Annotated in this window: 22 protein-coding genes (2 of these 22 cut by a window edge); 2 read left to right on the plus strand and 20 right to left on the minus strand. The window is 43.0% G+C overall.

The annotated features are described in order from the left end of the window. On the minus strand, nucleotides 1–400 hold the 5' portion of the coding sequence (locus LG003_RS03635) for a tetratricopeptide repeat protein (RefSeq protein WP_262980167.1). Its footprint begins 194 nt before the window's first position; the window shows 400 of its 594 coding nt (coding positions 1–400); its start codon is at nucleotides 398–400; its stop codon lies off the left edge, out of view. 42 nt (nucleotides 401–442) lie between these two features. Further along, entirely contained in the window at nucleotides 443–1,801 is a 1,359-nt protein-coding gene (locus LG003_RS03640) for an MATE family efflux transporter (protein WP_262980168.1), read from the minus strand. A gap of 680 nt (nucleotides 1,802–2,481) precedes the next feature. Between LG003_RS03640 and LG003_RS03645 the strand changes: the two genes are divergently transcribed. Together LG003_RS03645 and LG003_RS03650 are read left to right on the plus strand one after the other, a co-directional pair. Then, a complete protein-coding gene (locus LG003_RS03645; protein WP_112876690.1) occupies nucleotides 2,482–3,756 on the plus strand; it encodes a bifunctional O-acetylhomoserine aminocarboxypropyltransferase/cysteine synthase in 1,275 nt (424 codons plus the stop codon). Between the two features lie 415 nt (nucleotides 3,757–4,171). Beyond that, on the plus strand, nucleotides 4,172–4,966 hold the full coding sequence (locus LG003_RS03650) for a glycoside hydrolase family 16 protein (protein ID WP_262980169.1): 795 nt from the start codon (nucleotides 4,172–4,174) through the stop codon (nucleotides 4,964–4,966). Between the two features lie 61 nt (nucleotides 4,967–5,027). Here LG003_RS03650 and LG003_RS03655 read toward each other — a convergent pair whose 3' ends face one another. The 18 genes from LG003_RS03655 to prpC form a co-directional block, all read right to left on the minus strand. Then, nucleotides 5,028–7,121 (minus strand): TonB-dependent copper receptor, encoded by a 2,094-nt coding sequence (locus tag LG003_RS03655; RefSeq protein WP_262980170.1) that lies wholly within the window; start codon nucleotides 7,119–7,121, stop codon nucleotides 5,028–5,030. 145 nt (nucleotides 7,122–7,266) lie between these two features. Then, on the minus strand, nucleotides 7,267–7,803 hold the full coding sequence (locus tag LG003_RS03660) for a DUF2946 domain-containing protein (RefSeq protein WP_315903370.1): 537 nt from the start codon (nucleotides 7,801–7,803) through the stop codon (nucleotides 7,267–7,269). 731 nt (nucleotides 7,804–8,534) lie between these two features. After that, nucleotides 8,535–9,290 (minus strand): cupin-like domain-containing protein, encoded by a 756-nt coding sequence (locus tag LG003_RS03665; protein WP_262980171.1) that lies wholly within the window; start codon nucleotides 9,288–9,290, stop codon nucleotides 8,535–8,537. Between the two features lie 326 nt (nucleotides 9,291–9,616). Beyond that, nucleotides 9,617–12,040: an acylase gene (locus LG003_RS03670; protein WP_262980172.1), complete on the minus strand. Its 2,424-nt coding sequence runs from the start codon at nucleotides 12,038–12,040 to the stop codon at nucleotides 9,617–9,619. Nucleotides 12,041–12,042: 2 nt separating this feature from the next. Further along, nucleotides 12,043–13,023, minus strand: a complete 981-nt coding sequence (locus LG003_RS03675; protein ID WP_192880988.1) for a TauD/TfdA family dioxygenase — start codon at nucleotides 13,021–13,023, stop codon at nucleotides 12,043–12,045. 164 nt (nucleotides 13,024–13,187) lie between these two features. After that, a complete protein-coding gene (locus LG003_RS03680) occupies nucleotides 13,188–13,931 on the minus strand; it encodes an aspartyl/asparaginyl beta-hydroxylase domain-containing protein (RefSeq protein ID WP_262980173.1) in 744 nt (247 codons plus the stop codon). Nucleotides 13,932–14,109: 178 nt separating this feature from the next. Further along, nucleotides 14,110–15,756 carry a cyclic peptide export ABC transporter gene (locus LG003_RS03685; protein ID WP_112876697.1) on the minus strand — a complete coding sequence of 549 codons (1,647 nt, stop codon included), beginning with the start codon at nucleotides 15,754–15,756 and terminating at the stop codon, nucleotides 14,110–14,112. A 40-nt stretch (nucleotides 15,757–15,796) separates the two neighbouring features. Then, nucleotides 15,797–17,674, minus strand: coding sequence for a thioesterase domain-containing protein (locus LG003_RS03690; protein ID WP_262980174.1), 1,878 nt, complete (start codon nucleotides 17,672–17,674; stop codon nucleotides 15,797–15,799). Continuing rightward, nucleotides 17,671–27,528: a non-ribosomal peptide synthetase gene (locus tag LG003_RS03695; protein WP_262980175.1), complete on the minus strand. Its 9,858-nt coding sequence runs from the start codon at nucleotides 27,526–27,528 to the stop codon at nucleotides 17,671–17,673. The genes LG003_RS03690 and LG003_RS03695 overlap by 4 nt, the downstream gene beginning before the upstream one ends. Beyond that, nucleotides 27,525–30,926: a non-ribosomal peptide synthetase gene (locus tag LG003_RS03700; RefSeq protein WP_262980200.1), complete on the minus strand. Its 3,402-nt coding sequence runs from the start codon at nucleotides 30,924–30,926 to the stop codon at nucleotides 27,525–27,527. The genes LG003_RS03695 and LG003_RS03700 overlap by 4 nt, the downstream gene beginning before the upstream one ends. A gap of 2 nt (nucleotides 30,927–30,928) precedes the next feature. Beyond that, a complete protein-coding gene (locus LG003_RS03705; protein ID WP_262980176.1) occupies nucleotides 30,929–40,756 on the minus strand; it encodes a non-ribosomal peptide synthetase in 9,828 nt (3,275 codons plus the stop codon). Then, nucleotides 40,753–50,595 (minus strand): non-ribosomal peptide synthetase, encoded by a 9,843-nt coding sequence (locus LG003_RS03710; protein ID WP_262980177.1) that lies wholly within the window; start codon nucleotides 50,593–50,595, stop codon nucleotides 40,753–40,755. Before LG003_RS03710 ends, LG003_RS03705 begins: the two co-directional genes overlap by 4 nt. 59 nt (nucleotides 50,596–50,654) lie before the next feature. After that, nucleotides 50,655–51,110, minus strand: a complete 456-nt coding sequence (locus LG003_RS03715; protein WP_112876702.1) for a GNAT family N-acetyltransferase — start codon at nucleotides 51,108–51,110, stop codon at nucleotides 50,655–50,657. A gap of 18 nt (nucleotides 51,111–51,128) precedes the next feature. Beyond that, nucleotides 51,129–51,977, minus strand: a complete 849-nt coding sequence (locus LG003_RS03720) for a cupin-like domain-containing protein (protein WP_262980178.1) — start codon at nucleotides 51,975–51,977, stop codon at nucleotides 51,129–51,131. 16 nt (nucleotides 51,978–51,993) lie between these two features. Next, nucleotides 51,994–53,304, minus strand: coding sequence for a diaminobutyrate--2-oxoglutarate transaminase (ectB, locus tag LG003_RS03725; protein ID WP_192880989.1), 1,311 nt, complete (start codon nucleotides 53,302–53,304; stop codon nucleotides 51,994–51,996). A gap of 807 nt (nucleotides 53,305–54,111) precedes the next feature. Beyond that, nucleotides 54,112–56,010 carry a propionate--CoA ligase gene (locus LG003_RS03730; RefSeq protein ID WP_262980179.1) on the minus strand — a complete coding sequence of 633 codons (1,899 nt, stop codon included), beginning with the start codon at nucleotides 56,008–56,010 and terminating at the stop codon, nucleotides 54,112–54,114. Between the two features lie 72 nt (nucleotides 56,011–56,082). Then, nucleotides 56,083–57,534 carry a bifunctional 2-methylcitrate dehydratase/aconitate hydratase gene (locus tag LG003_RS03735; protein WP_262980180.1) on the minus strand — a complete coding sequence of 484 codons (1,452 nt, stop codon included), beginning with the start codon at nucleotides 57,532–57,534 and terminating at the stop codon, nucleotides 56,083–56,085. Between the two features lie 55 nt (nucleotides 57,535–57,589). Continuing rightward, nucleotides 57,590–57,671, minus strand: partial view of a bifunctional 2-methylcitrate synthase/citrate synthase gene (gene prpC, locus LG003_RS03740; RefSeq protein ID WP_262980181.1) — the 3' end only. It continues 1,085 nt past the right edge of the window; the window shows 82 of its 1,167 coding nt (coding positions 1,086–1,167); the start codon falls outside the window, past its right edge; the stop codon is at nucleotides 57,590–57,592.

The following is a 57,671-nucleotide window of genomic DNA, read 5'->3' on the forward strand; positions in this document are numbered from 1 at the left end:
TACCGGCTCTTTCGTAAAATTCTAATGCTTTTTTTGCATCCTGCTTATCGCTATCTCCAGATTCGTAAACCACACCTAACCAAAATAAAGCCAATATGTGATTGTTATCTAAATCTAAGGCTTTCTCATAATAATATTTAGCTATTTGATAATCCCTTTCCGAACTTGGTAATGAAATATCACTATATAAACGCCCCAACAAAAAATTAGCATCAGCACTCCCTTTTGCTGCAAGTTTCTCTAAGTTACGAAACTCCTCAACAGTTCTGGGTGTTTTCAGAGTAATTTCTTTATCCTCATAATGCATACCTGTAAACACCGTTTTGGGAATATATTTTTCTATATTTTCCGCATACACATTAGAAGCCAATAAAACCATCATTAAAATAATATACTTCATGATATTGCCCTAAATTATTTACTAGAATACTCTGTGGTTAAGTCAGGAAACCAACCGAGAAATCATTCCTTTCTGTCTAACCTTTAATATGATAAACAGCAAAATAGCGTTCACAAAAAGCCCCAAAACCAACCCATACCAAAATCCTATAATTCCCATACTCTCGGTTACCCAGTTTGTCAAAGCTAAAACAAACCCCAATGGCAAACCCACTAGCCAATACCCGAATAACGGCGCGTAAAATACTGATCGGGTATCATGAAAACCCCGTAAAATACCGGATAAAGCCGCCTGGCAAGAGTCAAAGAATTGGAACAGGCATAACAGAAAGATTATGTTAAGCGCAATTATTATGACTCCATTATCGTTAGTATAGAGTGAAATAAATGAACCTGCGAAATAGTAGATTAAAACGCCAATAACTGCGGAAATAGATAAAATTAAAGCAATTGAGATCCTTATAGTACCTGTTAATGATGTTCTATCTCTCTTCCCAATATAGGAACCGACTCTCACTGTCACGGCGGCTGCAATCCCCCCAGTTACGGTATAGATGATAGAGGTAATATTAAGCATAATATTATGTGCAGCAATGACTTGAGCACCTAAAGGAGCGGCAGTAATAGCAATTACATCCAGAAATACCATTTCAACAAAAAGAGCCAATCCACTTGGCATGCTAATATAAAACGTCCTAATTAAATCATTATATTTTGGTAAACTGAAATCTGGCCTATAGCGACGATATTTATTCTTTAGCAAAAAATAGGCAATCAGACATACAGCACTTAGGTTATTAATAACCGCAGTTGTAATACCCGCGCCAATGCCCCCCATTGCTGGTAAACCCAGTTTTCCATAAATAAATATGTAATTTAATGGTATATTCAATAATAAAGCACCAGCAGATAAATACATGGCGGTTTTCGTATCTTCCAATCCTTGTAGAAATGAACGAAAAACATTAAATATCATAACACTAGGAACACCACATGCCATCGCAAGAACATAGCCCTGGGTAATTTCTAAAATATGCTCATCTATGCCTATGAGTGAAAGTAGCCAGCTAACTAATATTAATAAAATAATTATTGGTATCGAAAGTATCACCGCTAGAAACAAGTAATTTTTAAGACTTGCTTTAATCCCTTCGTCATCATGTTGCGCTTTCTGCTTAGCTACATCTGCTGCGAGCATGATAATCATCCCATATCCTAATACAAATATAGGAAACCAAATACTACTGCCTAATGTTACTGCTGCTAAATCAGCCGTAGCATAGTGACCAGACATCACAATATCGACAAAACTCATTGCCGTACGTGCTATCTGACTAACGATGATAGGGAAAGAGAAAAATAAAAGTTGTTTTAACTCCCGCCGGTTTGAAAACTTAGCCATAAGAATCCCATTAATTTATTGGTTAGTGCCAATATTGATCATACTAACAATAAATTACGACCAAAATCATTTAAAAAAGTTTGAAAAAATCAGAACGATGAGTATACCTTCTATTTTCGTTCAGGCAACAGTGAAGAAATAAATTAAAGCAATCTAACGAAAACTAACTATTTCACAGAAATTTTTGTGATCTTTTTAAAAGATTGAATATTTATTTAAGTATTTTGTTCCCATTTTCTATATTAATAGTTAATGTTACTTGGATGAAATTATTGAACTATTTTGTGATAACATCCACATTATTAAAAAAATAAAAATACTAACATAGCTAAAGCAAATAATTAGTCACTTTTTCAAATTATTTCTTTAATTAATAAAGAATTAGCGGAAATATCATGTCTATACAGATATCTGTTCTAATAGTTCATCAATCAAAAAGAGATATCAATTAAATTATTTATGAGCAATAGTAAGTAAGGCTATACCCTATGGATTTCAAGATGCATCGCGACGGCAAGGGAGCGAATCCCCGGGAGCATAGATAACTATGTGACCGGGGTGAGTGAGTGCAGCCAACAAAGAGGCAACTTGAAAGATGACGGGTATATGGTTTTAACAAAAACTGCTTACACCATCCATCAAAGACATATGTCATCTTACCGTAAAAGAAGAGATCGAAAATGAAACCAGAAACTCTTGCTATCCACGGCGGATATTCCCCAGATCCAACAACCAAAGCTGTTGCCGTTCCTATCTATCAAACGACATCCTATGCGTTTGACGATACTCAACACGGCGCCGACCTATTTGATTTAAAGGTTGAGGGCAACATCTATTCTCGCATTATGAACCCTACCAATGATGTATTGGAAAAACGGGTTGCTCTACTTGAAGGAGGAGTCGCTGCTTTAGCGGTTGCATCTGGCATGGCGGCTGTCACCTGTGCGATTCAATCCATTGCCAGCGCTGGAGATAACATTATATCTGTTGCTAAATTATATGGCGGCACTTATAACCTGCTGGCTCACACATTGCCGCGATTCGGTATTGAAACACGATTTGCTGAACACGACGATATCGCAGCATTGGAGTCACTAATTGATGATCGTACCAAAGCAGTATTCTGTGAATCTATTGGTAACCCGGCAGGTAATATTGTTGATCTGAAAAAATTTGCCGAAGTGGCTCATCGTCATGGCGTCCCTTTAATTGTTGACAATACTGTCGCCACCCCTGTGCTTTGCCGCCCCATTGAGCATGGCGCTGACATTGTTATTCACTCTTTAACCAAGTATATGGGAGGACATGGTAATTCTATTGGCGGCATCATTGTAGATTCCGGCAATTTCCCCTGGAAAAAACATAAGCAACGGTTTGCCATATTGACGACCCCGGACCCCTCCTACCATAACGTCGTTTATACCGAACAATTCGGCAAGGCTGCCTTTATCGGACATTGCCGTGTCGTACCGCTACGTAATATGGGAGCTGCACTGTCGCCTTTTAATGCTTTCCTTATCCTGCAAGGATTAGAAACTCTGGCATTAAGAATGGAGCGTCATACTGAAAATGCGCTGAAAGTCGCTCATTATCTGCAAGATCATCCTCAAGTTAGTTGGGTGAAATATGCCGGGCTGTCAAACCACCAAGAACATGAACTGGCTCAGCACTATATGAATGGGAAGCCATCAGCTATCCTCTCCTTCGGTATTAAAGGCGGGCAGCAATCCGGCGCACGATTTATTGACGCACTAAAATTGATTGTACGACTGGTTAACATTGGCGACGCTAAATCACTCGCCTGTCATCCAGCGTCAACAACGCATAGCCAATTAAATGATGAAGAGTTAATTAAAGCTGGCGTATCACAAGATATGATCCGCTTGTCAATCGGCATTGAACATATCGATGATATTATTGCCGATCTTGCCCAAGCGCTGGATGCATCTAAATAATTCAGAGTTACCCTATATACCCTATGGATTTCAAGATGCATCGCGACGGCAAGGGAGCGAATCCCCGGGAGCATAGCGAACTATGTGACCGGGGTGAGTGAGTGCAGCCAACAAAGAGGCAACTTGAAAGATAACGGGTATATACCCCGTTCTGGCGAGCGGGGTTCTATTTACTCACCATAATAACTTTCTTCACTGTATCTATTTCAATTCTTTCTCCCCAATCAATATTGCCGATTTTCATTTTCATCAATCAATATTAATTACGTCCAAAATAACTAAAAACAAAAAGCATAGGAGTAATAAATTAAGTCGGTAACCCTGTTGCCAATATTCGATTAAGTTACTCATCCTAGGAAAACGCGTCATAACGCCTAAATGGCTATTATTCACGTCAAACATACAAGGAAAATAGATGAAAATTAAGCTAACCCACACGTTGTTATTAAGTTCATTGATCTGCGGGTATGCTTCGGCAAAAATCCCCAATGAATTTAGCTCCACGCCCTCATTCGAAGATAATTTCGATGGCATAACACTTAATACCCAAAAATGGGATCACCGTGGCCTGGGCGTCAGAAAAAATTGTATTAATACTCAATCAGCAGTTATCGTGCGAAATGGTCATTTAACCATAAAAACCTATTCCGATAGTTCTTCTGGCAAGCTACAGAATTATTGCGGCATGATTTCAACACAAAAAAGTTTCCTACAAGCATATGGCTATTGGGAAGCCGCTATCAGATTCAATCGTGCAGAGGGTAATCAAGTGGCGTTCTGGATCCAGTCACCGACAATGGGTCACGATTTAACAAACCCAGAAAAATCAGGTGTCGAAATTGATGTATTTGAACATTTAGCCGAAGCGAAACAGGATCAATATGACCATGCTATTCACTGGAATGGTTATGGTAGCGCTCATAAGGAGTGGTCAAAGAGATTGTCTACAAATAAACTTGTTGATGGCCAATTCCACAAATTTGCTGTGGCATGGACACCAAGTGGTTATACATTTTATATCGATGATATTGCTCAAAATCTGTCAGGATTAGATCAAGTTCCAATTTCAATCGCCAACCAATATATTATTTTAAGCTCCGAAGTACCTCGCAGTTATCCAGCACAAGGTTATGGCCCGATAAATAAAACAACCGCAACATTCGATGTTGATTATGTAAAAGTTTATCCGTATATCGGTAATAAGAAATAGTCATCGATCAGGAAAAGGGAAAACAAATATTGGCGCCCAATAATTGGACGCCATTTTCTCATTAGAATTTTACATCTACTTTCGCCCACACTGTCCGGCCGGGTTCATTCACTGAGGTATTCGCTGAATAACCAAAGGTGCTATTACCGGCAAGGTTAAGGTGTTCGCTGTATTCTTTATCCAAAATATTGTCGATGCCAGCGTTCACTTTGACATTTTTGTTAACCTTATAGGCAACGTTGGCCGAAAGTACGCCGAAACCTGAACTATCTTGAAAATCTTTGCCGACAACATTCCCCTGCCCCACAGCAATCCGATGCTGGCTGCTCACCAACCGCCACAAACCGGTACTACTCCAATCACCACGTTCATAGGTCAATCCGAAGCGTGCTTCCAAAGGTGGGATCTGAGGCATTGGCTGGTTATCCGTCCGGTTTTCTCCCCAGGCATAGGCAAGGCTGGCATCCGTTTTCCAATGATCTGTCAATTGATAACCAAAGCCCATTTCTCCGCCCATGATATTGGCATTGATATTATCAGCCTGACTAATGCGGGCGTTTGTCGGGCTATATCTAAATAAAATGAAATCATTTACACGCCCTATATAAGCGGATACCCAACCATTAAAACGTTCTCCAGTATATTGAGCGCCAATATCAAGTTGAGTGGTTTTCTCACTTTTTACCCCATCAAAAGCACTGGCACTCCCCACCGGACCATATGTCGGCGAGAACAGTTCCCAATAGTCGGGGAAACGCTCGGTGTAACCAATACCGGCATAAAACATCATTGGCACATCAGCCAGAGTATGCTCTAAGCGCACAAAACCACTCGGCAAGGTATCATTACGCTCTTTTTCACTATTACCAGCAAATTTCTTTGCTCGGCTGCGATCAAGACGGGCACCGGTTATCAATTCGCTCTGTTCTGTAGCATACCAAGTTAGCTCACCAAATAGGCCATAGTTATAGAATTGAGCATCCTTTTGCCATACATTACCTGCTTTATTACGATGGATATTGGTTTGCGTATCTGCGCCACTTTCCAATTTGAAGTCTTGCCATAGCCAGGTACCCATGACTCGCCCTCCCACAACGCGACGATCCAGTTGCATAGACATACCGTGATTCATATTCATGTGCATACCACACATATGTTTACAACTCGAAGAAGGCATACCCATTGACATGGCGCTATTCGGAGAACGCAAAGTTATATTGTCCATAATATGGTTGGTATAGTTGTAATAAACTTGGGCTTCAACCTTATCAAGCACTTCACCGAGGTTAGATTTCTCAAAACGCACACCGAGACTTTCGCGTTTGAATTGCGAACCATCCATGCTACGTCCAGCATAACGAGCTTCTCCGTCCCCTTTTCCCGCGGTCAACTCAAGCAATGTATCTTTATCCGGAGTCCACCCTAACGCCAGATCACTATTCCATTTATCCCAACGTGAAGGAACGCGATACCCACCACCATCTTTGTAGTCATTTGAACGGGATTTATTTGCCATTAAACGTAAATATCCCAATTCATTGCCAATACTGGCATCTACATTGCCATCCCAACGGTCATTTGAACCCATCAATCCACTGGCATTGAATTTGACTCCCGGCTGATCAAATCGAGGATGTTCACGTTCAAATCTTACGGTCCCTGCGGAAGCACCAGCTCCCCACAACACCGTTTGAGGCCCTTTAATGACTGTCAGCAAATCATAACTTTCTGGCGAAATATAGGATGAAGGGGCATCCATTCTGCCGGGACAAGCTCCTAGCATTTCTGCACCATCAGTCAGGAGCTTAATTCTAGAACCAAACATTCCCCGAAATACTGGATCACCATTGGTGCCTCCATTACGGATTTGAGCAAATCCGGGTATGGTTTTTAAATAATCAGAGCCGTCACTTGCCGGAACCGGCTGACGGGGGGTTTTTGGCGAGGTGACAATTGACAAAGGAGAATGCAAAGGTGCTGTTACCGTGATCACATCACCATCATTGGTTTTTAAACCGTGCACATGATCACGTGAATCAGGTGAAGTTTCAGCCGCATAGCCATTAAAAGTCGCTAGCAGAAAAAGTGGCATCGCCGAACGGATACAATGGGATAGCCTATTTTTTTTATGAAGAGAATTTTTTTCGAACATCATCTTTCCTTAATGTGAATCCACCTTCCGAAGAGATATTTCTATCAACAGCGGAATACGTTATAGAATCCAACCAAATCGTTTTTGGTATGAACAGACTTTTCCTGACTCAATAATGAGCAGGACAAGACATTTCATTATGTTTAAATTAATGAGATAAGATCTGTTCAGGCGGAGCACGAGGCAACGAATCAGAAAAGATGAAATGCGGCAGAAAGGAAGCTACGGTTTGAATCGGTGGTGGCCGTGAAGTCAGCGAAGTTGACCAAAATAGCGGTGTATTCGCCAAATCCAGCATAGGTATATGGATCAGAAAAACGCAGTATCCACAGGCAATATCCTCCAACATCGACATACCACCACCATGCATACCCATCTGCATGCCATCATGATGGTTAGTAACATATGATACGGAAGAAACGTCAGAATGAGACATATTCCAAGGCATATCACCGTCAGATGACATCACCCTATGGCAATCGACCACTTTCGATGAATGAGCCTCACCAATGCGCACATGTTCCAGTGACCGGGAGATCACTGGCGCAATGAACAACATCAGTATCGCGAATATACCGAGCCAAGCTGGCAGGCGGCTCCGCGATGTGTAAAATTGGATCAGTGACAAACTAAGCCTATTCTTGTAGAGAACACATTCAGGAACGAGATTGTACGTATTTAACAACCAAATGTTAAAACACTTTATGCAGGAATGTCGCTTTGACGACAGAATTTGTTGTTTTTTTAAAATCTGCGGGATTATTTTCATGAGCATCGAGCAAAATCACAGAGATTAACGTCACGGGCAAGGGTATTTCCCTATGTGCAAATAAGGCAATATTCACCACACAACAAACAATGATCATGTGATTTTTTATACTGATTTATTTAACTCTAACGGTTTGATATTACTTATAATCACCGCTCATACACTGAACCTTAAGTATTAAACCTCTCAAAAATACCCTCCAACATATTGTCTTTATTGGATTTTATTTAAGGCAACTTCAACGCGTTTTCAAGCTGATTCCATTCAATCAATTCAGTTTTTAACTAAAAACTTCGTTGAAGTTACACCTGAGATTTTTCATGCCATTCCATATAGCGTTTCATTAAAAGTCGGAGAGCTCGTTATTGGTACAACTGGACAACCCGCCGCGTTTCTTCTCAATTCCGCTAAATGGCCTGTAAATGGAATAAAGATAAGCAGAGATAATAAATCATCATTACACACATCAATTTATTGATATACCGGGTTTTCCACACTACATCATGGTCGTAGAACGTTCACGACCATGTACTAGCAAGAGGAATTTATTAGCCATGTTCGGTGGACTCATTGCCTATTGTTTAAATAAAGAAGAAACCGTCACTGAATTTTTCCATCCGAGAGTGACGGTTTAAACAGAATTCAGGTTAACTTAACTCAGGAATCAACATTCGAATAAAATTCGCCTGTTCAGGTGATATATCATCGTCGTTGTTTATGGAATGCTTAACAAGCTCCAAGTTCGTGTCATTAATAAAGTTTTCAGTGATCGAAATTCCCGCCACCAAATTTTTAACTTGATGATAGTGTGTACAAGGCGTGAAAACAATATCACCAGGATTCTGTATACAATGAATTCCTTGAGCCTGAATGAAATCGGGATATAAGACCAGATCAGGGTTAAAAGCATCAACTTTGCCATAACCTATTTTCATTGCCTCTTCCGGCCCATAAAATACCCACTCTTTTCGACCACTAATCACCGCATTCCAGGCATGAGTAGAAGCAATATCCAAATGCATACGAGAGCCGCTGTTTTTAGGCCCCATATAAATCCAGCGAAGTAATAATAATGCTGCTTCATTATGCAAAATATCGTCTGAAACACGTTGACGAATTAAGCAAGAAAAGTAGTCAGGGACCTCATAATCACTCACCAATTCTTTAAAATAGAGCGAAAATGGCCACGCAGAAGCATAATAAGGATCGGGTTCTTCCACATCTTTTATATAATCAATATAGTCACCAAGAGACATATATTTATTATCTTTATTATTTGATGATCGAAATACTTTTATCAGGTGATGACCAAATTTTTGCTGAAAATAGTCCCATGTCCACTTTGTTCTTGCTACCCACTGTTCAGCGCCTCCTCGAATAATAAAAGGGACTCTATTCATCATACAAGCAGATACATCCTCTATGGATGGCATGGTGAACTCTACGCATTTCTGATAACTAGAATTAGAAAAATCCATCATATTTATATCGTTCCAAAGAATAAATAGTATTTTCTATAACTGGCTGAAGCAGCCAGCCAGCTATAATGCTTATACCCGTTATCTTTCAAGTTGCCTCTTTGTTGGCTGCACTCACTCACCCCGGTCACATCGTTATCTATGCTCCCGGGGATTCGCTCCCTTGCCGTCGCAATGCATCTTGAAATCCATAGGGTATATGTTAAAAACATCAAAAAATTTCTTGTGAACCGGTGCCAAGCAATCTTAACTTAATGTTGGATAATCAATTCCGAAATAGTTGATTGCTGAACTTCTTCTAACCAATAAGGCAACGGCAATAGCTGTTTATAATGAGAATAATATCTGCTCTGATCTGCAAAATGAGGCGAATCAATATCAGAAGATTGCGAATAAGTGAGTAACCCGCGCGCATTAGGCCCTTGTTGATCAAATGCCACCAACATTATCCAACTAGACCCATAACGAATATGATATCCCTGATCAGTTAGCTCCGATTCCAATACTTCACCACTCACCACATCATTACCCACAGTATAATGATGTTTAGGAAATAGGGTTTCATCCCCATCCCATGTCGCGATCATATTAAAGCCGCCTTCTTCTTGAAATAACCCCGGCCAACTCATGCGATTACCTGCCGGTTTACCGTCAGGTGCGGTACTTTCAATAAATTGAAATTTACTTACCGGAATATCTAAAGCCAGCCCCACATTCTTCACATTAGCAACCGCCCGTGCTAACAAGGTAACAAGCTCTTCACTTTGTTTTAATTGGCGTGGCGTTGTTGCCGGGTGGACTATATCAAACGGTACGGCAAAATGTTCTTGCTGATCAATTAAAAACGCTAATTCACGGAATATAATCGCGCCCCGACTATCCGCATTAAATTCACCGTTCCATTGTGATAGCAATTGACATGCCTGCGTAATATCCACCTTCATGCCATTCTCCAGTTTAATTAATCGGCTAGGTGTTTTATCACATAGGTAAATCACATCTTTTAATATCAGTTCGGCTAAATATGAACGCTCAGAGAATAACGCCCGTTCTAACTCCATGAGAGAAAATCGCTTATTATCACCCGCCGCATCCTCTATTAGTTGCAACCCCATACGAGTTCTGAATGATAGTGGCTTCCGCTCGTTACCAAGAAGTGGAGAAAAACCTTCGAGCAAATGTTCCAGATTCGTTGCCCAGTGAGAACCATTGGAATTTTGTACATAGGATGTTTCCACAAGCTGTGGGGTCTGATCATAACCCAAGGCTTCGGTAAAAATCATTGATGATGAGTTACCCGGTAAAATAGTCACGCCATACTTCTCACGTGCCGCCGCTAGGGTTTCGTTGTCATTCAATAATTGAATAGCTTCAAGAGGTAATGCCGGTACAGCTTTATCACCAATAAAAATACCAACGCCTTCTTTACCAGTTAACAGCGTGTTATTAAAAGCCAAGCCATTAAAATCTTTATAAGATTGTTTTGCATCGGCAAGACTATCCGCTCGATTCAACGCCAACCAATGATCAATCATATCAAGATTGTAAAGATTGACATCTTTCACGACATAAAATTCAGACTCGGACCAGGCAAAGTCTTCATTTTCAATAATAGGCCCAATATCAGTATAAAAATGATCTTTCGTGACAGTTTCAATACCGCTATCGGTTTTGACGTCAATATGAATTGGTTTCGACATTACCGGTTTAATAACACCATCAATCACATAATTGAGCGGATTATTAGCAGCAGTTTGCATTTTATAAACAATGACATGTTCAGCCGATGAATAAGTGTGAGTCCAGGCAATATTGTGATTAAATCCAATATTAACAATACCCGGGAAACCAATTAAAGACGCTCCCATGACATCAATCTTTCCATTCATGACATGATGCACTTGCCAAAAACGCATGTTGCCTTCATAAGGAAAATGGGGGTTCGCCAATAACATGCTATTGACCTCTTCAACTTTGTCACGGCCTAATGCCCAACCATTCGAACCAATGGAATAACCATTATTCCTTGATGTCTGTGAAGCCAACTGTTTTTGATCATCTTTATTGGGATCAGCAGCATAATAATCAGCAAGAAATTGAGCAGAACCAGGAAATACCGCAATAGAAAACACATATGCCAGCACATCCTCACGTTGAATAGGCACTACCCACTCTTTATCTCGACAAGCTTTTGGTAAGGTATAACGCCCTTCCTTTACATGGGACAGGTAGGTATTATAACCTGCAACAAACCCATCAATAATTACCTGTGAATCAGTACTTAATTGCGGCCATTTCTCACGCGCCTGTTCCACCAAAGCTAAAGCTTTATAACCGAAGTCCTCAATTAAATTCAGTGAATCCCCCTGCTTATCTCTATCAGCACCAAAGAAACGCGCACGTTCTCCCCGAATGCGTACATAATGATCCGCCATGATGCATATATTATCTTGTGCCTGAGCATAGGCATTGCCAAAACTCAGGCTTCCCAAGTCTTGCGCATAAATATGTGGGACACCATAATGAGTACGAACAATTTTCGCTTCAAATGCTGTCGTCGTCTTTTCTGAATAACTTTTAAATCCGCCACAACTTATTGTCAACAGAATAGTTGACAGTAATGTGATTGTTTTAAATGATATTTTTTTAAATAATACTGTTTTAAATGATGTCATTTTTATTTTGCCCTTAAAGTGCCTGTATAAAAGCAATCTCTGGCTTTGAATTTTGATTCCAATATTAATGCTCTGAGTAACCAACGATCATAACCATCGTATCGAGGTTCATATTCGCTACGCGCATGAGCGACTTTACGGTTATCAAATAGCAACATTTCTCCAGGAGATAATATAAAAGCCTCTCTATTTTCATTAATACACTGATTCAACTTTTCCAACGCGGCTTCTGCCTTTGGTGTTAAACAACGCATATAAGCTGGATCAAATATCATTTCTGGCTCTTTATGTTGACTTAATATGGCAACACGACGGCGGCCACCAATATTCGACATAAAGGTCGGATCGACATCGATCTCAAAGTTTGGTTCTTGCAATTCAGCAATGGTTTCAGCATCCAAATGAATATTCTTTGTTTGAAATAAGTAGGTTTCGGCATTTTTGTCGCCACGCAAACAATATAAAGCAACCCAGTCTGCTTTTGCATCATGGAAACCATCTTCAACATGCCATTCCAAAAACTCTTTATTTGTGCCTAATTGCACATTCTTATATTGTTCCATTGGAAAAACATCATCGATAAAATTAAAGTTCTTTTTATTGACAAACGAATAAATATACCCAATTCGAGATAATATCGTTGATATCAAAGTACGAACACCCGCTACCTCAGAACTATTTGTTTGTTCATAAGATAAAGGCGTTAAGCCAAGATCATCAGGGACAGGCAATCCCTTTATCAATAAATAATTTTCATTTTCTAACGCTCGAAAATCAAATAGTTTTTTCTGTAAACGCACAGGCAAATTAAATGATTGATAAAAACATTTCCAATAAAAATATTCGAAATTATCAATGTCATATTTTAGAGAAGACTTTAAAAATGCCTGCTTTAAATATGTCTGTTCTGCTGAGTCAAGCTCAAAAATGAAGTCATCAAACTCCTGAATATCAGACACGATGCACTGCCCTTTTCTATTCATAATAGGCTGTCCTTTTAAACTGTGTTGCCAATAGCCAGCAACACATACCTAGAAAAATATACCCGTTATCTTTCAAGTTGCCTCTTTGTTGGCTGCACTATCTATGCTCCCGGGGATTCGCTCCCTTGCCGTCGCGATCCATCTTGAAATCCATAGGGTATAAACTAACCAAAAAGTTTACGAATACCGGTAATGATCAAAACCAGTGCTTCTCGTTCTGCAAATGATAAATTGGGATGCCAGATATCCATTAATAAACAAATTCTATGTTTATCTGAACGGTTATAAGCTTCATGCTGATAAGAGTAATCAAAAAGTAAACACTCACCTTCTTTCCAACATCTGGCTTCATTCGCAACGATGATCTCACAATTGCTAGCAGGAATATCGACCGCAAAATGTAAATTAAGGGTGAAATTCCATAAATCACAATGCGGTTTAATCACCGTACCCGGTTGCAACACCGAAAAATGAACTTCCAATAGAGGACAATGCCAATCCCGTAATTCATTATTAAAAATATGCCATGTAGCGGGCAAAATATTGGCAACGGCGTTATTAGGCTGACCATTTTTAAATAAATATAATGCTTTCCAATCTTTTTGAGTTCCCAAATAGTGCTCATAATCGGTGATATATTGAGACTCACCACTGATGACTGCGTTAATTTCCTGTTTTATTTTACCCGCATTATTCATCAATGAGGTGACTAACGGCTGCAATTGCGGAAACGAATTCGTATCCAACCACGGCGAGGTAGAAAGACCGGGCATGATATATTTGGCATCTGCTTGTAATGGCGCTCTTTGTTGTAGTAAAGGATAAAACATATCCTCTACTCTTTTTAAACAGTCACTCCCATATTTTTCTCTAATTCCAGCCAATTGATCTTCAAATAGTTCCAACATGATAACCTCCTGATATTTATGTTTTATACCCGTCATCTTTCAAGTTGCCTCTTTGTTGGCTGCACTCACTCACCCCGGTCACATAGTTCTCTATGCTCCCGGGGATTCGCTCCCTTGCCGCCGCGATGCATCTTGAAATCCATAGGGTATATTATGATTACATCTTAGCAATAGCGGGCTATAAAGCCGCATTTTCTACTTTATCGGGGTGTACATTGATTTCAATATTATCTACTAAACCATTATCCATCGTGATAACTCTGTCGGCGATATGAAAATATTTATCATCATGGCTAATAACAATGATAGTTTTTCCATCGCGCTTCATTTCAGGAAGTAATTCATGATAGAAAAATCTTCTATAATTAGGGTCCTGATCGGCTGCCCATTCGTCAAACAAATAAATAGGTGCATCTTCCATATAAGAGATAACCAGCGCTAAGCGCTTACGTTGACCATGAGAAAGCTTAGTTGTGGATAATTTTCCATCTTTAACCGTGACTTTTGCTGCTAAATCCAATTTTTTCAGATATTGACGAGTTAATTCATCATCGGCAAGTTCACCTTTTCGATTAATTACCGTATCAAATAGATAAAAATCCGAATGAATAACACTGTACATATTCAGATAATTCTCTCGGTTATCTTTATTAACCACCTTATCATCTATGAAAATATCACCTTCAGATTTATTCAATAAGCCAATCAACAATTTGGCAAAAGTTGACTTACCACTGCCATTACCGCCTTTAATAAGGATAATTTCGCCGCGCTGAATATCCAGATTAATCGGCCCAACAGAAAAACAGTTCCCTTCACCGGCATACTTAAAGCTAATGGAACGCAGGGAAATTCGAGACCACTCTTTAAATTCTTCTGTGTTGGTTAACCTTGGCTCCATTGATAAGTTTTCAGAAAACCTCAAGCGATCAATCTTACGCAGAGATATAAGCGCTTTTACTATAGTTTCCTGGGATGATAAAATAAAATCAACAGGCCCCAGTAAGAATGTCATTATAAAGATAAAGGTAAGAATATCGTTACTTTCCCCTATTCCCCACATAATATGTGAAAATAAAATAGCCCCAAGAACCAAGAATAATAGTACTTGACCCCAATTTTCATTCAGTTTCCAAAAAATTTCCGATCTAAGATCAGAATCATTAATCTTTTCTAATGATGGTAAAACACCTCGATTAAAAAACGATTTTTTTCGTCTTTCATTGTTATTCAGCTCTTTAACCCCATCCACCAGACTTTTAAACTGCTCATGAAGATTATCATAATCATCACGATATATATCATCATAAGCTTCGGCTTTACTGATGAAATAACACGAAACCAAAATTCCTAATGGGAGAATAACCAAGATGACCACAAAAAGACCAATCGATTTGAATGCCAAAAAACCCAAACATGCAATCACAGTAATCACATGATAAATAAACTGTGGCATAGTAGAAATAGCCCTAGAAATATCACTTACATCAGATGTTAAGCTGGCCTGAACTTTATGTCCTCCAATCCTATCCAAAATGGCATAAGGGGTATTCAAGATTCGTTTTACTAAGGCACTACGAACCTCAAAAATAATTTTCACACTTAACTTTGTCATTAAGTAATTAGCAAAAGAACTTACAATAAATAAACAAACCAGCCCACTGAAGAACTTAATTGTCCATGATAATAAGTCAACACTAATCTGTTCCAATGCATCATCGGTAATTAAGGATATTAGCCAAATACTAAAGAAAGCACTAAAAGCACCAACAATACTATTAAGAATAATTTTTAACCGATTGGCTTTAACCAAATCAGAGATCATCGAGATTAACTCCTAAATAAGATTTTACTATTGCCAGACTTTAACAACCTTCACTTTGCCATAAAGTGATATTCCACCCCCCCATAAAACCCTGGGCAATTTTTTTTGGCGTTAACCAAAGACAGTGCTGATAAATCGCATTATCACCATTAATTTGCAAAATAAAAACCTTATAGCCTTTGTCATAAATATCTGTTTTCAATCGCTGTAAAATTTTCTTAAGCTGATCATTAGAAAAACTATCATAGTTATAAATAACCACATGATTTTCATTGAACTGATAGTCATTTACATCACCCTGTATTACTTCAATATTCTTTTTTTTCTTTATAACATTAACATTTTGCTGTGCAATTAATGCTAGCGATTCAATAATCTCTACTCCGGTAATCTTACTAAAATTGTAATTGGATGCACATACAATAGTTCGCCCTTTCCCACACCCTAAGTCGATAAATTGAAAGTCATGATACTCGATCGGCAGAGATATTAATGCCTTATGAATCACACTGTAATGAGCAGGCATAAAGTAAGTGCCATCGTAAGAATTGATATGACATTTATCGTCAAAAGCAATTCCATCAGTTTGAACACCTAAATATTGGTCTTGGCTATCTTGTTGATCAATCCAGTTAAAAATTTCATCAGGTTTCGTGATGCCAAAAATAATCCATAATAAGTGATATAGCTCTTCTCCTTGTTGTACCTGAATTTTATGATCTAATATCGCCTTAGCGATAGCGATTGCGGGTTCCTCGCTGGTTACGCACGCCATTAATAAATCCGCACTGATTTCAATCTCACTATAAAAATCATATTGTTCATACATTGCATCATCAGCGTTGAAATCAATATGTACACGGCCATCCGCTATTTCAATAAACCAACATCCGACCTGTGATATCCTCACTCGGTGATAATGATTGATGTCATTTACAGGCCGATAAATATCGGCCCGATATTGCACAATGTCGAGCAACTCCTGATAGGTTAAATTCGATTTTTTGAATGAAGGCTCTGGCCGGTAACGTTGTCGCAATATAGCCTCAGCCAGAGATTCAACAGAACCCGGTTTTAATACTGAATAATGATCACCACTTACCATGCCACAAATAATCGGTTGTGTGACATAATCTTGTAAGGATGCAATAATTTTCTCTTTTTCTGCCCGTAATTGTATGGAGCTTTCGCAATAAATGAATGTCATCTTGCCCTTTAACTTGGCTGATGGCACATAATTGCAAGTCATCATTGAGTAGCTTTTATAAACTTCAATAAAGCTTTCCAGGGCTTCACCTTCAATGCCTTGAGCTAACTCGGCAGTCACTTCATCGATCTCCTCGCGGGTATAAGGCTGTTGCTCATAGGCGATCAGAAAACTATCAATCGCTATCAAGTCAACCATTTTCCCTTTACTTTCCAACAATAAAGCGATCTCGAAAGCAATACATGCCCCCACACAATCACCCACCAATCGATAATGCTGTTGTGGATAAGCTTGCAAAAGTAATGCCACATAACGTTCAGCCAATGTTTTGACTGTCACTGTTTTCCCTTCCAAGAATAGGGAAGTTGCGTCAAATACCTTGAGGCAGAAATCGTTTTTTATTTCTCGGGCTAAATCAATAAAAGATGATACTGGAGCAGCTGCGCCAGGAACCAAAAATAATGGCGTTCGGTCAGCGCCCAATGACACCAATTTAATGGCGTCATTGGGCACTAAAAAAGCAATAATTTCAGCTTTATTGGCAATCACTAAGTTTTTTAGTTCAGGGGTAAAAACGCAACCTGACATGACTTTAAAACCTAATTTGCCGTGCTCAACAAATAGCTGCACTCCCGCAGCCGAAGTTTGCCGAATAATATCAACGATTCGTATTATTCCACCTGATTTATCCGCGTCTATTTTTATCATCATAACCAGCCTTCTTCTGCCACAGCGTTATGTCCCTGATTGGCTTGTTCAACCTGTTGCAACTGCTTACGCTCAATTATCAGTGCGAGCATGGCTAGATCACCGGCCGTCATGATATCGGCAACGCTTACCGCTACAGCGAAAGTCTGTTGTATCTGATGCAAAAATCTCAACAAGGTTAAGGAGTTCCCTCCCAACTCGATAAAAGACGCGGTTAACTTCACCATGCTTAACGGTAATTTCAGTGCATCGGCACACAGTTGTACCAATTGTTTTTCAATTTCAGTTTCTGCAACACGCTCTAACCCACTCTTAATACAAGGTTTTGGCTCAGGTAAGGCAGCAAAATTCACTTTACCATTAGCCGTGGTTGGTATAGCGGCTATCACGGCATATAGGGTTGGCACCATATATTCTGGTAATCGTGTTTTCAGTTGTTCTCTTATCAAGGGGATGACAACATCCGTTTCGGCACCCTCTGGCATCACTAGCCAAGCACATAGCTGTTTTTCGCCGGTTGCATCGACAGTCACTCGCACAATACTTGTCGCCACGTCATCAATCGCTGACAGTGCTGACTCTATTTCGCGGGTTTCGATACGAAAACCTCTGATCTTGACCTGATTATCAAGACGACCGACATAAACCAGTTCACCCTCGTTATTCCAATAAACACGATCACCGGTTTTATATAAGCGTACTGTTTGTTCCGGCAAAATAGCCATTTCAATAAACTGTGCCGCATTTTGCTCTGGGTTATTCACATAACCTAAGCTTAAAGCATCACCCGCAATATAGAGTTCACCTATAACATCTGGCGGTGCCAATCCACCCTGAGAATCCAAAACATAGGTCTGACAATGCGCCAAAGGACGTCCTATCGGCACCACTGAGTTTGTTGAGGTATCGAGTTGTGTAACATCGATGGCGGTTGCCACAATGGTTGTTTCTGTCGGCCCATACGTGTTGAATAAACGGATCCTTCCGTCTGTTTTTTGTTGCCATAGCGCCAATAACTCCATTCGCATTGCTTCACCACCCACGATGCATATCTTCAAATGCTCAACCAGTTGTTCAACATCGTCGGCAGTTAACTGATACGTCCACTCATGCCATAAGGCTGTGGGTACTGAAATCAGTGTGACTTTTTGTGCATCAATGATCTGACATAACTGTTTAACGCTATACGCTGTTTTATGGCTATCCAGAACCAGACGACCACCGGAAAATACCGATAACATTAATTCTTCGATAAAAATATCAAAACCAATGTTGGCAATTTGCAATACACAGGCAGAATTTGTCGGATAACAGCGTTGAACCGCCTCATAATAGCTCAGTAAATTGTGATGACTGATCTTAATGCCCTTAGGCGTACCCGTTGAACCCGAGGTATACATGATGTAAGCAACACGCTCTTGCGCTGATAATGCCACGTTTTGTGTCACAACCGCAGTATCAACCGATTCAATCTCATCAACCATAACAATACGCTGTTTATCAACAGGCAAAGTGTGGCTTTCAGAACGTTGTGAAACAATAAGCTGAATATCAGCATCATTAATAATATGGGCAATGCGTTCTGTTGGATAATCGGTTGCCAATGGCACAAACGTTGCGTTCGCCTTCAAAATAGCCAAGACACTAATCACCACCTCAGGACTACTTGATAAATAAATACCCACCGTATCATTTACCCCGATACCCCGCGCAGCAAGGAGTGCCGCCAGCTTGTCAGCCGCTAACGCCAACTGAGCATAATTCATGCTTCCCCAAGGCCCTGACAAGGCCACTTCATCAGGTATCTGATGCACAACTCGGGCAAATAATTGCGTCAGAGATGGGCAATCATTAGCAATAGATGACGGATTATGGGCTAATTGTTGCAAGTGTTGGATTTGACCTGATGCCAGATAATCCGCATGCCCCAAGCGATGATGTTGTGAAACTAATATCGATTTTATTGCCGTTTCATAATAGGCTAATATTTGACCTGCCTGATGTGCTCCAAACACCGATTGTGTCAACGCTAATTGCAGAACCAGAAAACTATTAGCTGAACTATGATGGCAAACAAAATCATAACCATAGTCAACTCGTTCATATTCATGATCATAAGCCTGCTCAGGCTCAACATCTTGCGTTGTCTGTAACTCATCAGACACATGAAAATCGACATAGTTAAACAAAGCGCCAGAGTAATCACACTTGAATTCCTCTTGCATCATAGCAACCGGATAATGCCGATAAGGCCAGCTTGCAGCGCTATATTCGGTTAATTGCTGAATCAACGACGCCCAGGTTTGTTGATGAATATCGGCATTAACCGGCGGCGTATTTAAGAATAATCCAAGACAAGATTCAGCGCCTTCTACTTCAAGTCTCCCGTGGCTTACCACCGAACTGGTTATGGAATCAGTGCCATTGACTTTCGCCAATACATAAACATGTACCGCCAACAGCAATGTGCGCAACGGCACTTTTAAACGCGTCGCAAGTTGTTGCAAATCGTCATGTAAATAAGATAGCTCAAGACGAGTAGAATAATGTTGTGTTGACCCTTTTCCTGTCCAGTCAGGCAATACCGCAGCGTTGGCTATGTTCTGCCAATAGGCTTTGTGTTCAGGATCATCAATAGCAGCCAGTTCTTCAGCAATGTATTCACCGTAATGCGGTAAGTCAGCTCTTGGTGGAATAGAACCGCCAGACAACACCGATAAATAGTTCTCCATAAACTCAACTTTTAGGTTGGCAACACTCCAACCATCAAGAATGGCGTGTTGATGGGACAAAACCAGAGCAAATGTATTATTAGCATCAATAAATACATTAACTCGCCACATTAATTCATTTTCAACGAAAAAGTTGCTATTTTCCTGTTCCAAACAGTGATCTAATTGATGCTCAAATTCCTGCACGGAAAGGTAGCGACAATCATTAAGCGTAACCGGCAAAGCAATCGTTTTATGAATATATTGCAATGCTCTTCCTAATTCGAAGTTGTATGTCGCACGCAATAACTCATGGCGCTGTACTATGGCATTAAATGCCTGACGAAACGCTTGTTCACTCCATACAGCATTAATCGAGTAATGTTCTACAATGTGGTAACTTTCATCTTTTAGCTGATGATAAATAGACCCCATTTGCAAACTCGACAATGAATATGCATCATCCAATGCGGATGGCTCCTTTAATGCCGCCCGTTCGTCATCTGTGAGTAATGAAAAAGCGTGATAAGCATCTTTAGAAGAGACATTTTTGTTGTTTAAATCAGGTAACTGCTGCGTTATTTCATGAATACTTTGATAGGCCAAAATATCTTTTACATTGAGTGCCAACCCCGCCTGTTTAGCCATTGCAACAACACGCACAATTAATATTGAGTCACCACCCAAAGCAAAGAAATTATCGTAACGGCTCACTTTCTCCTGCTTCAAAACAACTGCAAAAATAGACGCTAATGTTCTTTCAACGTCATTTTGTGGCGCAACATATTCAGTACTGGTAAAAGCACTGGCTTCTGGTGCAGGTAGTTTTTCTTTATCCACTTTTCCGGTAATACTCACCGGGAAAGCATCCAGACACACAAATGCACTGGGGATCATGTAATGAGGTAATTGATGCCGTAGCTGTTCTCTGATCTGTTCAATCAATAACGGTTGTGGCGTTTGCAGATAAGCAATAATTTGTTTATTACCCTGCTCAATTTCCCGCACCACGGCAATAGCATTCTGCACATCAGGCAATGCACGAAGCTTGGCATCAATTTCAGCCAGTTCAATACGAAATCCACGCAGTTTTATTTGATCATCATTACGCCCTAAAAACTCCAACGTTCCATCAGATTTTAATCTAGCTTGATCACCTGTGTGATAAATGTAACCACAACGACCAGAAAGGTTGTCTTTAACAAATTTTTGTTGCGTTAATTCGCTATTGCGGTTGTAACCTCTTGCCAAACCAGGGCCGCCTACCGCAATTTCACCCACCACTCCCACAGGCACAGGTTCGCCATAAGCATCAAGGATATAAATGTGGGTGTTGGCAAACGGCGTACCAATGGGAACATAGGCATCATCAGGCAAAGAGAGATGGGTCACATCACCGTAACTGGCATCAATCACTGATTCTGTTTGTCCATAAATATTGAAACAACGGGCATCGGTATGCATCAGTTTTTGCAAACGGTTCAAATCACGACCATACCAAGCTTCGGAACCCACTAATATATGGCGCAGTGAATTCAATCGGACCCTGTTTTGTTCAGCATAATCGAGTAAATTTCTCAGAATGACCGGCACAAAGTCACCAAACGTCACTTGTTGTTGTTCGATAAGCTGATACAAAGCCTCTGTGGTAATTAAATCTGACTTGCGGCAAATCACCAAGCGACCACCGGTGGTCAGACTTTTAACGATGTCTCCCAGAAAAATATCCACAGCCAAACCCGCCATTTGTAATACGGTTGGCGGCTTCTGGAATAAACCAAATACCGCATCCCAACCATACAAACGCGCAATCATCGCCGTGTGCTCAACCATCACACCCTTGGGATGACCCGTTGTTCCTGAGGTGTAAGTCATGTAAGCCAAATTGGTCGCGGTTGAATGACTCTGCGTCGCCGCAATATTGGTCTCAATCCGTGACTGGTTTAATATTTCATCCAATCTCCAGACGTTGTACGCCGAAGCCACCTCAGTAGGCAAACGCTGAATATCATCAATCACAACTAATGGCGCACCGCTATCTTGAAGAATGTATTCAATCCGCTGCAATGGCTGATCAGCATCAAATGGCACATAGGCTAAACCCGCCTTCAAGATGCCAAGTACGGTAATCACCGAGGCCGCAGTTCGCTCCATACAAACCGCAATAAAGGAATCCGAGGTATAACCTTTGCCCAACAAAAAGTGAGCGACCTGATTCGCTTGAGCATTCACTTGCCGGTAAGTGAGATGAAGCTCGCCGTCAATAACCGCTATTTGTTCTGGACTCCGTTCCATTTGTTCTTCAAACAATTGATGAATGCACTTATCAGCCGGATAAGGCTGCCAATTGTCATTAATATCGACCAACAGATATTGTCTTTCCTGCTCAGTTAACACCGGCAGTTTAGTCAAAGGAGCCGTTTGATATTGCTCACTCACTAATGCAGACAATAAAGTCAGGAACCGTTGGCTGAATCGGGTTATTGTCGACCGTTCGAATAGCTCACAGTTGTATTCAAAACTAAAATCAAGAGTGTCCTCACTTTCACTGGCATCTAAGGTCAAATCGAACTGAGCCGTGACATGTTCGCTATCAAGGTACTCAAATTCGACGTCGCTCAATTGCAATACCTTGGATTCATTGGTATCCATCGAGAATACAATTTGGAATAGCGGCGAATAACTTGTACTCCGCTCCGGCTGCATTTTTTCAACCAACAATTCAAACGGCAGTAACTGATACGCTTGAGCATCAATATTAACCTGGCGAATATGTGACAAATATTCAGCAAAAGTGAGATCGGCTTGGTATTGGGTGCGCAGCACTAGCATATTGACGAAAAAGCCGATAAGCGGCTCAACTTCCGCCTGCAAACGATTCGCAACCGGCGTCCCGATGACAATATCCTTGCTTTGTCCATGACGGGCAAGTAACAGGGTAAATGCAGCATGCAATACCACAAACAAGCTCGTATTATGTTGACCGGCAAGCGATTTAAGCCCAATCAAAAGAGACTTATCAGCACTAAATTCAAATAGCCCACCACGGCTGCCAAGTTGTAATGGACGCGGGTAATCCAGCGGTAAGTCATGTACCGGAGGCAATTCATGAAGCTGAGTTAGCCAGTAGTTAAGCTCCGTTTGTAACGTTTCACCCTGTAGTTGTTGCCGTTGCCAGACAGCATAATCTTTATATTGAATGGGTAGCGATGGCAAAGCCGGTTGCTGACTGCCCTCAAGCAGTTGGCTGTATATGTCGACAAATTCATCAGCAAGCACTTTGATTGACCAACCATCTGATGCAATATGGTGCATGTTGAAGACCATAACACATTGATCTTCGGCTATCTTCAGATAGGCCGCTCGCAGCATGACATCGTTAGCTAAATCAAATGCCTGCTCCGCGTGCTGCTGAATAAATTCTTGCACCTGCTGCTGACAACTTTTTTCTCTAAGGCTTTGATAGTCAATCCGGTCGATCTTCACGGTTACCTTATCCAACACTTCCTGCCATGCACCGGCGGTATCATGCCGATAGACAGTTCGCAGCACCTGATGGCGTTGGACAATCATGTTTATCGCACGTTCAGCGATAGCGAGATTGAAATCCCCTTTGACGGTTAATGCCAGCGGCATATTATATTGAGGCGTTTGCCCATCTAACTGATCAATAAACCAAAGCCGTTGTTGAGCAAACGACAATGGAAGCCGCGCCATTTCAACTCTCGCCATTTCAACTCGTGCCATTTCAACTCGTGCCATTTCAACTACAGGCGTAATTGGCGCTAGCGCTGCATTGCCGCTAGTGACTGTCTGTTGTTCTGCGATCAATTGTGCAAATTCAGCCAAGGTTTGGCTTTCGAAGACTGCACGAACAGAGATCTGTACGGCTAAGGTTTTCTGGATTTCCGATACCAACTTAATCGCCAACAGGGAATGTCCCCCTAGCTTGAAAAAGTTATCGGTACGACTCACTTTAGGATGGCCTAACAACTGCTGCCACATACCAGCCAGTTGTTCTTCCAGTTCCCCCTGCGGGAAACAGTAGTTTTCTGGTAATGACTCTTGTGTCTCTACACTCAGTAACGCTTTGTAGTCAACTTTACCGTTTACCGTCATTGGAATGCTGGTTAGCGAAATAAAGGCATTAGGGACCATATATTCCGGCAAGGTTTGGCTGATTTGTTCCTTCAACGCCACTGGCTCCAACGGCGCATCAGCAACGTAATATGCAACCAGTTGTTTATTGCCGTTAAGCTCATCAACCGTAACAACTGCCTGCCTTACCCCATCAATCGTAATAAGTTGATTCTCAATCTCACCTGGCTCAATACGGAAACCTCGAATTTTTATCTGACTATCCTTGCGCCCAATATATTCAATCTCACCATGAACATTAAACCTCACTAGATCGCCGGTTCGGTAAAGCCGCTCAACCTCACCGTCGAAAAAAGCAACCTGAATAAAACTTTTCTGCTGCTCCTCAGGTCTGTTTAAGTAACCGCGGGAAACGCCTTTACCGCCAACAACTAATTCACCAATGACGCCTTGTGGCACCAAATTCAAACGCTCATCAACAATATAGGCTTTAACATGACCACATACCTTGCCAATGGGAACCGATTGCTCAATCTGCAACGCAGATTCAATCAAGTAGTAACTCGCCAAGACTGTTGTTTCGGTCGGCCCATAGGTATTCATCACCGGAGGACGGTTTGCTGATGCGAACCAATGTCTGACAATTTCAGCATTAATTGCTTCACCGCCAACGATAACCAACCGTAGTGTGTCAGTCACCAAAGCGTCGCCACTACTCACCTGATGCCAAAAGGCGGTGGGTAAGCTCATTACAGTGATGTTGTGCTGACTACACTGTTGCCAAAATAGGTCAGCGCTGTCGAGCCAATCATCGTTCCTCAATACCAGAGTGGCCCCTGCACTTAGGGTGACAAAACACTCTTCAATGGAAATATCAAATGCAAATGAGGAGAACTGTAATATATTGTCGTCAGGTTTAACGGCATACATTGCCAATGCTGCCGCAACAAAATGGCTCAACTGCGTATGCTCTACCATGACCCCTTTAGGTTTGCCCGTCGATCCGGAGGTATACATGACGTAGGCAAGTTGATTCAAACTATGGTTGACATCTGGATTATCCGATGCAGCCCCTGAAAACTGTTCCATTTCCGCGGTTAACCGCTCAACAATGACATTCAGTTCAGCAAACTTGTCTGCATATGTGTTGTTGGTCAACACGACCGCCGGCCGGCAATCCGCAATAATGTGATTAATTCGGGATTGAGGGTTGTCAACGTCAATGGGGGTGTAAGCGGCACCTGCTTTCAGTACAGCCAATATACTGACAATCATCTCAGGAGAACGCGGTAAACATAACGCGACAATATTGCCCGGCCCAACCCCCTTTTCGATTAGGTGATGCGCCAATCGGTTAGCCCGCTGGTTTAACTCGCGATATGTCAGGGTTTGCTTTTCTCCTGCAACCTGCCATACCAAAGCAGTAGCATCAGATTTTTGTGCTGCCTGACGTTCAAACCGGCATTGCACAGATTCTGTCGTTGTTGCGATAGAAGACGGTATCGCCAATTGTTGACCTAAACGGCGCTTCTCGTCTTCATCTAACAACGCTAAAGAGTCTAATGTTTTATAAGGATTTTCGGCGATATCAATCAACAAGACTTCAAATGATTTGAGTAACCTTGCAATCGTGTGTTCATGGAATAGGCTACTGTTGTATACCACTTCAAACAGAATCGTGTCACTGTCATCAATCGCATCGAGTTCCAAATCAAATTTAGAGAATGATTCACCCGAAGATACCGGCGTAAACACTACGTCATCCAGTCGCGATTCACTGGCCTCAGTCGTATCCATTGTGAACATGAACTGGAATATAGGTGAATAAGCGATGTTCCGACTCACCGCCAATTTCTCCACGAGAACATCAAACGGCAAATCCTGATTCATTTGTGCTTCAATGTTGACTTGCTTTACATGCTGCATAAACTGCATGAAATCAACTTTGCCCTGATATTCGGTTCTCAGCACCAGCGTATTGACAAACAACCCAATCAGTGGCTGCAACTCTTTTTGTTTACGGTTGGTGGCCGGCGTACCAATGACAATATCCGTTTGCTGGCTATAGCGAGCAATAAATACTGAGAATGCAGCGTGCAATAACATAAACAGGGTCGCACCGGCATTGCCTGCATGCTTACGCAACATTGCCGAAGATTGCCGATCCAATCGGAATCGCACCTTAACACCATAGTTGGTCTGTTTTACCGGCCGCTGAAAATCTAATGGAAATTGGTGAACTTGCGGTATATCCGCTAATTTTTGTTGCCAATAATCAAGTTGCGCATCAAACACCCCATCAGCAATCCATGACTGCTGAGTATAAGCATAATCTGCATATTGTACGGGCAATACCGACAAGGATTCCGGCAGATTTTGCTTAATCGCTTGATAATGAGCGACAAATTCTTCCATCAATAGAGAGAAAGATAATCCGTCTCCCGCAATATGGTGCAAATTGATGATAAGGAATTGCCGTTGAATATCAGTGGTAAAAAAGTCGATCCGGACCATTAGATCTTTCTGTAAGTCAAACTGAGCAGAAACATACTGATAAAGTATCGCTTTCATCTCGGCAGGTTCACATGTCAAATGCCGAACATTGATTTTTGCCTTAACATCTGACTGAATCTCTTGCCATACTTCGCCCTGTTCTTCTCGGTAAACTGAGCGCAACACTTCATGGCGTTCGACAATTCGTTGCATGACTTTTTCAGCAATCGTTAAATCGAACGCGCCACTCACTTCCAACACCGTCGCCATATTGTAATGTTCGCTGCTGCCAAAGAGCTGGTCGATGAACCACAAGCGTTGTTGTGCAAAAGAAAGAGGTAATCGAGTCAGCCCTCTGTCGACACTCTTGATCGGTAATGGATTTAATTGTTGCCCTTGCAGATACGCAATAATTTCTACCTTATGCGCTCTCAACTCAGTCAGCATATCTTGCGATACCGCGCCTTTAGGCGCGTTTAACTTAAGCGAATCAGATTCAAGGTATACCATAATGTCTTGCTGTTTTAAGTCAGCTAAAAATGCGGCGATATTCACAGTTCAACGACCTCCCTTTCTTCCCCACTCTGTTTCTGCTGTTCGGCAAGCTGCTGCTCAACATACTGTGCTAAAGCAAACAGCGTGTCATAGACGTAAAAATCCTTCACGGACAGTTCGATCTTCAATTCTTCGCTGATGGCACTGCCGAGTTTGACAAATTGCAGTGAGTGAATACCGAGCTGTACAAACCGGGTCCCAATATTGATTGGTGTCAACCCAAGCTCCCGATGGAACAATCTAGCTAACTGCTTTTCAGTTGCCGTTTCTGGTGATGTAAAAGGCTCCTTAGCGATATTTTCCATGCTTGGCGCAGGCAGGGCTTTACGATCAACTTTGCCATTCTCAGTCAATGGCATTTCCGGCAATAACACATAGAAGCTAGGCCACATAAACTCCGGCAAGATGCGCTCGACTTTATCGCGCTGTGCGCGTATGTCGAGCATCGACGGAGCCACCAAATAAGCCACCAAGGATTGCCGCAGCTTGTCATCCTGTCTCACACAAACCACAGCATCCGCTACATCAAAATTAGCGCGGATACAGTTCTCAATTTCACCCAATTCGAGACGAAAACCGCGCAATTTCACTTGAAAATCATTTCGGCCAATGTAAGCAATTTCGCCTGATGGCAACACTTTCACTAAATCACCGGTGCGATATAGCCGTTCGCGGTTACCTTTAGAGTCCACATGATCAATAAAACGTTCAGCCGTCAGTTCTGGACGGTTCAAATACCCTTTTGCTAGTCCGACACCACCAACATGCAGTTCTCCAACTACACCAACCGGACATTGGGAGCGATCTTTTGCCAACACATAAAGTGACACATGGGGAGCGGGACGACCAATTGTGACTGGCTCAGTCGCCTTTTCAAAGAGTTTCAACGAAGACCATACCGTGGTTTCCGTTGGCCCATATTCGTTGACAAGCGTTGCCTGAGGCTGATATTGGAAATGTTTTGTCTTTACGTTGTCCGACAAATTTTCACCGGCGCAAATCACCTTACGTAGTGAATGTCCTGCAAGGTAATCAAGAATGGCATCGTAGAAACTGGGAATAAAAAGAGCGTGGCTAATTTGTTGACTGTCTATAATCTTCGCCACATGCGATGCATCTTTCGCATCCTGAGGGGCCATTAAATACAACGTTGCGCCGCTGCCAAGCCCCCAATATATAGCCGGAACCGATGAATCGAAAGCAAATGATGAAACCAGTAAAAATTTCTCCGGCACTATCGAGTATGAATTAAACCTCCCAACAGTGGATGCGCTCAACGCCCCATGCTGGATCATCACCCCTTTAGGATTACCCGTCGAACCCGAGGTATAAATGACATAGGCGAGGGACTCCGCTGTCACACTTGAAGTCAACAACGGTTCAGTACGGGACTGGGCGGCAATTTCAGTATCATCAAGCAAGATAGTGCAAACGCGACCCGTTGGTAAATCGACCTTATCGATACTCTTGTTATCGACGATAACCAAACCAACATTGCTGTCAGCCAAGATAAAATTTAACCGCGCCACAGAATAAGTGGGGTCCAATGGCAAATAAGCACACCCTGCTTTCAATATCGCTAGCATGCTGACAACAAAGTCAATGCCAGGCGCCATCAAAATCGCAACCAACGGGTTGTTGTCGGCGCCTTTAGTCAATAATAATTGGGCGATCTGATTAGCCCTTGCATCAAGTTCAGCAAAACTGAGGCTTTGATCCTGATAGCAAATTGCCACTCGCTCAGGATACTCAGCCACCCGCTGTTGAATAAGCCGATGCACAAAAGGTTGCTCCTCAGGCAGTTGCCAAGCTGATTGATGAGATTTGTCCAACACAGCTTGTTCCTGCTCACTGACGATCGCCAATTGATTAATTGGCCTATCACCATTGAGCGCAATGTGCGCTAACAACAACTGCATATTTTCGGCAAAACGGGCGATTGTGTCTGGATTAAAGAGCCCTTGATTAAACTCAAAAATCAGCGACAGTTCGTCCTTATCTTCTGCTGCGGTTAAGGTCAAATCAAACTGCGTTTGTCCCCTTTGCTCCATAACCTCTTCAAATTCAACATCAGCAAGTTCTAGCTGTTGAGATTCATAATTTTGCATTGAGAAAAGCACTTGGAATAAGGGAGTAAACGCAGTGCTTTGTTCAGCTAACAACTTCTCAACCAATAATTCGAATGGAATGGCTTGATTGCTCTGTGCATCAAGGTGCACCTGCCTTGCACTCTTCAACAACTCATTGAATGTCAGCGTCGATGTACAATCCAAACGCAATACGAGCGTATTGAGGAAACAGCCAATTAGCGACTCCAGCTTCTGTACCGGTCGACTTGTAATAGGTGTCCCAATAACCACATCCGGGTTATCACTGTAGCGAGCCAGCATCACCGCAAAAGCGGTATGCAACAGCATGAATAACGTGGCATTTGAATCCACAGCTAATCGCTTAAGTTTACTCACCGTCTCCATGGGTATCTTTTGCGTGTGCATTGCGCTACGCATATCCAATTTTTGAGGGCGAGCATAATCCAACGGCAATTCATGAACCAATGGCAAGTTGGCTAGCTGTTGTTGCCAATATTGCAACTGCTCGTCAAACATTTGCTGAGTTTCAGCTTGATTCTGCCAGTAGGCATAGTCCGAGTATTGCAGTTCAAGCTCAGTCAACAAAGCAGGTTTACCATGAACAACTTGCTGATAAAGAAGGGTAAATTCATCAACTAATATCGCCAAAGACCAACCATCAGCAGCAATATGGTGCAAATCAAAAAACAATACGCCGGCCAACGGTTTATCAGATGTATCTGATTTTAGATCAGATGCCAGATAAGCCACTCTTAGCGGCAAATCCCTACTTAAATCAAATAATCTCTGTTTCTGCCCCTCCAGCCAATCCTCTATGTGTTGCTGTTGGTCAACATCATCGGCAAGGGTGTCTTTGTCTATCTGGAAAACATAGTCGCCCAACACGACTTGTTCGAGCATGCCCTGCGATTCCTGATAAACAGTTCGTAAAATTTCATGTCGCTTAAGAATGGCATCCATCGCCTGGCTTGCGGCTTCCAAGGAAAATTGACCATATAAATTGAACGCGGTTGAAATCTTATACTGACGTTCAACAGTAGAAACCTGTTCAACCAGCCAAAAACGGCGCTGTGCAAAGGATAACGGTGCCTTGGTAAGGCGCCGACGTTGTAATAACGAAAACTTCTGTTGCCCCCCTACTTCTGCATGAGAGAGAAAATCAATAATTGCTTGTTTGTTTTGTTTAATAAATTTTCCCTGTTCAGGTGTGATGGCACCCGGAGCAGACTGAGATTTTAGCGTCCCATTTTCAACAAAAAGACGAACTTCCTGCTCGGACAATCTATCAATAAAGCCTTTTAGGTTCATAATCACCACTCGGTTACCTCATATTCTTCCACTACAGCTCCAATTGACTTGTTGCGTTGAATAACCATTTCTTTTTCAAGCCAATCACATAACTGTTCTAATCTTGATCTCTCAAACACGATCGCAATCGGTACGCCAACGGAAAATGCCTGTTCAATTCGAGAAATTAGCTTCATAGCTAATAAGGAATGACCACCTAAATCAAAAAAGCTGTCGGCCATGCTTACCCTGTCTTGCTGCAACAACCCCTGCCAAATTTTCGCAACGCTTTGTTCCAGTTCAGTCACTGGCGCGATGTATCTGGCTTTTACAAAGTTTTCTGCTCCAGGTTGTGGAAGGCGGCTGCGATCCACTTTGCCATTGGTATTCAGCGGAAAAGCCGCCATCTGCACATACGCAGATGGCAACATGTAATCAGGTAAGCTAGCCGATAAATAGGTTTTAATTTCGGATAAATCCAATGGGTTAGCCGCGATAAAATAAGCGATAAGCTGCTTATCACCGGCTTCTGTATCAATAGCAATGACTACGGTTCCGGTTATTCCATCGAACTTACTCAATTGGGCTTCGATATCACCGAGTTCAATTCTGAACCCACGGATCTTGACCAGATGGTCGTTGCGGCCAAAGTAGTTGATTTCACCGTTTTGATGAAAGCTGGCTAAGTCCCCGGTTCGATACACTCGTTTCCCAAGAACCCAATCGCAATCAAGATAACGCTCTGCGGTAAGCTGGGGCTGCTGATAATAGCCTCTTGATAAACAGTCCCCAGCCAAATACAGTTCGCCGATGGCGCCCATCGGGACAGGCTGCAAATACTCATCCAAAATATAACCGGCCACGTTAGGCAATGATCGGCCAATCGTCGGCAAATCAGGCCATGAAGCAGGTTCTCCCTGTAATGTCTTAGACGTTACGACATGAGTCTCTGCCGGGCCATAGTGGTTCACTAACGTACAGTGACGATGTGTCGTGAAAAATTGTCTGATGGCCGCCGTGATTTTGAGCCTTTCAGCGCTCGAAACAATCACCCTTAATTCGAGGAACTGTAGCCCATTGACACCGCTATATTCAGCCAAATTCTGCAATACCACATAAGGTAAGTTCAGAACTTGAAGTTGCGCTTGCTGGATTTGCTTCGCGAGCAGCCGGATATCCAACTGAGTCGATTTATCAATAAGCTGTACTGAACCCCCGGACAACAGCGGCATGAATATGTCTTCAAAACTGAGATCAAAACCGATTGATGAGAATTGTAACCAACGGTTCGGCCCCGCAAGCGCGGGTTCAAGCTGGCTAATACCTTGTAATAAATTGCTCAGCGCCCGCTGTGACATTTCAATCGCCTTAGGCTTACCCGTTGAACCTGAGGTATAGAGCACGTAACCGAGGTCATCCAGAGAGGATTCGATAGCCAAATTACTGATTGGCTGTTTGTCCAGTATCTCTGCTGTGCAAGGGTCATCCAATAACACCATTTTCTGGCGTTTTACCGCAATCCTATCATTCAAGGCGCACGTCGTTACTAAGATCTCATCAGACAGATCACTAAGAATGATGTTTAAGCGTTCTGTCGGTAATGAGGTATCCAGTGGCACATAACCGGCGCCCGTTTTTAAGATGGCGATAACAGTGATGACCATCTCGAAGGAGCGTTCAATGAACATCACGACGGGAGTATTCACTTTCGCCCCACGGTTCAGGAGAGACTGCGCGAGTTGATTGGTTCGCTGATTTAACTCACGGTACGTCATGGTCTCGCCATTAAAATTCAACGCAATCTCATCGGGAGTCGCCTCAACTTGGGTTTCGAATCTATCAATCAGAGTTTGTGAGTTGTCATACGGTAATACCGTTTGATTTAACGAATGCAGCAGGAACGCTCGTTCCTCAGCATCAAGGATGTCGAGTGACAGTGCGGCAACCTGTTCCTGACTTTGTAAAGCAGCAACAAGTTGCCTGCTAGCATTGATGAGATACGCCACCAAGCGTTCAGCATCAAATCGACTGTCAATTTGGGCTGCAACAGAAAAATCATCACCAAAATCGTCAATGGATAGGGTAATCGGGTAATTGGTACGTTCTTTTACATTAACTAACTCAATGCCGGTTTTTTGCCAAAGCTGGTTAAGCTCACTTGTCTCGCCACTCACTTCGGAGTGACGGTAATTCAAGATACTGTCGAATAAACGGCTAGAACCGGCCAATTTGCTACACTGTTCAGCAATCGCAGTCGGTACTTGCTCGAATTGTAGCAAGCTAGCCAGTTTCTGTTGCATTTCCTGCATTAACTGATCAACGCTCAACTGACTCAAATCAACACGCAGTGGCAAGGTATTGACGAATAAACCAACGACTCGCTCAACATGATCAACCCCCTGCAAGCGACCAGATAATACAGTACCGAATATGACATCTTTAGTGCCGCTGGTTTTTGCCAGAACCAATGCCCATGCCATGTGAAAAATAAGCGCAGGGCTTATCCGCCATGCAGAAGAAGACCGACGAATCTGTGCGGATAAATCCGCAGGCAAGCCAACTTGGATTTCAGTGAATAAGTTATTGTCAACCATTCCACTTGTGATCCCAAAGGGCGCCGTGATTTCATCAACCCCAGCCAACTGCTCGGTAAAAAACTGCTGCGCCGCTTTCGTGTCGGTTTGGCTGATAGCATTTAGAACAAACTCCCGATAACTCAACGCTGCCGGCAGTGATTTTTCATCACCTGCCAAGATAGCCAGCAACTCTTCTTGAATAATCTCCAATGACACATGATCACTTATCAGGTGATGCTCCTGCACCATAACATAGCGCTGCTTTTGCTGGCGGTCGATAAACCGGGTTACTCTGACCAACGGTGCCTGGGTAACATCCATCCATTGTTGTGATGGTTCCATAAACTGCGCTAACAGCTGCTGGATATCAACATCATCCCTCAAATCGATGTCAACCACCGGCAATGGTGCCTCTTTGTAGATAACCTGCACCGGTTCATCAATGCCTTTCCAAAAAATTCCGGTTCGCAGCGCATCATGTCGCTGTACTATTTTATCCAATGCTCCAATAAAGCTTTCCATCGCGGTGTTTGACGGAAATGAATACAGCATCGGCGTCACATAAAGGTCAGATTGCTCACACATCATGTGATGGAACAAGATCCCTTCCTGTAATGGCGCCAAAGGATAAATGCCAACAATATTTTGCTCACCTCCCGGCGACTGAGATACGATCAAGGCCCGCTCAGTTTCCGACAGGGAAACTCTACTTTCCAGTGCTTCATGGGCTGTCAACAGCGGTGATTGCTGCTCGGTTGCCTGTAGTGGATCGTAAAGTTGTTTTGCCATATCCCGCAATTTCGGGTATTCAAATAAGGCCCGAATATCCAATCGATAACCCTGCTTTTTAAGATGGGATAGCATCTTCATGCTCAACAACGAGTGTCCACCCAACTCAAAGAAGTTGGCAACAGCACTGATTTGCGCCAATCCAAACAGTGTTCGCCAAATTTCAGCTAGCAGTGTCTCCTGTTCAGTGGCCGGCGCGATATATTCAATTTCCCCCTGAGCAACAAAATCTGGTTTAGGCAGTGCTTTACGATCCACTTTACGGTTGGCGGTAAGCGGTATCTCCTCTAGCACCACAAAAGCGGCGGGGACCATATAGCTCGGTAGTTGCTGACTTAATAGGTGCCGGATCTCAGCAATTTTCTTCTGTCCATCAAGGGTAATATATGCTGCCAGATACTTGTGAGCCGATTCATCCTCTCGAGCAATGACAACCGCATCGCGAATGGTAGGCAGGCTACGCAACCTTGTTTCTATCTCCCCTAACTCAATACGGAATCCACGGATCTTAACCTGATGGTCATCACGCCCGTAATATTGAATATCCCCTGCCAATGAGTAACGTCCCAAGTCGCCAGTTCGATAGAGCTTTGGATAGCGGCTTACAAAAGGATTATCAATAAATCGTTCACGGGTTAATTGCTCTTTGTTGATATAGCCCCGCGCAACACCATCACCCGCGACACAAATTTCACCAACAGCACCAAAAGGCACAAGCTGTTGGTTTTTGTCCAACAAGAAGATCGCCGTATTTTGAATTGGGCGCCCAATACTGAGGGTGTCTCCCTGAAAATCGTAGGCAATGCAAGTATTGACCGTGTATTCAGTTGGCCCATAGGCATTGACTAAACGGGGTAAATGCCCTGGCCGCTGATACCATGCAACCACTTTATCCGGCTTAATCTGCTCGCCTCCGACACTGATTTGGCGAATATGCTCAGGGACCAATACCGTCTCTTCACTGACTACTTCGTGCCAGAACGTGGTTGGCAAATTCACCGCGCTGATCTGGTATTCCCGGCATCTTTGCCAGAAAGTGGCGACATCCATCAACCAATCTTCGCCACGTAAGACTAAAGTACTGCCATTACCAAGGGCGCCAAATATCTCTTCGATAGACATATCAAAACTGAGGGCGGCAAATTGCAGTACCCGATCCTGCTTTGAATAAAGATAGGCATCCGCAAGCCCCACCACCAGATTCATCAATGCCTGATGTTCAATCATCACACCTTTCGGCATGCCCGTAGAACCTGAGGTATAGAGAACATAGGCCAAGTGGGTAGAACACAAACCTAATTCAGTGGCGGGAATATTATCGGTTGAGAGCCCGGCAAACGAGGTTGTCGTCACATCAATGCTAAATGGACTATTTTCAGGCAATAACTTGCTGTTATGGCTATTGGTTATTACCATCAAAGGCTGTGCATCATCAATAATATAAGCAAGCCTTTCTTGCGGATACGCAGGATCAAGAGGCAAATAGGCACTACCCGATTTCAAGATGGCCAGTACCGATACAATCATGTCAATACTTCGTTCAATACATATCGCAATCATTGAATCCGGTTTGGCACCCTGAACAACCAAATAATGTGCCAACTGATTAGCTCTGGCATTAAGCTGTGCATAAGTCAACTGTTGGTCACCAAAGACCAGCGCAATGGCATCCGGCGTTTGCTCTGCAAACGCTTCTATCCGCTCATGGATACATTGGCTACGGTCATACTCCACTGCTGTCTGGTTCAAACGATGCAGCAGGTAATCCTGTTCTTCCGGTGGCAACAGATCCAAATTGCCAAGCTTTTCGGATGGAGAAGCCACTATGCTCATCAACAAGGTCGTAAAACGTACCACCAGCCGCTTTATTGTCTCCTCTGCAAACAAATCCGTGTTGTACTCGAAATTAAAAGTCAGACCTTCCTCTGTTTGGCTAGCATCCAGTGTCAATTCATACATTGCATTGCGGGTCTGCTCCGGCCTCGGACACAAACTGACCTCTTCCAATTGCAGCGCCACACTGTCATTCGTATTCATAGAAAACATGATTTGGAACAACGGTGAATAACTGGTGCTACGTTCCGGCTGCAACCGTTCCACTAATAACTCAAACGGGACATTTTGATGCCGCTGGGCAGACAGGTTTACCTCCCGGACCGATCTCAGGTAATCGATAAACGATCGCTCCAGCTCACACTCGCTGCGCAATACTAGCGTATTTATAAAACAGCCTATCAACGGCGTTAATGATGTCTGCAAACGGTTAGCTATCGGGGTTCCCACCACAATATCTCGTTGCCCGCTGTGACGACCGAGCAGTACCGTAAACGCCGCATGCAACACCATAAAAAGAGTGCACCCTTGTGTCAGCGCCAGTTGCTGCAACCCTTTGCTAACCTCATTGTCCAGACTAAATTCATAACTGCGGCCATGACTGGTTTGGTTGGCTGGTCGCACGTAATCCAGAGGCACCCCGTGTACCGGGGGTAAATCCGATAACTGTTGCTGCCAATATTCTAACCCTGCCGCTAACTGAGATGCTCCTTCTGCACTGTGTTGCCAGACCGCATAATCGGCATACTGAATCTCCAGCGCCGGTAACGGGTTAGTTCGGCCTTGACGATAATCCCGGTACAAACTCGTAAATTCCTTAACCAATACCCCCATTGACCAGCCATCAGAAGCGATATGATGCATGTTAAATAACAGCACACCTTGCTCTATCGAGGTGCTGATGTAGTGACAACGCACCATCACATCCTGTGCCAAATCAAATCGGTAGGTCATTTCATGCTGAATGGCCTGTTCAATCCGCGCTTCTTGCTCAGCTTTGCCTATATCACTGATATCCGATTGAGCTATCCCAAACGACCACTCCGGCTTGATAATCTGCCAGGTTCCATTTTCATCGCTGTGGTAAACAGTACGCAGCACTTCGTGCCGATCTATGATGGTTTGCAGAGCCTGATTCGCGGCCGCCAGTTCAAATTGACCGCTTACCGTATAGGTTGACACCATGTTGTAGGCGGTGCTATCACCGCCAAACTGCTCAATAAACCAGATCCGTTGTTGAGCATAAGATTGCGGTAATAAATTTGTCTTGCGTTCAATAATAGGAATCGTCTGATAACGCTTATCCGACGCTGCATAAGGCACTCTTTCTGCCAGTAAAGCCACCGTTGCAGCCTCAAAGATATCTCTTACCTGTAAATGGCATTGACACTGCTCATTAATCTTTGTGATCACCTTAGTCGCAATTAATGAGTGGCCTCCAGCCATAAAAAAGTTGTCATCCCGGCCTATTTGCTCAATACCGAGCATTTCGCACCAAATAGCTGCCAGTGCTTCTTCTGTCTCGCCGATAGGTGGCGTACTGGCTTTAATAGCGATATCACTGTCTTGCGGTGCCGGAAGCGCTTTGCGATCAATCTTGTTATTTAACGTAAGCGGCAATGTTTCGAGCTGAATAATTGCCCTAGGCAACATATAGGCCGGCAATTTCTGTTCAAGATGTTGACGTAGCGCATCAATATCAATTTGTTGCTCGGCGACCACATAACCCGCGAGATACTGTTGTGTTTGCTGATCGTTTAGCGCAACCACAACAGAACGAGTTATTTGTGGAAACAGGTTGATAACCTGTTCAATTTCGCCAAGTTCAATTCGGTGGCCCCGTAATTTCACTTGGTAATCATTTCTGCCCAAATACACAAGTGAACCTTCTGTCGTGTAACGGGCAAGATCACCCGTTTTATAAACCCTGGCGGTTAAACCGTCAGAAAATGTCAAGTTAATGAATCTCTCAGCAGTCAGATCTTCACGTTTGAAATAACCTTCAGCAAGCCCATCACCGCCAATGTATAGCTCTCCCTCCGCCCCAAAAGGCACCGGTTTTAACTGTTCATCAAGTAAATAAATTGTGGTGTTGTTTAACGGTAATCCGATAGTAACAAGTTGCTGTTCAAGCCGTTGTGCGTCCAGTTTCGCAATGGTTGACCAAACCGTGGTTTCTGTCGGCCCGTACATATTCCAGAGCGCGTTGCCTTTGCTCAATAATGCCGTTGCTGTCGCTAATGGCAAAGCCTCGCCACCACTGATCATTTTTAACGACGAGCGCCCCTGCCAGCCTGATTCAAGCAACATATTCCAAGTCGTTGGCGTGGCTTGTAACAGCGAAATGTCATGTTGTTCGAGTAGCGCAATCAGCCTGGCGGGATCAGTCACATCCTGCTGCGCCGCCACTACACAAGCGGCACCAGACAACCAAGGCAGATAGAGCTCTAACACGGCAATATCAAAAGAAATAGTCGTGATGGCTAAAATATTGTCCTGTGCCACACACTGCAAGTTATCTTGCATTGAGATCAAGAAGTTATTAACCGCAGAGTGGCTGACCATCACACCTTTGGGCTTGCCCGTAGAACCCGAGGTGTAAATCACGTAGGCCAGAGCAGATGCTGCTAAACCGATCGACTGTTTAGGAATATTTGTGGTGGGTGATTGGCTAAGATCAAGGTGATCCAGTAAGCAGGTGAGTTCCGCAAAACCGACTAATCGTGATGCACATTCGCGGTTGCTTATAATACATTGTGGCGCCGCATCGCGGAGCATATACCGCACTCTGTCGGCAGGAAAGCTGGGATCAACCGGAACATACGCAGCGCCTGCTTTCATCACTGCCAATAATGCGGTAACCATGTCGATGCCTCTGTGCAACAACACAGCAACTCGTCCACCCGTTGAAACGCCCTGAGCTCTTAATTGATGCGCTAACTGATTAGCGCGGACATTGAGTTGAGCATAAGTCAACTGTTGGTCGCCAAAGATCAGCGCAATGGCATCCGGCGTTCGTTCAGCAAATGCTTCTATCCGCTCATGAATGCATTGGCTACGGTCATACTCTACTGCGGTCTGGTTCAAATTGTGCAGCAGATAATCCTGCTCTTCCGACGGCAACAGCGCCAAATCGCCAAGCTTTTCGGTCGGAGAGGCCACTATGCCCATCAGCAAAGTCGTAAAACGCGCCGCCAGCCGCTTTATTGTCTCCTCTGCAAACAAATTCATGTTGTACTCGAAACTAAAAGTCAGACCTTCCTCTGTTTGCTGGGCCTCGAACGTCAATTCATACATCACATTGCGGATCTGTTCCGGCCGCGGCTGCAAACTTACCCCTTCCAGTTGCAATTCCACACGGTCATTCGTATTCATAGAAAACATGATTTGGAATAACGGTGAATAACTGGTGCTGCGTTCCGGCTGCAATCTCTCCACTAATAATTCAAATGGGACATTTTGATGCCGCTGGGCAGTCAGGTTTATCTCCCGGACCGAGCCTAGGTAATCGATGAATGATTGTTCGAGATCACACTCGCTGCGCAACACCAGCGTATTCATAAAGCAGCCTATCAACGGCGTTAATGATATCTGCAAACGGTTAGCTACCGGGGTTCCCACCACAATATCCCGTTGCCCGCTGTGACGACCGAGCAGTACCGTAAACGCCGCATGCAATACCATAAAAAGCGTGCAACCCTGCGCCAGCGCCAGTTGCTGCAACCCTCGGCTAACTGCGTTGTTCAGGCTAAATTCATAACTGCCGCCATGACTGGTTTGATTGGTTGGTCGCGCGTAATCCAGAGGCATCCCGTGTACTGGGGGTAAATCCGACAACTGTTGCTGCCAATATGCTAACCCTGCCGCTAACTGAGCTTCTCTCTCCGGGCTGCGCTGCCAGACCGCATAATCGGCATACTGAATCTCCAGCGCCGGTAACGGGTTAGCCCGACCTTGGCGATAAGCCTGATACAAGCTCACAAACTCTTTAACCAATATCCCCATCGACCAACCATCGGAAGCAATATGATGCATGTTAAATAACAGCACGCCCTGCTTCATCGAAGTGCTGATATAGCGACAACGCACCATCACATCCTGAGCCAAATCAAATCGGTAGGTCATTTCATCCTGAATGGCCTGCTCAACCCACGCCTCTTGCCCGGCTTCGCCTATATCATGGATATCTGATTGGGCTATCTCGAATGACCACTCCGGCTTGATAACCTGCCAGGTTCCATTTTCATCGCTGTGGTAAACAGTACGCAGCACTTCGTGTCGATCTATGATGGTTTGCAAGGCCAGATTCGCCGCCGCCAATTCAAATTCACCGCTTACCGTATAGGCTGACACCATGTTGTAGGCGGTACTCCCACCGCCAAACTGCTCGATAAACCAGATCCGTTGCTGTGAAGAACTTAGAGGCAACTCTTGGGTTCGAAAAGCCGGTTCAATCACCATTTCATTGCCAGGGATATCCATTCTGCCTTTATCGAGAAAATCAATCAGCTCAACTTTGTGTGCTTTAATCCTGGCTTTTAGTTCATCGGGGAAATCAGCCCCCTTTAGCTTAAACCCTAACTTACCCTCTTTACTGAATAGCAATACACCCTGCTCATAAGCGTCTTTAACTAATTTAAACATGTCCATCATAACCACCCCTCTTCACCTGCCGTTTCAAGCTCATTTTGGATTTGTCCTTGTAATTGCTGGTTGCAGATTAATTCTGCAAGCTCATGCAAGAGAGGTGTCTGGAAAACCTGCATAGCACCAAGTTCAATGACAAATGCAGCATTGATTTCCGTGACTAATTTGATTGCCAATAATGAGTGACCACCTAGTTCAAAAAAGTTATCGTTACGCGATATTTGTTTGACATTCAGTACCCTTTGCCAAATTGCCGCCAAAGAGATTTCCGTTTCACCAACCGGTTCAATAAAATTATCGCTTTTATCATGCTCTGTATTGGGTTCAGGCAGCCTCTTACGGTCAATCTTGCCATTAGGCGTCAACGGCCATTCTTCAACCACCACCATGACTGACGGTATCATGTAGTCTGGCAAGGACTTGGCTAATGCAGGTTTGATACCCTGAATAAACTGAGCTTGAGCCTGCTGCCATTCCTCTGCACGCTCCCTCTCATTCGTCAGCTTATCCGATACCTGTTTGATATAGGCAACCAGTTGTTTGTCGCCTGTCAAAGTTGTCTTGACCAGCACCAGAGACGAATTCACTCCGGCCTGCTGATTGAGTTGATATTCAATCTCACCCAACTCTATTCTGAAACCACGGATTTTCACCTGATCATCAATACGACCAACGAACTCCAAATTACCGTCTGACAGGTAGCGCACCAAATCACCGGTTCTATACAAACGCTCACTACTATTGATATTGGCCAGATCATGCAATGGGTTGGCAACGAAGCGTTCCTTCGTGAGTTCAGGACGATTGAGATAACCACGGGCTAAGCCCGCGCCGCCGATATAAAGCTCCCCCGTAGAGCCGTAAGGCACAAGTTGCTGCTCTTTATCCAAAATATAAGCCTGACTATTGCTAATAATCCTGCCAATAGCCGGTGTGGTGTGCACGGGAGAATCCAATTTCGCCCAAGTAGAATATGTCGTATCCTCTGACGGCCCATATAAGTTATAAACTGTTACACCTTGATTTTTCTTATATATTGCATTGACCAAATTTGCAGATAACGCCTCGCCGGCCAAATTAATAACCCTAGTCCCCCTCGGTATCGCATTTTGTTCAACCAGAGAGTTCATTGCCGAAGGTACTGTATTTATCAGAGTCACCTTGCGGTCAATGCCTTGATGTAGAACCAGAATGTCCTCAACAATACACGCCCGTGTACCCGAAACTAAAGGTAAAAATAGTTCAAATATTGATAAATCAAAGTTCAGAGACGTTGACATGAGAACACAAGCAATGTCCTCCTTGGTATATTGCGAACGAGCCCAACTGAGCATGGCAATGGTATTACTATGCTCAATCATCACCCCTTTAGGTTTACCCGTTGATCCTGAGGTGTAAATTACATAGGCCAGATGACCGGCAGTCAACGCCAATGAATGCTTATCCAGATTAGTAGTAGGATAGTGGCGGTATGCTGTGCTGATTTGACTACTCGCACTGCCAAGATTATCTAATATCACCCGATAACCGTTGAAGTCTGGCAGTACCTGCTCCAAGTGCGACTGGATAAGCACTACCTCAAGCTGTGCATCTTCCAACATGTAACCCAGACGTTCTTGAGGATATCTTGGGTCCAGCGGCACATAAGCTCCCCCCGCCTTGAGGATCGCCAAAATGCCAATTACCATCTCCAGTGAACGCGCCACGCATAAACCTACTAGCGTATCCGGTTCAATAGCGTGGTGTTCCAACAGATAGTGCGCCAACTGGTTGGATTTTTCATTGAGCTGCCTGTAAGTCAATTGGCGATCACCGCACTCCAGCGCAATGTTATCGGGGTTTTCTTCGGCCTGTTGTTCAAACAGCTCATGGATACATTGGTTCTTTGGATATTCTACATAAGTATCATTGAGAGTATGCCGCAGGTACTCGATCTCCACATTTGACAGCATCGGCAAACTGGCAAGCGAAACCCGTGTATCGTCATCAGCCTTCGTCGCTTCGGCCAGCCCTATCAGTAAACGTGACAGGTGATCATTGAGCTGCTCAATATGTTCATGACTGAACAAGCTGGTGTCATAGACCCAGTACAAATGCAATCTATGCTCACTAATACTCAAGTCAATATTGAGATCAAACTTGGTTTGGATATGGTTCGGAGCTATTGAATTCAGCTTCATCCCCGGCAGGCTGAAGGTCACCTCGCCAACGTCACTAGTCAGTCCATAATCTGTATCGGTCGTCAACATGATTTGGAACAATGGCGTATATGCTGTACTCCTTGTTACTTGTAACTGTTCAACCAGTTGTTCAAACGGCACGTCTTGATTGGCCTGAGCATCCAGATGTACCTGTTTGACATGAGAAAGGTAATCACTAAGCATCGCGTGCCTAGTATCCACTCGTAATATCAAGGTGTTGACAAAGAAGCCAATAAGCGTTTCCAGCTCTGCCTGCAAACGGTTCGCCACCGGCGTACCTATCACAATGTCATGGCTGTTGCTGTGACGAGATAGTAATAATGCCAATGCAGCATGGAACAGCATGAACGGAGTCAGTTGATGTTGTTTGGCCAAACTGACAAGTGCTTGCGTCGTCTCCTCCGGCAATGAGCCTGTCACCACGGCACCTTGATGTTGTCTTACCTTAGGCCTCGGTCTATCCAGCGGTAAACCGTGTACTGGTGATATCTCATCCAACTGCCGCTTCCAATAGCTGATCTGCGACGCTAAATACTCACTTTGCAACCTGTCACGTTGCCAAACTGCAAAATCAGCATATTGAATATCAAGTTCCTTTATTTCGACATTATTCCCATTGCGTAAAGCATCATAATAAGCAATAAACTCATGGGTAAGAATATCTTCAGACCAGCCGTCAGACGCAATATGATGAGCATTAAATAGCAATACGCCATTATTGACTTGACGTTGAATAAAGGTAGCTCGAATCATTAAATCGCGGCTTAGATCAAAAATTTGTTTAGCGTCTTTTTCCATTAATTCAGCTACATGCTGACTTTGTTGCTCCTTAGGCATACAGGTTAAATCAATATAATTAAGCGTCAGGTTTCTCCCAAATAAAATTTTCTGGAACGGTTTGCCATCTTTCTTAATGTAGACCGTACGTAATATTTCATGACGCTCGATGATTTGATTAAGTGCGAGTTCAGCTACGCCAACATCAAATTCGCCCTCAACAGCAAATGCAATCGGCATATTGTATTCCGCACTACTTTGATCAATTTGGCTAAGAATCCACAAGCGTTCTTGCGCAAATGACAGAGGCAGTAACTCACCGGTTCGTGGCTGTTTGGAAATCGAATCCACTGTCGTCACCGCCCGCTGTTCAAGCATAACCGCAAGCTCGGCAAGCGTTGGATGATCAAAAATAGCTTTAACGGCAATTTCCCGTCCAAGTTCTGCACGTATTTTTGAAATGACCCGAATAACCAATAAAGAGTGGCCGCCGAGGTAGAAAAAGTTGTCGTTTCGACCAACCCGGTTAACATTGAGTACTGATTGCCAAATACCGGCTAATGCTCGCTCGATCTTGTTGGCAGGTTCAACCCACTCAACGTGATGATTGACTAAACAAGGCTTCGGCAATGCATGACGATTAATTTTATCCGCCGCATTCAATGGCATCTTATCCAGAATTTCGTAGTAGCCGGGGATCATATAATCCGGTAAGTGATGACTTAATCCCTGCTTAATGTTGTTAATAATCTGCTCGATCTGAGCAACATTTGCAGTTAATACTAGATAAGCGACCAAGCAATTCTCACCCGCTCTGTCTTTATGAACGAGTACCACTGCTTCCGCCACTTGGGGTAACTTCACCAAAGCCGACTCAATTTCCCCCAGTTCAACACGAAAACCACGAACTTTTACCTGATTATCAATCCGCCCAACGAGTTCCAGATTGCCTTTAGCGTCCCAATAACCTAAATCGCCGGTGCGATAAAGCCGGGCCCCATGCCCGTTCATGGTGTGGAAGGGATTATCTTTAAAACTTTCTGCCGTTTTTTCAGGTTTATTCCAATAACCTTTGCCCACACCAACACCGGACACACATAATTCGCCAATAACATTAGTCGGCAGAATTTGCATATGTTGATCCAGAACATACATGGTCAGGTTTGGCAACGGCTTGCCTATAGGAATATTTTTAACCCGCTCTTCTAGTGGTTTGTCAATAATAAAATAGGTAATATCGTCCGATGCTTCGCTAGGCCCGTAACCATTCATCACCGGAATCTCAGGGTAATATTGCAACCAGCGATTAACCAAAGGCACAGGACAAGGTTCAGCAATAATCATTAACCATTTCAGATCCGGCAATGGCGTTGCTGCCTCACCCTGACTAAGCAAGTGTTCTAATAATATTTTCAACACGGACGGCGCGGTTTGAATCAGATGAATATGTTCGTCTTGCAACACACGAACATATTCAGGCAAATCCATCGCATCAGGCAGGATGATTGTTTTGCCGCCACTTAACAAAGGCGCCAGAAATTGCCACACAGATACATCGGAAGAAGAAGCTGCACTTTGTAGAAAGTTACGTGGTAACAGTTGGTTATGACGCCCCATAAAACCGAGAACATCAAATTCGGCATCAATATGATTCAAAGCCCCGGCATGGTGCACCAACGCACCTTTAGGTTTGCCAGTAGAACCGGAAGTATAAATCATATAAGCCAGATCATCAGGATAACACTTAACCTCTGGGTGAGTATTTGGGTAATGATCCAATGAAGGCCAGTCCACATCCAACCGAAAACGTTTCTGATTATTGAAAGTTAACCCATTTAAATGGCTTTGAGTTAAAACCACATTAACCCCAGAGTCAGCCAACATATACGACAAACGCTCAGGTGGATTAGTCGGGTCCAAAGGAACGTAAGCAGCGCCAGCTTTCATAATGCCAAGTATGGCAATGACAAACTCAATGGAACGTTCGGCATAGATAGCAACAATATGATTGCGTACCGCTCCTTGTTCTATCAAGTAGTGAGCCAGTTGATTAGCGCGCTGATTAAGTTCAGCATAAGTGATGCGATGTGTATCACATACAGCAGCAATGGCCGCAGGTGTTTTTGCTACCTGATGTTCAAAGCGTTGATGAATCGCCACTGTTTTATCATAAGCAACTACAGGGCTATTGAATTCGTTAATAATCCGCTGTTGTTCGCTGATAGGCGTTATAGATAATGTCAGTAATGGTGTTTGCGGAGCTTGACCAAACGCATGAATAATAGCCTCCAATGCTGTTCTCATATAAGTCAGAACATTATCCGCCCCGACTTGTGATTCAACATGAACTTGCATTATGAAATCATTATCGAGTTGCTCAACGCCCATTTCTAACGGATAGTTGGTGTACTCTTTAGTGCCTATCATTTCAAAATGATGGCTTTGGTTGGCAACAGCTAATTCACTTTTATGACTGAAATTCAACAAACTGGTAAACAAGGGCGTACCGCCAGGCAAAGCACTGTAACGTAATGCCTCGGAAAGCGGAAAATGCTCATAGTCGGCTAATTCAATTAGCTCATCATGAATCTGCCTTAATGCTTCGCTTACCGACAAATCCGCCAAATTGATGCGTATAGGCAACAAATTGATCAACATGCCCAGAATACGATCACTACCATGAATAGCTTGCTGTCGTCCTGACATCATGGAGCCAAAAACAATATCGGATTTACCGCTGCATTTGGCAACCACCAACGCCCAAGCCAAATAAAAAATATTCGCAGCGCTGATGCAGTGTTGAATAGACAGGCCAATAATCTGTTGCGCTAAACGCGGACCGACCCATTCTCTGGCAGTCTCTATTTTCAATCCGTCGTTATAAACATCTAATAACCCGAAAGGCGCGGTGGTTTCAGTAACATCAGACAGTTTAGCTTTAAAGTAATCAACACCGCTATTGGATTGATTAGCGCTTAACGAATAAGCAACAAACTCACGATATTGAACCGGGGTAGGCAATAATACATTTGGATCTTCAAGCAAAGCGTGCATTTCTGCAATTTGCAATAAGACAGAAATATGATCACTTAATAAATGATGTTGCTTTAATAGTAGAAAACACGCATCGGTCTTCGTATCTTTGGCCGCAATCGCTTGCATCATAGGCGCACGATCCAGCTTCATATGGTGGTGTTCAATAGCAGATAATTCCGCCAACGTTTCCAATGCTGAGAAACCTGGAGCAACAGCTTGCCATTGTAAAGGAACAGCAGCGGTTCGATGAACAACCTGAACTGGCGTGGTTAAATCATGCCAATGAATAGAGGTGCGGAAAATATCATGACGTGCCACTATCTTATCAAGCGTATGTAGAAATGCTGTCAGCTTTTGCTCATGAGTAAACTTTATCAGAATGGGAATGATATAAGTATCATGCTGTTCATTCATTCGATGGTGAAAGAAAATACCTTCCTGCAACGGTGATAATGGGTAAATATCTTGTATGTTACTGGCGCCGCCCTCAACTTGTTGGCAAATAACCGCGATCTCTTTTTCATTCAAAATCACCATATCCAACATATCAGACGTGATATGTTCAACATGCTCTGCAAGCTTGTTAACCGCCACCTCTTGGTGGGTTAACGTTTCCTCATCCTTACGGACACAAGATAAATGTAATGCCAGTTCCGCCAACGTGTTAGTTCGGTAAATCGCGCGCATAGGCAGTTCATAACCACGTTGAGCCAACTCTGCTCGCATTGACATAATTAATAAAGAGTGACCGCCCAAGGCAAAAAAGTTGTCATGGCGACTGACTTTCTTTAAAACTAATAACGACTGCCACAGTTGTGCTAATACCCGCTCAGCTTCGCCTTCAGGGGCAACAAATTCCTGCTGACTATAATCTTGTTTTTGTGGTAGCGGCAATTGCTTAAAGTCTAATTTGCCGTTTTGTGTCAGGGGTAATTTTTCTAACTGCACAACGGCAACAGGCAACATGTAATCAGCCAATTTGTTCTTCATCGCCAGACGAATGGCATTAATATTGATGGTTCCTTCAGCAACAACGTAAGCAATTAATTGCAGTCGATCATCAGAGCCAAGCTGTCGAGGATAGACAACCGCTTCATGAATGCCGGGATAATCCATTAATTGATTGCTGATTTCTTCCGGCTCAATACGAAAACCGTTTATTTTTACTTGGTTATCATTGCGCCCAATAAATTCTAAATTACCATCGGGTAACTGACGTACGATATCTCCCGTGCGGTAAAGTCGCCCCGAACCAAAAGGATTAACCACAAAATACTTCACGCTATCTTGTTCACGGTTAAGATAGCCACGTGTTACACCTGTTCCACCAATATATAATTCCCCCTGAAACCCTAATGGGACACTTTTTAAGTTCGTATCTAATATATAAAGCTGGGTGCCATAATTAGCTTTACCAATGGGGATCATCGCCGTGACATCAGCCAAGGATGTCATGCAGTAAGCAGACGCGGTTACGGTTGTTTCGGTCGGGCCGTATGTGTTGATAAGTTCGATAGCGGGACCACGCTCGAACCATTCGCGAGCACTAACGGATTTAACCATTTCGCCGCCTAAGATCACTAAACGTAGTGAAGAATCAATAGGTTGACGACTGTAATTCACCAGTTGATGCCAAAAAGCGGTAGGTAAACTGGTCACCGAAATTTCATGGTGTCGGCAAAATGCCCAAAATGCATCAAAATCGTAGTGAATATCATCAGCTCGTAACACCAGAGTGCCGCCGTTGCATAAGGAGCCGAAACATTCTTCCACGGAAATATCGAAGCTGACCGAAGAAAACTGCAAAAACTTATCATGTTCAGTCAGTCTATAAAACTCTGTAATGTGTGCAACAAAATGACTCAACTGTTTATGTTCAACCATCACCCCTTTGGGCTGCCCCGTTGTGCCGGAGGTATAAATCACATAAGCCAGATGTTCCAACTGTAAACCAATATTGCTTGCAAATATGTCTGCCACAGAACGCAAAGCCAAATGTTCGTTAAGCTGAGCATCATCCAGCAATAGTGTTGTGATCTCGCATGCTGCGAATCGATACGCAATGGAAGACACTGTTATGCAAACAACAGGTTCAGCATCGGTCAGCATAAACTGCAAACGACCATCGGGATAATCAGGGTCCATAGGGACATAAGCAGCTCCGGCTTTCAGCGTCGCCAACATCGCCACGACCATCTCGCTCGAACGCGGCAAGCAAATAGCAACACGGCTATCAGGCCGAACCCCCTGCTCAATTAAATAGTTAGCTAACTGATTGGCTTTATCGTTCAATGCGGCGTAAGACATTTGTCGTTCGCCATCCACGATAGCAATGGCATCAGGATGCCGTTTTGCATATTGCTCAATTTGCTCATGCACTAATGTGATGGTCGGACAGACAGGTTTTTCTCCTGGCACAGCCGATTGACTAAGATGCCATAACGCCTGTTCAACGTCTTTACTCACCAGATCAAGTGAAGTTAATAACGCTTCAGGCTGTGCAATCATTTGTTCAACCAAAGTCATAATGCTTTGCAACAAATGTTCAGCCTGATGTGACGAGAAATAATCATGACGATAATCTAGTTGAAGCTGAGTGCTTTGCTTGTCACCGTAATCACATAATATAACGGTGAGAGGAATATCTTCACGTCCATGGCTAAGGTAATGAGTCTCCGTATCCAAGCCACTAGCACTAAAATCAAAATCAATCTGTTGATAGTTAAAAACAATATCAAAAAGACGTTCACGACCTTGAGCACGTAAAGACAAATCCTTATATAAGGCACTCGAAGGATAAGAGCGATAACGATAGCCACTTTTTATAGTACGTGCTGTCATTACCACTGATTCAGCCACCGACATCTGCTCATTTTGCACGCACATTACCGGTAGCATCGATATAAACGAACCAACCATATTGCGTTGAGCTGATGTAGTACGATTATGTAAAGGCGTCCCGATAAGGACCCCATCACTTTGGTTGATACGGTTTACCAGAGAAGCAATAGCTGTAATAAAAAGTGGCGATATGGGTAAATTGCACTGACTCGCCTTCGTTAAAAATGACTGATATCTATCAGGTTTGATAAAGTGTACAAGCCTGCTGTTTTTTCTTGAATCAGCAGTTCCAAAGCCTTCTTTCCTACATTGGAAAGGCACATCCGGCAAGTGGTGGAGCAACTCTTTCCAGTATTTAGCTGCTTTGGCGAGTTGCTGACTATAATTCTCAGGTAACGGTTGTGCCGCAAGATCGAGAAACCGTACTCCCGTGTTTTCTTTAGGCGTATTTCCCAGTTCCAATTGCTGGTAGGCGTCGAAAATACTTCGAAACCAGTTAGCATAACCGACACCATCAATGATGATGTGGTGAGAAATAAAGTATAGCCAGAAACGATTTGCAGCCAACTGAATTAAGCCGACTCGATAAAGCACATCCTGTGATAATCTAAATGGCTCAGAGAATATCCGTTCAACAATAGCCAAAGCTTTATATTCCGCCTCTTCTTCACCCGAAAGATCTAAATGAGACAACTCAAAGTGATGGTCTTGAACAATATGAGCAAACTCAACTGTACCTTTTAGCGTATCCGAATCAACATGATGCGGCATTGAGTACTTATCAACTATTGAGCATCGAAGTACAGCGTGTTCTTGGATAGTGTGTTTTATGGCGCATTCGAGATTCTTTATATTAATAGATTGTTTAATCTCAACATAACCGCCTATATTGAACGCTGAGGTATCCTCTCTATTTATATGATCAAGATAAATTTCCTTTTGCTGTTGATTTAGTGGAATAACAAGCTGTTCAACTTTATCTAGAAACATACTATAATCCCTTTGAAAGATGTTATTTTTAGTTTTTATTATTTACAAGCTCATTAAAGTCATCTCCTAACAATAATTTCAGCCAGCATTTCCTCATATTCATCATAATAGCCCACTTCCACAAAACCAAAACGTTGATAAAATGATTTATGGCGTTCGCTAGTTTCGTCATAACAGACAGTAATCCTGTGACAATCAGGCTGCTGTTTCATTTCATCCAGTAATAACTGCATCGCCGCTCCGCCAATACCTTGGTTTTGGTAAGACTTATCAATCATCATTCGATACAGATTATATTCGTTGGGTTTGCCTTCATTAACGCAGCGTTCATACATTGCAAAACCCACCACCTCCTCGTCGTAGCAGATCACTCTTGCTCTGCAATATTCATTAAAATGTGATTCGACAATTGACTCTGAATTTGGTGCGACGAAAACTTCCTGTCCAGGTTCAACTTCAAGAGACATTACATCCTCATAGTTGTCTTTATCGACATCAATCAAAGATACTTTCATAATTAACCTACTCGCTTTCTAAGAAATATAATTAAGATACGGACGGTACTTCTCGAAAAAATTTTCGCGCTTCATTAATCCCAAAAGTCCACATAAACTTAGCCAATTGTAATACAAATTTTCACTCGGCATTTTTTCTTTAATGCTCTTAAAACTGACAAGGGCCGAAGATCGAGTATGAAAATCGATATTAAAAGAAATGCTATCAGTCAACGTTCTTACATGATGAAGCATACCCGCTGGCATGATTAATATATCGCCTTGATGCACCTCAATCGTGGATTTGTTTATCTCACCCACATGCTGAATTTCAGGATTATACTCAAACCAGCGCCACCCTCGACGAGAACAGGCATCTCTTTCTTCCCAAGGAATAAAAGAGAATCTTTTACTTCCCTTTATCTGAAAAAATAGATTGTTCGTTCTTAATGTATCAAAATGCAGTGGCGTTATAGCGCCGGCTGGAGACATAAAAAATTGAACAAATTTCCACCATTCATTGCGATAAAGCTCTGGCAAAATAGTTAGAGGAAAATCACCAACATCATCAAGTAACTGCTGAGCTTGTAAAAAGATAGGAATGTCATGACAATAGGGAATATCGTTACCCATCTCCCCTTTTTTATATGCATTCAGAATTTCTAAATAACGATACATTTTGGTTTGCTCAGAACGCACGCCATTTGCATCAAAAAATTTGATCACAACGTCAATTTGAGGACATTTATCTTGAAAGTATTTAGCATCCCATTGTCTTATCGCAAGCCAGTCTTGCAATAATCCTCGGTAAACAATTACGTATCCCCGAGCAAGTGTCTGATGAAATTCAAGCTGATTAAACTTAGTAAGTTCTACTACACGGCTCATAATTCTACACTCCTAGCTAATAATTGCTGCTAACCGGTAACCTTTGAACTTTACTTTCGACGTTATCACTGTTCCTCGCTTTTAAACTGGCGAGAGCCTGTTCTATAATCTTCAATCCTTTTACAAGTGTCTCTTCATCAATAGTCAAAGCAGGCATCAATTTCAACACTTCATCATTGGGGCCGCACAACTCCACAATCAAACCATTTTCAAAACAATGCTTCACCAAATACTGTGTTAATGAGGAATCAATCATTTCTATACCTTGCATGAATCCAATCCCTTTAACTCGCAGTACAAGTTCATGATACTCTTTAGCTAAAGCGTTCAAGTGCGTTCGAATTAATTCAGCCTTATACTGAATTATTTTCTGAAAAGAACTGTCGCCCCAATATTCATTTAACATCGCTTTTGAAGCAACAAATGCTAAGTTATTACCTCGAAATGTGCCGTTGTCTTCTGCCGGTTTCCACACATCGATATCGGGAGAAATAAGCAGTAAAGACATAGGCAGCCCAATACCGCCAATAGATTTAGAAAGACAAACGAGATCAGGTTTAATATTTGCGCGCTCAAAACTAAAGAATGTTCCGGTACGACCACAGCCAGATTGAATGTCATCAACGATTAGTAGAATGTTGAACTCTTCGGTCAATTCTCTCAACGCTCTCAACCATTCAACAGAAGCAACATTTAATCCGCCTTCTCCTTGTACAGTCTCAAGAATTACCGCTGCGGGAAGATCAACCCCTGAACTAGAATCGGTAAGTAGCTTTCTAAAATATCCTATATAATTAAATTCTCCATCGATATAACCATCAAATGGTAAGCGCGTAATCTGAGAATATAACCCAGGTTGGCGATGATGTTGACTACCTGTTAAACTGAGCGACACCCCTGTCATACCGTGAAAGGCGTTGGTAAAACAAACAATATTTTCTCTTTTTGTATACTTTCTTGCTAATTTTACCGCAGATTCAATGACGCTCGTACCCGTAGGGCTGGTAAATTGTAAACGATATTCAAGCTGTCTTGGTTGCAAAATTTTATCAACAAATGTCGATATAAACTCCATTTTTGCTTCCGAGTACAAATCAAGCCCCATAATAATACCATCATCTTGAATATACTTAAAAATTTGTTGTTTTATGATTGTATTATTATGTCCATAGTTCAGTGCGCCAGCGCCACATAAAAAATCAATGTAACTGTTACCATCTATATCGATTAAGGTAGAACCTATACCACTTCTAAATACTACGGGAAATCTACGGCAATATGAACGAGCTTTAGACTCATAATTATTAAATATTTCTTCTATTTCCATAATAACTCCACAGTAATTCAGATAAAAGCCAAATTGATTTAAGTCGGAGTAATCTGTTTATATTGAGACAATCATAAAATAATAACTAAAAAAGTTATTTCTGTTGTAACTTTCTCATTATAATCTTTAGCTTAAAACCTATCAAAGTAATCGGGTATTTTCCTATTTTTCGACCATACATACAGCCCTAAATCCTCTACCGATAAATACAGGTTTGAAGCGCATTTCATCATATCACTATTTTATTCCCTAATCTATTTTTCTAAAAAATAGCCATCTCTGCTATCTGTAATTGTTGCCTGTAATTATTTCCTGTAATTGCTATCTATAATTGTTGCCTTTTATAATAGGTATGGATAGACTTGTATTCACATAATGGTTTTGCAAACATAGAACTCCGCATATTTCTAATATCTTTTTTATTCCATAATGCCATTTTTAAATCTACCGCGGTTATAACCCCATTCAAATTATAGCCAATTAGCTTCGTGCTACTTAATTCTCTACTTCGATATATGTTGGAAAATAATAGCCAGCCAACTTATGCGAAGGCAAAAGTAAAACACATCTTGAAATAATTTTTTATATTTAAAGTACAAAGGGAACATTAACATAGGCTGAACATTAACACAAACAAAACACTAATAAAAGCCAAACACTAATCAAAAAAAAACGAATATATTAGAAAGAAACCCTCGGAGTTAATTACAAGAGTTATAGTTGTGCTCAACAAACGAAATCATCAGATATTCAAATGCCACTTTCCTCTTTAGAAAATCAACAAGGAAAAATAAAAGTGCCGCAATATCATGACAAGCTATTTACTGAAACAGCTTCTCGAATGACATCCAGTGCAGTAGGATTTTCAATTAGGGCAAGATCACCGGGTTCACGCCCTTCACAGATTGCCTGCATGGTTCGACGCAACATTTTTCCTGAACGTGTTTTGGGAAGCTGAGAGACAAAATAGACTCGTGCCGGGCGGCCTACGCTACCAATTTGTTTATTTACCAAATCCATCAAAACCTTTTCCAAAATAGCAAAATGCTCGGCATTCTGGATCTCCTTTCCATCTTTGAGAACAGCAAAGGCTACCGCGACTTGCCCTTTGATAGCATCCTTAATGCCAATCACAGCTACTTCGGCAACATCTTCATGGCTGGCAATACACTCTTCTATCTCCCGCGTTCCCAGACGGTGCCCAGCAACATTAATCACATCATCCGAACGCCCCAAAATAAAATAATAGCCGTCGCTATCACGGATACCCCAATCGAATGTGGAATAAACAGCATGCTCAAAGTATCGCCAATAGGTATTGATAAAACGTGTATCATCACCATAGATAGTTTGAATACAACCCGGAGGTAAAGGTCCTTCAATAACGAGCATACCTTTTTCGTTATCACCACACGCTTTGCCAGTCAGTTCATTAATGAGCTTGACATGAAAGCCATACATCGGAAAGCCTGGACTGCCAAATCGACTCGGCCTGTCATCCAAGGCACGAGCGATAGCCATAATCGGCCAACCTGTTTCAGTCTGCCAGTAATTATCAATAACAGGGACGTTGATAGCCTCAGAAATCCAGCGGGCAGTATGCTCATCTAGCGGTTCTCCCGCCAAATACAATGTTTTAAGTGATGAAATATCGTATTTACCAATACATTCAATTGGATATTTTTTCAGTACACGTATAGCTGTAGGTGCAGAAAACATCCGTGTTACTTGATATTTCTCCACTATTTTCCACCAAATGCCCGCATCTGGCCGTATCGGCAGCCCCTCATACATAATCGTCGCCATTCCTGCAATTAAAGGAGCATAAACAATATAAGAATGCCCGACGATCCAACCAATATCTGAGGTGCTAAAAAATACCTCTCCCGCTTTACCACCAAAAATGATATCCATAGATGTTGCCAAGGCAACGGCATAACCGCCAACATCACGCTGCACGCCCTTTGGGGTGCCCGTTGTACCGGAAGTATAGAGCACACAGGAGGTTTCATTTGATTCAAGCCAGGTCACTGGCACATCAGCATCAAAGTGTTCTTGCCGCAATGTAGCGAAATCAACATCTCTGCCCGGCATCCAAACCATTTCCGCCAGCCCGCGGTTAACCATCAACACATGACGGGGTTTGTGGTTCGCCAGTTCGATAGCTTCATCCAACAATGGCTTGTAAGGAATGACTTTGCCACCACGCGATCCCCCATCAGCAGATACCACCAACACCGGTTCAGCATTATCCAACCGTGTGGCAAGGCTCTGAGAAGCAAAACCACCAAAGACAACAGAGTGAACGGCACCAATACGGGCACAAGCGAGCAAAACAAACAACGCTTCAGCAATCATCGGCATATAAACCAAAACTCTGTCGCCTTTTTTAACGCCCAGAGAGAGCATCATGGCAGCCGCTCGATTCACTTCCTGATGTAATTCCCTGAAAGTAAATACTTTCTCACTATGAGTTTCTGTTGAGATGGTGATGAGCGCCTTAGCATCAGGCTGGCTTTCCAGCCAGCGATCCAACGCGTTGTAGCATAGGTTGGTTTTTCCCCCGCAAAACCAACCAGCAAAAGGAGGATTGCTATAGTCCAGCACTTGCTCAAAAGGATGTTGCCAGAAAATACGTTGCGCCTGCTCAGCCCAGAAAGCGTTGGGATCATCAATGGACTGCTGATAAAAAGCGTTGAATGACATAATCTCTCCTATGTGCTGCCGTAGATGATAGAGCGGCACTTTGGGAGAGCGGCCGCCGATAGTATTGGAAATTCAGATAACGTATAAGTCGAGGTATTCGTTTACCGGCATGTTTTCTAGCAACGAACGGTCAAGGGAAACAGACAGGATTCTCCTCTGTTGCGTTTCAGGGAACTGACGTGCCAGGTTGGTTCTAAATTTTTTCAGCAATAACGGAATGCCTTCCTTACGGCGACGAGCATGGCCGATGGGGAATTCAACTTTAACTTCATCGAGCTGGCTGCCATCTGTAAACGTAACAGTTAATGCGTTAGCAATAGAGCGTTTTTCCGGATCATGATAATCATGGGTAAAATCAAGATCTTCAACACACACTACTTTTTCCCGCAGTGCATCAATGCGAGGATCTGCCGCAACGCTATCTTCATAATCCGCCGCAGTAAGACGACCAAAGATCAAAGGAATCGCAATCATGTACTGAATACAGTGGTCTCTGTCCGCGGGATTGTTTAACGGGCCTTGCTTATAGATAATCCGTATACAAGCTTCATGGGTACGAATAGTGATTTTTGTAATGTCATTGATAGTCTTACCGGAGTCTTTCAGTTGTTGATGCAGGCTCACTGCCGCTTCCACCGCAGTTTGCGCATGAAATTCTGCCGGGAAAGCGATTTTGAACAGCACGTTTTCCATCACATAAGAGCCATAGGCACGCTGGAATTTGAAAGGCTGACCATTGAACAAGACATCATAGAATCCCCACGTCTTTGCGGTTAATACCGAGGGATATCCCATTTCACCCTTTTGCGCCATCAGGGCCAAGCGAACCGCGCGGGATGTTGCATCACCGGCAGCCCAAGATTTACGTGAGCCGGTATTGGGAGCATGGCGGTAAGTTCGCAGCGATTGACCATCAACCCAAGCCAATGATACCGCACTCAGGATCTCTTCTCGATTCAACCCCAACATTTCAGCAACAACAGCGGTCGAAGCCACTTTTACCAGCACGACGTGATCTAAACCGACTTTATTGAATGCATTCTCCAGTGCAAGACATCCCTGTATTTCATGTGCTTTAACCATACCCGTCAAAACATCTTTGATCGTGAGCGGCTTTTTCCCACCAGCAACGGCATTTCTTGATAGCCAGTCAGCCACTGCCAAGATGCCACCGAGGTTATCGGATGGATGCCCCCATTCAGCAGCAAGCCATGTGTCATTGAAATCTAACCACCGGATCATCGTACCAATGTTAAATGCCGCCTGTACGGGATCGAGTTGAAACTGGGTTCCCGGTACCCGCACGCCATTGGGCACCACTGTCCCCGGCACAATCGGCCCTAGTAATTTCTTACAGGCCGGGTATTCCAGTGCCTCTAACCCACAACCCAGCGTATCCAGAAAGCAGTAATAAGCCGTTTCATAGGCAACGGATGATGTGATGGCGTATTCCATAACATAATCCACAATATCCACAATGACCTGATCATATTCAGGATGATTGCTTGCAACAGAGGTAGACATAATAATTCCTTGTTAAAAAAACACCCATGCAGGAATCTCTGCATCAAAAATAGCGTTACCCACGTTTACCTATTGGCGTAAATACTCGATTTTCTGGCCCGGTATAGTTGGCTGAAGGACGAATAATTTTGTTATCA

The organism is Photorhabdus kleinii (genome assembly GCF_025384885.1).
Taxonomy (GTDB): domain Bacteria; phylum Pseudomonadota; class Gammaproteobacteria; order Enterobacterales; family Enterobacteriaceae; genus Photorhabdus; species Photorhabdus kayaii.

Coding starts and splice junctions, on each gene's coding strand:
- LG003_RS03640 (WP_262980168.1), bottom strand. CDS start 1,801: ATGGCTAAGTTTTCAAACCGGCGGGAGTTAAAACAACTTTTATTTTTC.
- LG003_RS03645 (WP_112876690.1), top strand. CDS start 2,482: ATGAAACCAGAAACTCTTGCTATCCACGGCGGATATTCCCCAGATCCA.
- LG003_RS03650 (WP_262980169.1), top strand. CDS start 4,172: ATGAAAATTAAGCTAACCCACACGTTGTTATTAAGTTCATTGATCTGC.
- LG003_RS03655 (WP_262980170.1), bottom strand. CDS start 7,121: ATGATGTTCGAAAAAAATTCTCTTCATAAAAAAAATAGGCTATCCCAT.
- LG003_RS03665 (WP_262980171.1), bottom strand. CDS start 9,290: ATGATGAATAGAGTCCCTTTTATTATTCGAGGAGGCGCTGAACAGTGG.
- LG003_RS03670 (WP_262980172.1), bottom strand. CDS start 12,040: ATGACATCATTTAAAACAGTATTATTTAAAAAAATATCATTTAAAACA.
- LG003_RS03675 (WP_192880988.1), bottom strand. CDS start 13,023: ATGAATAGAAAAGGGCAGTGCATCGTGTCTGATATTCAGGAGTTTGAT.
- LG003_RS03680 (WP_262980173.1), bottom strand. CDS start 13,931: ATGTTGGAACTATTTGAAGATCAATTGGCTGGAATTAGAGAAAAATAT.
- LG003_RS03685 (WP_112876697.1), bottom strand. CDS start 15,756: ATGATCTCTGATTTGGTTAAAGCCAATCGGTTAAAAATTATTCTTAAT.
- LG003_RS03690 (WP_262980174.1), bottom strand. CDS start 17,674: ATGATGATAAAAATAGACGCGGATAAATCAGGTGGAATAATACGAATC.
- LG003_RS03700 (WP_262980200.1), bottom strand. CDS start 30,926: ATGAACCTAAAAGGCTTTATTGATAGATTGTCCGAGCAGGAAGTTCGT.
- LG003_RS03705 (WP_262980176.1), bottom strand. CDS start 40,756: ATGATGGACATGTTTAAATTAGTTAAAGACGCTTATGAGCAGGGTGTA.
- LG003_RS03710 (WP_262980177.1), bottom strand. CDS start 50,595: ATGTTTCTAGATAAAGTTGAACAGCTTGTTATTCCACTAAATCAACAG.
- LG003_RS03715 (WP_112876702.1), bottom strand. CDS start 51,110: ATGAAAGTATCTTTGATTGATGTCGATAAAGACAACTATGAGGATGTA.
- LG003_RS03720 (WP_262980178.1), bottom strand. CDS start 51,977: ATGAGCCGTGTAGTAGAACTTACTAAGTTTAATCAGCTTGAATTTCAT.
- ectB (WP_192880989.1), bottom strand. CDS start 53,304: ATGGAAATAGAAGAAATATTTAATAATTATGAGTCTAAAGCTCGTTCA.
- LG003_RS03730 (WP_262980179.1), bottom strand. CDS start 56,010: ATGTCATTCAACGCTTTTTATCAGCAGTCCATTGATGATCCCAACGCT.
- LG003_RS03735 (WP_262980180.1), bottom strand. CDS start 57,534: ATGTCTACCTCTGTTGCAAGCAATCATCCTGAATATGATCAGGTCATT.